Here is a 53,505-nt window from a genome sequence, read left to right on the forward strand (position 1 = left end):
TAAAACTTCGTGAACCTTGTGCGTTCCTTGTGTCCCTGGTGGTTAATATTTTTTACCACAATGCACACAAGGAGTTTTCACAATGGACACAAAGAATATAAAACTTCGTGAACCTTGTGCGTTCCTTGTGTCCCTGGTGGTTAATATTTTTTACCACAATGCACACAAGGAGTTTTCACAATGGACACTAAGAATATAAAACTTCGTGAACCTTGTGCGTTCCTGGTGTTCGTAGTGGTTAATATTTTTTTTACTACAATGCACACCAAGAGTTTTCACAATGGAGACTAATAATATAAAACTTCGTGAACCTTGTGCGTTCCTGGTGATCGTAGTGGTTAATATTTTTTACCACAATGCACACCAGGAGTTTCACAATGGACACTAATAATATAAAACATCGTGAACCTTGTGCGTTCCTGGTGTTCGTAGTGGTTAATATTTTTTACCACAATGCACACCAAGAGTTTTCACAATGGACACTAAGAATAAAAACCTTCGTGAACCTTGTGCGTTCCTTGTGTCCCTGGTGGTTAATATTTTTAACACAATGCACACAAGGAGTTTTCACAATGGACACTAATAATATAAAACATCGTGAACCTTGTGCGTTCCTTGTGTTCGTAGTGGTTAATATTTTTGTGTTTAAGTCATACCAACTGATCCACCACCCACGGCCACAGCCGCTCAAATGGAATAATCTCGATATTCTCGATATTGCCCTGCGGCCCGCGTGGAATTTCCCTGAGCTGTTTCAAAAGGCCAATGGAGGACTTTGCGGTCTTTTCTTTATTAAAAGAATTTTTTTCAGCTAAAATTAAAAGATCAATAAAAACCCGAACACGTGTGGTTTCTGCAATTTTTAGGTTGCGCTTTTTATATTGGCGAAATGCCTCTATCCGGTCTGTGATTTTTGATAACTCTTTGTTCATCAAGTAATATAGGACCTCGAGAACCAGTACGGCCACATGCAAGCCCTCCTTATTATTGCGATAAATAATTATTTCGTTTAATAATTTATGTATACGCAGTTTATTTTGCGAGCTGCCATGGAGAAAAATATTTTGGGCTAAATGTCCATACCCACTGTATATCTGCCATTCTTCTTTATTTGCTTCAATCTGATTTTTTAAATCAGGATGATTGAGTATTTCATTATTAATATTTAATGCCTCCTTATAATCTTCTGCATGCATAAGCACAAGGAAGTAATAGCGGTGAAAGACAAACCACATCATGCCATCCTTGGGTGTAATGGCAATCCCTTTTTTTGCCGCTGATCTGGCCAGGGCATAATCGGCCTGGTACAATGCTACATAAAGTTTACTGCTATATAAATCCGACCAGTGTTCAGGTGAAACAAAAGTTGGCCTTGATTCAAAAAGCCCCTGCATTTCTTTAATTGCCACGGAGGCAGCATCATATTCATCAGCCAGTGTAAAGGCATATTTTTTCAGCAAAAGATAAATGTAATTGGAATGAAATGTTTTCTGATGCTTTAATGACTCTTCTATTATTCCAGCGCTTTTCAATGCTTTTTCTGACTGTGCGGAAGGCACCGCTCCCGGTGTGCGCATATCAAGTTCCAGATCTGTTTTTAATATATCAGCTCTGTAATCTGCCTGCTGGGCATTCATGGCATTTTCTAAAAGCAGCACATAGTTCTTATACTTTTTCCGGTCGTGCTGGCTGGAGGCAATGCTTTTTAAATATCCTAGCAGGGGAATAGCCTCATTCCACAATTCAAATTTCAAGGCAGCAGGCAGTGTTGCTTCGGCTATCTCCAAAGCCCCTTTTATGTTGCCCGTAAATATCAGCATCTTCACTACATGCAGGTTCCGGCTACACTCGTGCATTTTCTTAAGCCGGGGCGGAAAACCGGTTTTTTCCATATCCAGAAAGAAGGCATTGTTCATCATTAATGCCTTCACGCGCTTTTTCAGCATCCGGAATTGGTCATCTGGCTTTTTGCCGAAAAGGGCCATTGCCAGGTCATCATCGGTTTCAATATTAGCCTGGCTCAGCAACCGGTAAAATTTTAAGGCTTGGGAGGAGGATTTGCCCGCTTCATCACTCAGCACTTCGATTTTCCTGAGCCGCTTACGGGAAAGGAGCCGATACAAGGATTTAAGGGTGTTCATAAATAGCTTTTTAAGGGTTGACTACAAAACTAATAAAGATGAAGGTAGTGGAACCAACCCTCCAAGGGTTCAGAACCCTTGGAGGGTTTAGCAGCTGAATAAAAATACCTTTTAAGTTTCTAAAACCTTGAAGGTCTGTAGGGATACTTCTTACAGCGTTATAAATTGATGCTTTTTGTACCTGATAAAATGAAATGGAAGAAGGTTCTTCGGGCCATAAAAAATTTTATCCATGTTTCGATCAGCCCTCTTCACCCTGTTTTTACCCATATCGTTATGGAGCCAATCGGTAATAGATGAATCCCGGTTTCCCCCTATTAATGATAGTTATGGCGGAGTCAATATAAGTAGTGTTTTCTTCGGCTTTATATCTGCCCAGCGCGGTGACACCTGTACAGATAGCAGCCAGACCATCTATGGTGCAGTTTCTTTTGATAATTCAGGAATTCAACAGACAATTTCAGACTATTCATGTCATACTTCGTACATAGAAGCCCTAACGGAAAGTAGCTATTGTTATGCCCTTGCCTCAGCCGGGTCAGGAATGAGCGGCATGGTAAGAGGAACTTTCGAAAACGATGGTAACGCAACAGCCAAAGGAACACTAAAAGCTCATTGGGATTATGGCGCCAACAAAGTAACCCTTGATCTTACGGCTGCTGAACTTATTGCCGACCGGCAAGGAATTGCTGCATCAACACTATCAGTGGTGGTCTGGGAAGCAGATGAGGATGAGGATACAGTATTCGAAGTTTCTGATATCATATGGCAATCCACGGCCACACTAAAGGACGATCAGATATTCCTGACGGGCGCATTTCAACCGGCTCACTTTCTCCTTCAAAGCTATGCAGACTCTATGGTGGGCTTTGCGGGCGGGCTTCATTTCATTGTAGACATTCCGGCCGGTGTTGACATGCGGGATGTAATGGCACAAATTGATGGACGGATTTATCGCATAGAGGCAATAGAGGCTCCTGGTACTTTAGGGTTATCCGATGAACAGAAAGAAACAATACAGATATATCCGAATCCGGCTACAGATCATCTGACCATAGTGTTTGACGAAGCCGCAAAAGGCAAGATTACCTTAATGGATATAAAAGGACAAAGCATCAGGACGATCCATTTCTTACCCAATTCTTCCATGGTAAAACTTAATGTGGACGATCTTCGGCCAGGGATATATCTTTTGCTTTGGCGATCCAATTCCAAAGTCATTATCAGGCGGATGTCAATAATAAGGACTTCGCCATGAAGTGCCAAATCAGTCATCAATACTCACAATCCAATAAATTTATTACATTATGAAAAATTCTAATTACCAATCATTCATTAAGCTGCTAACCTTTGCGGCTGTGATTCAAGCACTAATGCTTATCTTTGGAACTGCTAATTTGCATGCGCAATGTAATTGCACAAAAAAATCACCAACTGAACGGGACGTGGCAGGAACCCTAACATGGCCAGGACCTGACCTGACAAACACCAATTGCCTAGATCAGGATATCTTTATATTAAGCGGATCTACCGTTACAATTAATGATAATATTGAGATTGTCAAGGATGTTCTGATTACTGTCAGGGCGGGGGGCAAGCTAATCATTGAAGGCCCAGGTACAACCCTTTCATTGTCCTCAGCCTGTACCAGTTCTGATTCCTGGAAAGGAATTTTGGTACAAGGCACTAATTATGAACGCCAACGTACCGGGACCGGTACCTATGCCTTAGACAACTATTATTCAGCACAAGGCTTAGTCAAAGCGACTAATGCAGCCTTCAGGGACATGTCCAATGGCATTGAGTCCGTGAATGGGGGAATAATTGTGGCAAAAAAGTGCAATTTTATTAATAATCGACATTCAATTCAGAGCTCCTCTTATACCTATGAGGGCCCTCCAGAGAATATTGCAAATTTGGTGGAAGACTGCTACTTTGCTTGGGATGAACCTTGGTATAACGAAACAAATTATTCAGGACGTTGCTTCATTTTTTTATGGGACGTAGCCGGTTTTGAAATAGCTGGTTGTATCTTTAACAATGCGGATGGTGATCCCTATGATCTGACTGTTGATGAAAAGGCCAGAGGTATAGGAATTAAAATAATAGGTTCAAATTTTTTAGTGCATCAAACAGGATTCAACGCCTATGTCTATGCCGACAACGATAGGGATGAATACAACTGTCCTAAGTATGATGGAACACCAATACGCAGCTCTTTTAACACCCTTTCTTATGGTATATTGATAGAAAACCCATCCCCCACAGAGGATCTTTTTACCGTTGCCTACACTGACTTTCATACCAATCATCTGGACATCTCGGCAAACAATATTAAGATTGATCCTAATACTCCTGAGCATAAACAGAAGCCTTGCGTTATTGGAAAGAACAACACATTCAACTTTAACCATTTCACTTTTGATGCAAGGTTTACTACTCCCGCTTCCCATGTAAAGAGGTTTATTTCATTTGATGCCATTGAGAAATTTGTGATAACTGACAACGAATTCATCGCAGATAGAAATGGGAAACAGGAATTTATTAGGATTAATAATACCGGTACTGGATATAGCCGCATTTATCGTAATTTCTTTGAGGACAATGGCAGCACCCATGAGGAATCTTACGCTAACTACATTGATGGCCCGAATGGTGGCTTGCTCATTGAATGCAACGATTATGAAGATTTCTACTATGACTGGTATCTTACCAATGACGCAACCGTGGGTACGACCCGTGAAATCCACCTAAACACCTTTTCTAAAACAGGCCCACCTCCCCCTGCCCCTGATTATGACATCTTTGTTGAGCCGGGAAACCCCAACAGCAGTATGGAATATAAATTTTGTGCAGAATATGCCACCGCTGTAAATAAACCAGTCGTAAATTCAAATTTTACGGTTTCACCTGTGGCTGACGGATGCTCAGTGAATTGTGATGAACTTCGGTGTCCAGGTGATCCAGAAACGGGTATTAATAGCCCTGCTACCAGAGATGATCGCACTGTCATTACTATCCTTCCCAATCCTTCCCGGCCGGGTACTACTGTCACCCTTTCTTCTTCAGAAAAGATTCTGAATCTTACCATCATCAATGCGCAAGGCAAACTTATCGCAGCGCAGTCGGGTTATGACATTACAAAGATTAATCTGCCGGATAACCTGACACCAGGAATATATTTGTTTATTCTCACCACGAGCGATAATCAACTTTTGACCACCAAGGTATTGGTAAATGATTAAGCATATTCGGACAATAGCTTTAATAACATTCCTTCTACAGATGGGTTTGGGGGCTGCCAAAGCGCAGCCCCAAACCCACTTGTGGCATGATTGGGGAAATAAACTTTCATTTAGCAGCCAGCCTCCGGTAATGACCAACTGCCTGCAGCGCTACAGTATTGCCGGACAGTACTATTCTGATAGCACCGGTAATTTGGTTTTTCAGTTGTTTTCTTTAAATAAAAGATTTCGAGATGAACCCTTAGGACTCTATAATGCTCATGATCAACCTATACCTGGAGGTGATAGTATCATTGCGATCCGCGCCCAATGGACCGGTTCATTTTGGAACGCCAAGATCATCTTGCCAGGGCTAAAAGACGAATGGTATCTGTTCAGTATTTATATGGAGTACTGGAATGACTTGGATGCGGATTATTATCAGAATAGCATCCCTGGCCTCTACTATTCAAAAATTAAAAAACTGGGACCTGACTCTTTTGAAATTGCAGAACGGGACGTCCTGGCATGGAAAGGCGACATTCGGGACATCATCTATACTCCCAAGGGGGATGGAAGCTATTGGATCGTTGGCCGGAGCGGAGACAGCGTGCTGGCTTTCGAGTTTACACGTCAGGGGTTGAAACAACCCGTGGCGACCATTGCACCACAACACGGCATAACGCAGCCACGGTTGGTTCAAATAGCCTCTACGTTTTCATGGCAAGGGGAAAAATATCTCACTACTTGTGTTGATAATGGCGAAGCAACGCTTACGGTTTATGATTTCGATAAGCAAACCGGCCATGTTTCCAACAGCCGTCTTTTAGATCAATGGTATTGGGCACGGCCAAGTGGAGACTCGGTGGACGTTCAAATTAATAGTCTATGCTTTTCACCCAACGATTCGCTTTTTTATATTGCAGGTTACGGAAGTGGCTGGGGCTTCGATACCATTGACGGCCGGATAATACCTTATCAATTAAGTGAACATTATTTATATCAATACAGCTTATATGACCCCATTCCCAGTGCCTCGAAATTGGATCTGGTTCCGGAATTTAAAAAACAGCTCTATAAAGGTGTAAATGTTCAAAGCATAACTTTGGGGCCGGATGGAAAGATATATATGACATCACCCGGGGTTAATGTCATAAACTATCCGAACAGAAGAGGTGTCGCTTGCGGGCTAAGTAACGTGATACCGTTTGATGCCGGTTGCATGGGATGGTTCCTCCAACCCAACTACGAATACTGGCCCATCTCCTTCACCCACTCCCGTACCTGCGAGGGCGTGGAATTCACCAACACCTCCGACAGCATGTTCACACGGTTTACCTGGTATTTCCAGACCGGGGATTCTACTTTTGATACTTTGAGCGGCCCTACTTCTAAATATGCCTGGCCAGCCACAGGCAAGTATTTCGTTAAGATGAAGGCGCAAAAACCTTCAGGCTACGCAGCCTGGACCAGCGACAGCGTAGTTTATATTGCACCGCCTGAAGTTGATTTTTCTATTAATGACAGCCAGTATTGCCGTTATGCAGATGTAGAATTTAATATTCAAATAAAAACAGATACAATAAATAGTAATAATGAATTTCTAAAAGTTAAATTAAGCGATGGGTTCGATTCCACTTTTACCGGCACCATTGCGCCTGTATTTGCCTTTAATCATGCCTTTGCCGATACGGGGGTATTCCACGCTACAATGATCTACAGCAATGGCTTTTGCTCCGATACAATTATTAAAGACAGCATTTTAGAAATAATTGACGCACCAAAGGCAGGTTTCACAGCAGATCCTTTGGAAGGATGTACACCATTGGAGGTGGAAATTGCTGATAATAGCTCCGGACTAATCAGCAGTTACCTGTACACTTTCGGCAACGGCCAGTCCGATACAGTGGCGGAGCCAACGGTCGTATACCAAACTCCCGGAATTTTTAAGATCGTCCAGGCTCTCACCGGCCCTACCGGATGCATATCGAAAGATTCTGCGCTCGTCCACGTAATGCCCGGCCTCACGGCTGATGACACGGTGGAAATGCTTCGCGCCACCGTGCAGCCGGATGAAACCGTGCTGGTAGAATGGCAACCATTGCCCAACGCGGTTTATTACCGCGTAACTAAGGATGGGGAAGAACTGCCGAAGCAGCAAAGCCTGTTTCTTAGTGACCGCTCGGTGCAGCCTGAAAACCGCAGCTACACCTACCAAGTGGCCGCTTTCGATAGCTGCGACAACAGCAGCACCCCCAGTCGCATTGCCCGCACCATCCTCCTCTCCGGCCAGAATATCGAAAACGAATACGCGCTCCTCACGTGGAATGCCTACGAAGAATGGCAGCAGGGCGTGGAAGATTATACGCTGCAAATGCGCCTGCCGGACAGCTCCTGGGCGTATGCCACCTCCACCCTGGCGCTGGAATACCAGGACCACGATTTCCTGAAAATGGAGCAGAACGAAATGTGTTACCGGATTGCCGCCACGGAAAAAGATGGCAACAGTCAGCAGAGTTACAGCAACGTGGCCTGCGTTCCCTACCTGCCGGTGCTGTTTATTCCCAATGCGTTCAGTCCCAATGGAGATGGCCACAACGAGGTCTGGCAGCCCTTTGCCCTCGCATTGAAAGATTATACCCTGCAAGTATACAACCGCTGGGGTGAGGAGCTTTTCAAAACAAATGATCCTTTTCAGGGCTGGGATGGAGGCACTGCTCCGGAAGGAACTTATCTATACCGCATCAGCGCTGCCAGCCACACCGGAAAAGGCTTTGTGCGGGAAGGGATGGTTGTGCTGCTGCGATGAGGGTTGTGGAACCTTTCCGGCTAATAATTTATTAACCATTTAAACTAAGAACTATGAAAACTTTAACAGGACTGCTCACCTTCATCATTTTCCCTTTTATCGCTATGCAAGCCCAGGAATGGGCGCCTATTGGTGCAGAATGGTATTATGAAATTATGGATGTTGATTTTTCGAGGCCGGCCATCTACGGCTATCAACACATGGTTTCTACAAAAGATACTGTGGTTGCCGGTGACACTTGCCGCCTCATTACCCGCACCACTTACATGTCAGACGCGCGGACCTTGCACCTTGACCCCATAATCATTCGCCAGGACCAGCGAATGGTATATCAGTATTTTCAGGGGGACTTTCATTTGATTTTTGACTTTACGGCCATGCCCGGTGATACATTGCGGCTGAGGCAAACTTATTATACATCGCCCTATCCTGATAGTATGGAAATGATCATTTCTTCTGTCGGCACACAGATGATCAATGGTACTTCATTTAATTTTCAATTTGCAGGGGCGATGGGATGGATGGATGGAAGATTAATTGAGAAAATAGGTTTTGACCTTTATTTTATTCCCTTTATAGAACACGCTGATGGTGGCTTTCGCCCCAATGGGCTTCGCTGCTATAATGAGGGGAATTTCTCTTATAAGCCTGCTGATATAAAGTTGTGCGACTCGTTTCGTTACGACCCTTCAGGAATTGAAGAATCGGTGCTTTCTGATGTTACTTTTTTAATAAATAATAATAGCATTTATTTATCAGCCTCAAACGCGGGCCTATACAATTGCTTTATTTATAATACGGATGGTAAATTGATGCAACAGGAGCAGGTCAACCTCCTGCCTGAAGCAACCACTGCAATACCCCTGAAGCTGGAAAGGCCGGGTGTTTATTTTATTGCTTTATCAAACCGGGAGGGGCACACGGTTACGCGGAAGTTTTTGTATTTGAGGGAGTAGGGGGTTTAGACACTAAAGCTAAAAGGCACGCAGTAGCACGAAGTTATTTAATAAGAGAAATTAGACACAAAGGCGCTAAGGCACGAAGTTTAAATTATTAGTGGTACTCTTTTAAATTTATAGGGAGTATTTTAATTAGACACAAAGACTCTGAGGCTCAAAGTAGTCAGGAGGTTTTGTTTTTAAATATATTAGACACAAAGGCTCTAAGGCTCTAAGGCTCAAAGTAACACTAAGTTTAGGTTATTAGTGGAACTTTTTTAAATTTATAGGGAGAATTTTAATTAGACACAAAGACTCTGAGGTACAAAGTAACACTAAGCTTAAATTATATTAATGGAACTTATTATTTAGACAATTTAGACACTAAGGCGCTAAGGCACAAAGCAACACGAAGATTGAATTATCAGGGATACCTTTAAATATGATAAATATATAATTAAATATTTGCAGCGATTAAAAGATCAATTTCTTTGCTGGAAATATTGAATTTTTCTCCGATATAGCGATTCGTAAGATTGCCTTTATATACATATACTCCATGCCTTACGCTTTCTTTGTCCCATAAATAGTTTTTGATGCCACCGGCTTCGCCCACGCTTACCAGGATGGGAGCGAAAATATTGCTGAGCGCATAAGAGGCGGTGCGTGAGACCCGGGAAGGAATATTGGGCACACAATAATGAATCACATCATGTTTCAGGTAGATGGGCTTTGTATGGTTCGTAACTTCTGAAGTCTCGAAACAACCGCCCTGGTCAATTGCTACGTCCACCACCACAGAACCGGCTCTCATTTCCATTACCATTTCTTCGCTTACGATGCATGGCGTGCGGCCCTCCCTGGCACGGATAGCTCCGATGGCAACATCAGCCGTGCGGAGCGCCTTTACCAGCGTATGAGGATGGATGATGGAGGTGTAAACCCGTGTACCGAGGTCGTTCTGCATTCTGCGCATTCTATAGATGGAATCATCAAAAACCTTGACCTGCGCGCCCAGTCCGAGTGCAGTGCGGGTGGCAAACTGGCCTACGGTTCCTGCGCCCAGTATTACCACCTCTGAAGGGGGCACGCCTGACACGCCTCCCAGCATCACGCCTTTGCCATGATATACATTGCTCAGATATTCCGCAGCAATGGTGATGGACGCAATACCGGCAATCTCGCTCATCGCCTGCAAAACCGGGTACAGGCCGGCTTCATCACGAATGTACTCGAAGGAGATGGCCGTCATTTGCTTTTTCATCAGGATCTGGAGTTGCTTTTCGCCAAGCAGCGGTAAGGTTAGCGCAGAGATCAGGGTCTGATGGCCGGGCATCATCTCCAGTTCCTTCTCAGAGGGGAAAGCCACTTTCATTACAATATCTGCCTGGTATATCTCTTTGCGGTCGTAGCTGATCTTTACGCCCACTTCATTGTAATCCTCATCCGAAAATTTGGATTCAAGTCCTGCTCCGGCTTCCATGATCACTTCATGGCCGCGGGCCACTAACATTTGCGCACCATGTGGCGTAAGGCCCACTCTGTTTTCCTGGTAGATGATCTCCCGCGGAATGGCAATGGTGAGGTGGTGCTTTTTGCGCTTTACCTCGGCAAGGGCTTCTTTTGGTTGTAATGCAGCCTGCTTGGCTATTTCATAAAAACCTGATCTGTGTTTGGTCGGCATCTCTCGTCATTCTATAAAACGTAGAAAGGTATAGCTTCTTAAATAGATTAGCAGAAAAAAGTGCAGAATTAATGGCTGATGTAAAAAGCCCCTGAAAGTTAATACCAGAAAGGATAAGGCATTAAGTTGTTCGTTTCGGAGCAAAGAATTTGTAAAAGTGGAAGATTGGCCGGGCACAACAAAAATCCACGAATCAATTTTGAAAGTTGTGTTTAGAATTCTTTCTCCGGACGCCACGGTTTGACCTGTTGCGGAAACATCTGGTAGCGCCAGTGAAAGTCAGAAAGAAAACAAGAGCGAGCCGGAAATGATCTGCTGGTGAGGTGCAGGCATTTAATCCATCTGGCTTGAGGCCTGCGCTTGCATTCTGGCATCATGCACCCAGGCGGTGAGGTAATACTCCAACCATTTATATTCTTCAGAGCTCATGGTTTTTTGCAAGTCCTCCATGGAGGCTAAATATACCGGGCATTCGGGCTGTTCTATGCCATTCTCCACAGGTTTCCACACAGGTCCCAAACCCAGGATCTCAATATCGTGCATGGTATTGGGGCCACGTTGGAAAAATCTAAAGACAACGCAATAGCTCCTAATATCACACTGATCGAAGGGGACAAAAGTGATGGAATCATGGTATTGGCTGGAGTCATCCGGGTTCGTATAGTACCGGGTGGTATCTGTCATTCCGGTTTCGCGCAGGGTTGCTGCCGGAATGAGGTCGCGAAGCTGTACATTGCTGTAAGCCCTGATCTTAGGTTCTTTTGCCAATTCATTTATCGCAGCCTGAAGTCCGATAAACTCCGGCTCCATGCGATCCTTTTGCAGGTTGATATCTTCCCTGAAATATTCTTTACGTTCTAAAACTTCCTTTTCACAGGAAGTAAGTATTATTACAGAGGCAATGAATGCAATTACGGGAGGGTACAAAAATCTTTTCACGGGTATAGGTTTGCTGCATGATGATCAACTGTTTCTGCCGTTCAGGAAAAATGGGCGCTTGTTTTGGGGGAGATAACGGTTGGTTGCAGAATTATAGATAAACGCAGCGAGAGAGATAAAAGTTCTGCAAACGGACGTAAAAATACTTATTGAAATGATAGCTCGTACAACTAAAATCTATGCCATCCTTTGCAGGAGATGTTCAAAATATTAAACAAAAATTCAGGGCAAATGGAATAGTGGGGATCAGAGGTGCAGGACGTGCGCTATCAGGCGGCTGCCATCCTCCTGCTCTGTAATGCGGAAAAGCATAAAATCAGGGGGAATGAGGCCGGGGATCAGTTCCGGCCATTCTATAAATACGTAAGCCTCGCTGTAGAAGTACTCTTCGTAGCCGAGATCATACATTTCTTCTTCCTGTCTTAGCCGGTATACATCGAAATGGTATATGGTGCTTTGGCCCTGATATTCGTTTACCAGCGAAAAAGTGGGGCTGCTTACTTCGGAATCAGGAACTTCCAGGATGTGGCAAAAAGCCTTGATGAGCGTTGTTTTTCCAGCACCCATCGCTCCCTGTATGGCAAATTTTTTCCTGCCACCGGCATAGTCCAGGATTTCCTGTGCAGCATTATGAAGCTGCTTCTCAGTTTTTGCGCGCCATTGTTTTACGGCCATTGCCGGGTTTGGATTAGCTTCCTTTCGATTCCATAGTGATGACGGGAATGATCATTTCTTCCAGGGAAATTCCGCCATGCTGAAAGGTGTCCTTAAAAAAGTTGACGTAATAATTGTAATTATTCGGATATACGAAATAGTTATCCTCTTTCGCAAAAACGTAACTGGAACTGACGAATGGAGCGGGCAGCAGAATGTCATCCGGTTCTTTGACATGGAGAACTGCCTTTGCGTCAAAATTCAGGTTCTTGCCTTGCTTATAGCGAAGATTGGTGGTGGTGTTTCGGTCGCCAATAATTTTAGAGGGCCGTTTTACCCGCACAGAACCATGATCGGTCGTGAGCACCAGGTTCACCTTCTTGCTAGCCACTTTTTTCAGAAAATCGTAGAGCGGTGAATGCTCGAACCATGAAAAGGTGAGAGAGCGGTATGCGGGCTCATCTTCCGCTAATTCCTTCAGCACCTGCATCTCCGTCCTGACGTGAGAAAGCAGATCTACAAAATTGTATATTACTACGGCCAGATCGTTATTCAGGATATTTGAGGCATTGTCCACCAGGCTTTTGCCAGCCTCCAGGTTCGTAATTTTATTGTAGCTGAAGCGGATATCTTTCCTGGCGCGCTTCAGGTATTCTCCAATAAACTCCTGTTCATTCAGATTTTTGCCACCTTCATCTTCATCGTTTACCCATAACTTGGGGTAGCGTTTGGCAATTTCCGAAGGCATCATTCCGGTAAAGATGGAATTCCGCGCATAGTTGGTGGCGGTAGGAAGAATGCTGAAATAGGTGCTGTCATCCTTAATATTAAAAAGCTCAGAAAACTTTGGTTGCATGATTCGCCATTGATCATATCTCAGATTATCAATGAGCAGAAAAACGGTAGGCTTTCCATTATCCAGAAGCGGAATGAGTTTTTTGCTCAGCAGCCGGGGAGACATCAGGGGGGCGTTGTCAGGATCATTGATCCAGTCCACATAATTATTTTCCACAAAACGGGAGAAGTTGGAGTTGGCTTCGCTTTTTTGGGTTACCAACACATCTTTCATCGTTTCGTCATCCGATTTTTCCAGCTCGATATCCCAATGCACAAGTTTGCGATAAACGTCCATCCATTCTTCAGCATTCAGTTGTTCGTTTACGCTCATGCTCAGTTCGCGGAAATCCTGCTGATAGTTCAGGGTGATTTTTTCACTAACCAGTCTCTTGGTATCCACCAGCTTTTTGACCGTCAGCAGAATTTGCTTCGGATTTACAGGCTTAATAAGGTAATCACTGATCTGCGAACCGATGGCATCTTCCATTACCATTTCTTCTTCGCTCTTGGTGATCATTACCACCGGCACTTCCGGCCTGATGCGCTTTATCTTGTATAGCGTTTCCAGCCCCGTCATTCCCGGCATGTTTTCATCCAGGAAGATGAGACTGTAAAATTTATCAGTTGCTTCCTCAACGGCTTCAGCACCGTTGGTCACTGCGGTTACCTCAAAGCCTTTTGTCTCTAAAAAAAGGATGTGGGGTTTGAGCAGATCAATTTCATCATCTGCCCACAGTATCTTAATTTTATCCATTATTGCGCTATTTTTGGCGATTTTTTATTAGAAATTTCAGTTACAAAACAACGGCAAATACCAGTAATCGTTGAGCCAAACAAAAATATTTAACGACCCGGTTTACGGCTTCGTTACCATTCCTACTGCCACTCTTTTCAAGGTCATTGAACATCGTTACTTTCAGCGGCTCCGCTATATAAAGCAATTGGGCCTTACGCATATGGTTTATCCGGGAGCTTTGCATACCCGGTTTCATCATGCAATTGGTGCATTGCACCTGCTGCTGGAAGCGCTGGAAGTGTTACGAATGAAAAAGGTGAAAATATCAGATGAGGAAGCGGAAGCGGTATCGCTTGCTGTGCTGCTACATGATATTGGCCACGGCCCCTTTTCGCACGCCCTGGAGAATACTTTGGTGCAAGGCATAACGCACGAGGAGATTTCGGCTTTGTTCATCAGCAAGCTGAACGGGGAATTGGACGGAACATTATCTCTGGCCATCGAAATGTTTAACGGCCGCTACCACCGTCCGTTTTTTAACCAGCTTATTTCCGGACAACTGGATGTGGACAGGCTTGATTACCTGAGAAGGGACAGTTTCTACACAGGTGTTTCTGAGGGCGTTATTGGCTCTGAACGCATTATTAAAATGATGGATGTGGTGGATGACGAACTGGTGGTGGAAGCAAAGGCAATATATTCCATTGAGAAATTTCTGATTGCCAGGCGGCTGATGTATTGGCAGGTGTATCTTCATAAAACAGTAATAGGGGCGGAAGTGCTGCTGGTAAAAATTCTTCAAAGAGCCAGGAAAATGGCGGAAAAGGGAGAAGCGCTGTTCTGCTCTCCCGCATTGGCATTTTTTCTTTACAAACCCTTGCAGGCCGCTGATTTTAGAGCAAATCCAAAAGTTTTAGATACCTTTGCGCGATTAGATGACCACGACATCATGGTATCTGTTAAAGCCTGGAGCCAACATCCTGACCTTGTACTTTCTCTTCTCTGCCAGCGGTTGGTAAACAGGCAATTATTCAAGATCGAAATTTCCGATAATCCCTTTTCTGAAGACAGGATAGCATTATATCGATACGCCATGGTAACTGATTGGAATATTCCTCTCGAAGACGCAGGATACTTTGTTTTTTCTGATATAGTTGAAAACAATGCCTACAATGCAGAAACCAACAAGATCATGATTTTGCAAAAAGATGGCGACATCACCGGTTTTTCTCAGGCTTCAGATTATCCTTATTCCTCGGTGCAAAGCGGAATAGTGAAAAAGTATTTTCTCTGCTATCCCAAGGAACTCAATAAAGCCTGAATTGATCTATGCAATTAACCGTTGCGGAAATAAGCAGAATGGTGGATGGCGAGTGGGAAGGGGACCATGAGGTTCTGATCAGCAGCTTCGCACCCATAGAAGAAGCTAAGAAAGGCGACATTACTTTTCTTTCCAATCAAAAATATACTCCTTATTTATACACCACCGGGGCCTCGGCTGTGCTTGTGGAAAAGAGTTTCAAGCCTGGAAAAAACAAGCATCCTACACTGATTTACGTAGACGATGTCTATTCCAAACTTTCATTTCTGCTCAGTAAATTTCAAAACAACCTTAACGGTAAATCCGGTATTGAACAGCCTTCGTTTGTCTCAGACGAGGCTGCTTTGGGCAAACAAGTCTATGTCGGAGCGTTTAGCTATGTGAGCAGCGGGGTAAAAATTGCGGACAAGGTGAAGATCTTTCCCCAGGTATACGTTGGAGAAAATGTGGAAATAGGGCAGGGCACCATTCTGTATCCCGGAGCGCGGGTATATGCCAATTGCAGGATTGGCCAAAACTGCATTATCCATTCAGGTTGCGTGATCGGTTCAGATGGTTTTGGTTTTGCGCCACAGGCTGATGGATCCTACAAGAAAATGCCGCAGACCGGAAACGTCATTATAGAGGACGATGTGGAGATTGGCGCCAACACAACCATTGACCGAGCTACCATACGTTCAACTATTATTAAAAAGGGTGTAAAACTGGATAACCTGATCCAGATCGCACATAACGTAGAAATAGGCCAGAATACAGTGATAGCAGCACAATCCGGAGTTTCCGGCAGCACCAAAATTGGCAGCCAGTGCGTAGTTGCAGGCCAGGTGGGCATTATCGGCCACATTACCATCGCAAAGGGAACGAAGATAGGGGCGAAGAGTGGAATCGGTAAGTCCATCACAGGCGAAGATCAGAAGTGGCATGGCATTCCTGCGGGGCCTTATCAGGATACATTGCGGGCCCAGGTATTGATGAGAAAGCTTCCTGAATTAGCTGCCCGCATTGCCGAACTGGAGAAAACTATCAAAGAATTAAAAGAAGGTTCTGATATCCAATGAACGTGAAGCAAACAACCATTAAAGAGTCCGTGACGGTTTCCGGGGTCGGTCTTCATACAGGTGAAGAGGTTAATTTAACTTTTCATCCTGCTGATGATAATCACGGGTTTAAATTTCAGCGAACAGACCTTGAGGACCGGCCGGTCATTGAGGCTGACGTAGACCTCGTATTGGATACTTCCAGGGGAACCACCCTCGGGAAAAATGGTGTGAAGGTGGCCACAGTAGAACATGTGCTGGCAGCGCTTGCCGGCCTGCAGCTCGATAATGTGCTCATCGAACTGGACAGCAGCGAAACGCCTATTATGGATGGAAGCGCGCAACAGTTCATAGAGGCCGTACTGCAGGCAGGCATCTTGGAGCAGAAGACTGACCGCGATTATTTCGAGGTGCCTGTGAATATTCACTTCTCAGAACCGGAACGCAGGGTGGAGATGATCGCTATGCCGCTTGATACCTTCAGGGCAACCGTGATGGTGGATTATAATTCGCCCGTACTCGGAAGCCAGCATGCCTCCATCAGTGATATTAGTGATTTTAAAAGAGAAGTTTCAAGCAGCCGAACCTTCTGCTTTCTGCATGAACTGGAGCAACTGGTGGAGCATAATCTCATTAAAGGAGGAGACCTGAACAACGCCATCGTTATTGTAGATCGCAAAGTTTCCGAGGAGGAATTATCTCATCTTGCCAAGCTCTTTAACAAACACAGCATTCAGGTAAAAAAAGAAGGTATTCTTAATAATGTAGAGCTGCGATATCAGAATGAACCCGCGAGGCATAAGTTGTTGGATCTTGTCGGAGACCTTGCCCTGATCGGAACTCCGCTTAAAGCGCAGATAATGGCGGCCCGTCCTGGCCACGCTGCCAATGTTGCCTTCGCAAGAAAGATCAAGCGGTTTATGCAGAAAACCCGCAGGAAAAATAAATCTCCTCATTACGATCCTAACCAGACGCCCATTTTTGATGCGCGGGAAATTGAGCGCATTCTTCCCCATAAATATCCGTTTTTGCTCGTGGATAAGGTCATTGATCTTTCTAGTACCCATGTGGTTGGGATTAAAAATGTATCAATGAATGAGCACTTTTTTAAAGGCCACTTTCCCGGAAATCCGGTGATGCCGGGAGTTTTGATCATAGAGGCAATGGCACAGACCGGAGGCGTCATGATCCTGAGCCAGCTTGAGGATCCGGAGAACTACATGACCTACTTCCTGAAAATAGAAAGCGTAAAATTCAAAGAGAAGGTAGTGCCGGGAGATACCTTAGTTTTGCGGCTGGACATTACCCAGCCTATCCGCAGAGGTATTTGCTCCATGAAGGCCCAGGCTTTTGTGGGCAACAGGCTCGTTACGGAAGCGGAACTCATGGCGCAAATCGTAAAATACAGGTAGCAGATGCACCAGCCTTTGGCGTATGTACATCCCCAGGCTAAGATTGCAGAAAATGTAGTCATCGAACCTTTTGTTACCATCTATAAAGATGTGGAAATTGGTGCAGGAACCTGGATAGGGCCGAACGTAACTATAATGGATGGCGCCCGCATCGGCAGAAACTGCCGCATCTTTCCCGGAGCCGTGGTTTCAGCCATCCCGCAGGATCTCAAATTCAAAGGCGAGGAAAGCAAAGTGATCATTGGGAATAACGTTACGATCAGAGAATGCGTAACGGTGAACCGGGGAACTGTGGACCGGCATAAAACGCAGATTGGCGACTATTGCCTCCTGATGGCCTATGTACACATTGCGCACGATTGCATTATCGGAAAGCATTGTATCCTCGGAAATGCCGTGAATCTGGCCGGCCATATTATTATTGATGATTATGCAATTATCAGCGGCCTTTCGGCTGTGCATCAATTTGTTAATATTGGCGTCCACGTCATGGTCTCTGGCGGATCACTCGTCCGGAAGGATGTGCCGCCTTACACCAAAGCTGCACGCGAGCCTCTTTCTTATTCGGGAATAAACTCCATCGGCTTGCGCAGGCGTGGATACTCCCCTGACAAGATCAATGAAATCCAGGAAATATTCCGCTACATATATCTTTCAGGATATAATACTACCCAAGCATTGGAGAAGATAGAGGCAGAGATGGCACCTACCAAAGAGCGTGATGAAATAATCAGTTTTATCCGCAAATCAGACCGCGGGATTATGAAAGGATACCATCCCTGAAACCATGCAGATCCTGCTGAAAAACATCGGCAAAAAATATCATCGAAACTGGATATTTAAAAGTATCACCGCAGAACTGGCCAGTGGAAACGGATATGCTGTTCTGGGTTCCAATGGCAGTGGTAAAAGTACTTTGCTCCAGATCATAAGCGGATTCCTTACACCCACAAGTGGAGATATTTTTTATCAGGAGAATAACAAGACCATCCAGCCAGATGATTTTTTCCGGTATCTCACGCTCATCACGCCCTACATGGATATTCCGGATGAACTCAGTTTCGCAGAGATCCTTGATTTCCATTTTCGATTTAAGAAACTGGCCAACGGCATTCATAAAAATAATATTCCCGAAATGGCCAATATGGCGGCACACAAGGATAAAAAGCTGAAATATTACAGTTCCGGAATGAAACAACGCGTACGGCTAAGCCTGGCTCTTTTTTGTGACAGCGCCATTATTTTGCTGGATGAACCCACCACGCATCTTGACCAGCAAGGGATAGCCTGGTACCGGGAACTCATCCAGCCTTTGCTCAATGAGCGACTTCTGGTTATTTCCTCGAACCAAGCCGCAGATTATGATTTTTGCAACCATATTATAAAGGTTGAGGAATTTAAACCCCAACGCAATGAACAAGGCCGCAATGAAAAGCAGCAGTGATACTTTATCGGTGCTGGGATTGAAACTTCCGACCGATCCACGATGGGCAAACCTGGCCGGGCAGCGACTTGTGGACATTCTCACAGACCATGCTTATTGCGAACAGAAAGCTGCTTCAGCCTGCATTTCGCTTATCGTACAATATCCGGAGCAGGAATCACTGGTGGAAAAGCTGAGTCCGGTGGTGACGGAAGAATGGGGGCACTTCAGAATGGTACTGAAAGAGCTCGCTAAAAGGGGCCTGAAACTCGGGCGGCAACGAAAGGATGAATATGTAAATGAACTGATGAAGCTCATCCGAAAGGGGAAGCCAAGACAACAATTGCTGGATAAACTCCTTGTTTGTGCATTAATTGAAGCAAGGAGCTGTGAGCGTTTTAAGCGACTTTCAGAAGGGATAGATGATGCGGATCTTCAGCATTTCTATCACGAGTTGATGATTGCCGAGGCCGGACATTATCGCCTGTTTCTGGACCTGTCCAAAACGGTAGTGCCAAAAGAAGAGGCGATGCAACGTTGGCAGGAGTTCCTCAATATGGAAGCGGAAATTATCCGGAGCATGGAAGTGAGAGGAGACCGGATGCATTAGGAAATTTTGATTTAAACTTTTAATTTAACTACAGTATGAATAGTATTTATATATCAGATATTTAACCAAAGACAAAGAGTTTTTTCAGCAAGGATTTATTTTACAAGATAAATGAAGTTTTTCGCTGGCAGGATGCGCCTGGAAGCGCAAAAAGTGGCATGAGCAGTCAAAAATCAATTACAGGTAAAGCTTTCGATTTCACCTTGTTGCGGAGGGTATTTTCCCTGATCTCTCCGTACAGAGGGCAGTTTGTAGTGGCCGTAATACTCACAGTGGCGCTGGCCGTGATCGGTCCTTCCATTCCCTTTGCCATTCAAAAGACGATTGATAAGCAAATCCTCAATCTCGACTTTCGAGGCTTGTGGCAAATGAGTCTGCTGATTTTAGGATTGCTCTTCCTGCAGGCAATCGTGAATTATTTTCAAACCTACCTCACCAGTTATTTGGGCCAGAATGCAATACTTCATCTGCGTAGCGGAATATTCAAGCACGTGCTGGGCTTTCGGTCGCGGGTATTTGACCGCACTCCGATCGGGACGCTCATTACCCGTACCATCAGCGATGTAGAAACCGTAGCCGATGTTTTTGCCCAGGGCCTCATCAACATTATTGGCGATTTGCTTCAATTGCTGGTTATTATCGTGATCCTGTTTTTTCTGGATTGGGAACTTACGCTGGTATGCCTGAGCCTGTTCCCATTGCTTTTTTTGAGTTCTTATGTATTTAAAGAAAAAGTAAAAGCAGCATTTCAGCAGGTACGTACACAGGTTTCACGGCTCAATGCTTTTCTTCAGGAGCATATTACAGGAGTCCAGATCATCCAGGTTTTTGGCCGTGAAAAGGACGAAATGGAACGGTTTAAACGCATCAATGGAGCACACCGGGATGCTAATATTCGAGGTATCATGGCCTATTCCATATTCTTTCCGGTTATTGAAATTCTTTCGGCCATCACCATTGCGCTTATCGTGTGGTATGGGAGCGGCCAGGTGCTGGAGGGTGAGCTGACCTTCGGAGTAGTGACGGCATTTATTCTTTATATCAATATGATGTTCCGCCCTATCCGGCAAATAGCAGATAAGTTCAACACCCTGCAAATGGGAATGGTAGCCTCCGAGCGGATATTCAGGTTGATGTCAGTGGAAGATTCTATTCCGGATGAAGGCAAACTGCCGGCACGGGAAATCCGCGGCCAGATCGAATTCAGAAATGTATGGTTTGCATACGAACAAGAGGATTGGGTGCTGAAGGATGTTTCATTTAAAGTAGAGCCCGGTCAGACGCTGGCAATTGTTGGAGCTACAGGTGCGGGTAAAACCACCATAATTAATCTTATAAACCGGCTTTACGAAATACAAAAAGGCAGTATTTGCCTGGATGGAGAAGATATCAGGGATTATCCGCTTGCCTTCCTGCGCAGGGTCACCGGTGTGGTTCTCCAGGATGTGTTTCTCTTTTCTGATACTATTGAGAATAATATCCGCATCTATAATGATACGATCTCAGAAGAGGAATTAGAACAAGCAGCCCGGCTGGTAGGCGCGGAGAAATTCATCAACCGGTTGCCCAATGGTTTGCGATACGAAGTGCAGGAGCGGGGAGCAACTTTATCTTCCGGGCAGCGGCAGCTCATCTCATTTATCCGGGCCATTATCCAGGATCCGCGTGTACTTATTCTGGACGAGGCTACTTCTTCTGTGGATAACGAAACGGAGGAGATGCTGCAACATGCCATTCAGGTTTTGCTGAAGGACCGGACCAGTATCGTTATTGCCCACCGGCTCAGTACAATCCAGCATGCCAGTCAGATTATGGTTATGGACAAAGGAAAAATAGTGGAGGCCGGTACGCATCAGGAACTCCTGACGCTCAACGGCCACTACAAGAAGCTATATCAGTTACAGTTCGCGGAATTAGTGGTGTAGTATTATTAGCCGGGTGCTCCTGCTTAATAAAGCGGAATAGCTACAGGGGCTGTGTGGGCGTGCTGAACGGGTGGTTTTATTTCCTGCCGTTGATTGGAATACAGGTCGTAGTTAGCCGGGCTTTTTGGGCCGTTGGTTGCACAGCCACTGAGCATTACGATGAATGCAAAGGCGCCAAAAAGTTTAAGCCATTCAACAGGATTTACTGTTTTAATGTATTCCTGAAAAATTGAAAGGGCGATATGAAATATTGCTGGTTGCATGTTTCGTTACGTTTTTAAGAGTGTATTAATGCTAACAGCCCTGACAGATGAAATGTTCAGTAAAAATACTGAACAAATACGTAAGTGGTGTTTTTTGTTTGGATGATCGATTTCTTACAGGAATTTTATTTCCCCAAAATTGATAATAGAACAGAAAAAAGAAACCGGAAAGGTTTTGGATAATTGAAAATACAAGGGGAGCTTTAACCCCTGTTCCTGGAGGCGCTTTGCGTTTAATAGGTACTTATCTTTAAATCAGATACAAATATGAAATACGCCAAATTGATTTTCCTGCCCCTGTTGATGCTGGCCTTGAGCTGTGATAAACTGGAAAACCTGGATCCGGCACTGGCAGAACCCAATCTCGATGAAATGGTAACGGCCCTGAAAGAAGCGCTGGAAACAGGAACCGGCAGGGCAGTGGAAGGCCTGAATGAGAAAGACGGATATTTTGGAGACGAACTGGTAAAAATACTTTTCCCACCAGAGGCCACTAAAGTCGCAAACACGCTAAGGGATATGGGTGCCGGAGCGTTGGTTGATGATTTTGTCCTCTCCATGAACCGTGCTGCCGAAGATGCAGTAAGCGAGGCCGCTCCCATTTTTGTTGGTGCCATCACAGACATGACTTTTGATGACGCCAAAGGAATTTTACTAGGACCGGATGATGCCGCAACCGAATATTTCAAAGGAAAAACCAACCAGCAGTTGTATGATCTTTTTAAACCTAAGATCCAGAATGCGCTGGATAGAGCCTCAGCTACTAAACATTGGAATGACATTACTTCTACATATAATTCCATTCCTCTTGTAACTCCGGTAAATACAGATTTGCCCGACTATGCTACAACTGAGGCACTTGAGGGCCTCTTTCTGAAACTGGAAGGGGAGGAGGCTGAGATCCGGCAGGATCCGGCTGCCCGGACCACAGATGCCATGAAAAAGGTGTTTGAATGGGCAGAATCTCAGTAATCGTTTAGTCCCTCTTATAATAAGCGATCAATGATGCGCGTGTTATTTCGTGCTGCATCACGATCTGGTAAACAGCCTGAGCTAATGGCGTATCCTGGTCCAATTCAGGTTTTTCAGTTTTCAGAGCGTAAACGGTGATAATGTATTTGTGTACAAAATCATCTTCCGGAGGGCAGGGGCCACCATAGGCATTTTGCCCGGTATCTGCCCGTCCCATAAAAGCACCTTTCGGCAGGAGATCCTTGTCAGGATTCCCGGCTCCGGCCTTCAATTCAGTAACATTTACGGGAATATTGAAAACCGCCCAATGCCAGAATCCGCTATCCGTTGGGGCATCAGGGTCGTGCATAGTGATAGCGAAACTCTTAGTGCCTTCCGGTGCATTTTCCCATTGTAGGTGAGGAGAAATATTTCCACCTGAACATCCAAAATTATTCATTACCTGCTCATGCGTAAAAGTACCTCCCAGATCGTTGCTGCTTAAAGTGAAAGTTTTGTCGCTCATCGTTTAAATTTTTTACCTACAACGATGAGGGCATTGACTTGTTTAAGCATTTTTAGAATCAATGAAACGGTACAAAATCGCCAAGCCCTGTGTTAGCTTCTCCTTATTTTTGCCGGGTCTGATCAAGAAGAAACCTGCATGAAAAATTACCTGAACCTGCTGAGCGAAGTGATGAACACCGGTATTGAGAAAAATGACCGCACCGGGACCGGTACCCGCAGTGTGTTCGGACGTCAGCTTCGTTTTGACCTTTCTGAAGGGTTTCCATTGGTTACAACTAAAAAAGTACATCTGAAATCTATTATCTATGAATTGCTCTGGTTCCTTAAAGGGGATACTAATACGGCTTATTTAAAGACGCACAACGTGAGGATCTGGGACGAATGGGCCAGTGAGTCAGGCGATCTGGGCCCTGTGTATGGCGCTCAGTGGCGGTCGTGGCCGGCTACTGATGGACGTACCATTGACCAGATTTCCGGAGCAGTCGAAATGATCCGAAATAATCCAGATTCAAGAAGAATTATCGTAAGCGCCTGGAATGTAGGCCAATTGGAGGAGATGGCGCTTGCTCCCTGCCACTGCCTGTTTCAGTTCTATGTGGCGGAAGGCAGGCTTAGCTGCCAGCTCTACCAAAGAAGCGCTGATCTTTTTCTGGGTGTTCCTTTTAATATCGCTTCGTATGCTCTGCTGACAATGATGATGGCGCAGGTGTGCGGCCTGGTGCCAGGCGAGTTCGTTCATACCTTTGGGGATGCCCATATTTATAATAACCACTTTCAGCAGGTAAAGGAGCAGTTGCAGCGCGAACCCCGCCCTCTGCCGGAAATGCGAATAAATAGTGATGTGAAAAACATCCTGGAATTCGAATATTCGGATTTTGAACTTATCAATTATAATCCACTTCCACGCATTAAAGCTCCGGTGGCAGTCTGACCAAATCCAAGTATGCAATGAAAATATCACTGATAGCAGCCATGAGTACCAACCGGGTCATAGGAAAGGACAATGATCTGGTCTGGCACATGCCCGCAGATCTGAAGTTTTTCAAAAAAACCACGATTGGCCATCATATCCTTATGGGGCGAAAAACCTTCGAATCTTTTGGAAAGGCCTTGCCGGGCCGCACCAATCTGGTACTTACCGGTCAGCGTGATGTTGAGATTCCCGGGGCTACTGTAGTTCATTCAATGGAAGATGCCATATCCCTGGCCCAGGCAGCCGGAGAGGAGGAGCTTTTTATTGGAGGCGGAGCCAAAGTGTATGAAGAATCGCTATCCATAGCTGATCGAATTTATCTCACGCTGATCCATCATACTTTTGAAGGACATGCTTTTTTCCCGGTGTTTGATGTGTCGGAATGGAAAGAGGTGAGCAGAGAGGATCATGCTCCTGATGAGAAAAACCCGTATGCGTATTCTTTTCTGCTGTTAGAGCGGAAATAGCGGCTTTCTATGACGTTTCATTTTCACTGTCGCCAAAGGTGAAACCCAGCCGTTTGCCGGTAGAAATGGCCGCATTGCCTGATTCCTTGATTTTTTGAAGCAGTGTAATCTCCTTTATCTTATCGAAAGGCGGTACGTACAGATCAAAATCCAGGGTATGAAGAATAGCCGTCTCCACAATTTTGTCAATATTTTCCTTTGTGATGAGCTGATTGGCAAAGTCGCCAAACAGAAAAGATAACTGCCGCTGCCCCTGGACAAAAAAGTGCCCATCCTTATTAATGAAGATTCGACCTATAAGGTAGCCAAGGTCATGGTAACGGTGGTATTTCAGCGAATCCGCCAGGAAGTTGTAGACCATGATCATTCCGCAGTAGGACCTTAGCGGATCCTCCTTCACATAAGCCGAGTTGTGGACAAAATGCTCAGAAGGAAATGTGAAGACATTAGAATGCATCATAAAATAGAGCATATCCCCTGAAAACTTCAACGAGCTTTCAAACATGCCATGGTCCTGATAGCTGATCTCTACTGAAGAATCTTTTTTGCTGAGGATCCCTGAAAGCGTTTCGGCATAATGAGCCGAGCATTTTTTCAGTTGCTCAAAGCTTTCCAGCGTTTTCCTGTAAATAAATTGTTTGGTACCCGCCTTATTCTCCAGTGCGAAAATGATCTTGTTCAGATTATCGTTTGGCTTTTCCATCCATTCATTTTAATAAGCTTTGGCAAATACTACCCGTTGTGCCGAGGGATTTCCGGAGTAGATACAAGTACCTGCTTCTTTGTTTTCATTTAGTGGGATCAGGCGGATCGTGGCTTTGGTTTCCTGTTTTATCTTTTGTTCCGTTTCAGGAGTTCCATCCCAATGGGCATAAATGAATCCGCCACGTTTCTCGAGCACCTCCCGGAACTCTTCATAAGAATCTACTTGATGTGTATTTGCTTCGCGAAAATCCAGCGCTTTCTGGTAAATATTTTTCTGAATCTCTTCAAGTAGCTCAGGGATATGAGAAGATAACGTATCCAGCTTCACCAGATTCTTTTCGCGGGTATCCCTCCTGGCTACTTCTACCGTACCATTTTGCAAATCGCGCGGCCCAATTGCAAGCCTGACCGGCACGCCTTTTACCTCGTATTCGGCAAACTTCCATCCCGGCTTGTGAGTTTCGCGGTTATCAAACTTCACACTGACTCCTTTGCTGCGCAATTCAATGCTAATGCGCTCAGCTACTTCAGTTATTTGGTCCCGCTCCTCATCCTTTCTGTAAATAGGAACAATCACGACCTGAATAGGAGCGAGTTTTGGCGGAAGGATAAGACCCTCATCATCCGAATGAGCCATGATGAGGGCCCCGACCAGGCGGGTAGAAACGCCCCAGGAAGTAGCCCAAACCAGTTCTTCTTTTCCTTCGGAACTGGTAAAGGTGACGTCAAACGCCTTGGCAAAATTTTGTCCCAGGAAATGCGAAGTGCCGGCCTGTAAGGCTTTACCATCCTGCATAAGCGCTTCAATGCAATAGGTATCCACAGCTCCGGCAAATCGTTCGCTCTCGGTTTTGACGCCCTTGAGCACCGGCATCGCCATAAATTCTTCGGCAAACGAAGCGTAGACATCCAGCATTGTTAGTGTTTCTTTCAAGGCCTCATCTTTTGTTGCATGAGCAGTATGGCCTTCCTGCCAGAGGAATTCAGCGGTACGAAGGAAAAGCCGGGTGCGCATCTCCCATCGCACTACGTTCGCCCATTGATTGATCAGGATGGGAAGATCCCGGTAGCTCTGGATCCAGTTTTTATATGTGTTCCATATAATTGTTTCAGAAGTAGGTCGCACGATCAGTTCTTCTTCCAGCTTAGAATCCGGATCAACCACAACCTCTTTCGTATCAGGATCATTCTTTAGTCTGTAATGGGTAACAACAGCACATTCTTTAGCAAAACCTTCAATATGTGCTGCTTCCTTACTCAGGAAAGATTTCGGAATAAAGAGTGGAAAGTAGGCGTTTTCATGCCCGGTTTCCTTAAACCGTTTATCGAGTTCCTGCTGCATTTTTTCCCAGATGGAGTATCCGTAAGGTTTAATGACCATGCATCCTTTTACAGCGGAATGTTCGGCCATTCCGGCTACCTTTACAATGTCATTGTACCACAAGGAGTAATTCTTATTTTTAGCCGTAATTTTTTCTGCCATTGCCTGTGTCTATTACGTTGGAATAACTTTTGCGATTTGGGTCGGGACAAAGGTAAAGATTAAACAATCTGCATTCTTTTACACTTAAATTTTACAGTTATGAAATCACTCAATTTATTATTCGCGATAGCTGGATCATTGATAATATTTTCATCATGCTCATCATACCAAGTGGCAAAGGGAACAGATGATGTTTACTTTACTCCTGAAGATCCCCAATATGTGGCGGCCGTAACAAAAGCGAACCCGGCACCCGGCACTCTTTCAGATAACCGAAACCTTTCTACCAATCCGGATTCTGAAAGGCACTATGAAAATGATCAGTCCTATAGCCGCAGTAGTTCCTCTGAACAAACCACTGATGAAGGAGGCAATACCTATATCTATAATAATTATTATGATGACGATTATTACTATTCCCGCAGGTTGAGGAGGTTTCATGTAGCACCTTCAGTAGGATTTGGCTACTATGATCCATTCTTTTCTTCGCCATATTATTATGATCCTTTTTTCCGGCCTGGATTATCAGTTAATATCAATATTGGCTATGGATATGGCTACGGTTACGGCTATCCATATTACCGTCCCTTCCCTTATTACTACCGTCCGTATTTTCCTTATGGTTACCCTTATTATGGCGGATTTCCTTATTACGGTTATTCCCATTACAATCCTTATTATGAAGGATATGGCTATCACCATCCATATTATTCACAGGTTCCGGGAACTGGTGGCGGATCAGGTTCAACACCATATTATCCGGTTGAGAACACGATGTATGGTCCCAGAGGTAGCAGCATGAGCAATAATGTTGGTTCCGGCAGCAACAGGAATACCGGCAGCCCAGGCCGCGTGGATAAGGTAGTACAGGAAGATGAATCAAACAGCCGGCAGGGAGCAGAAAGCGCCACAAAAAGCAATGAAATCCGCAGGGATGTGGACTACCGGGAGTATGAGAGAAATACCGAGTATGGGACGCAACCTGCCGAAGAAGTTAAACAAGGTGAAAGGCCTGTACGCCAATCAGGCGAATCAAATAGTCCTGTGGAAGAACGGGCGAGCGAACCTGCCAGATCTACCAATCCCGCAGAGCAAAATGCACGACCGGAACGAAATACGAATCAGCAGGAACCAGTAAGGCAATCAGAACCTGAACGGCAACAAGAGCCTGAGCGGATTGAGCAGCGCAATCAGCAGGAACCTGTGAGGCAGTCAGAACCTAGGCGGCAACAAGCGCCTGAAAGGATGGAGCCGCGTAATCAGCCGCAGGAGCCTGTTCGCCAACAGAATCCTACTCCATCGCGAAACGAAAATTATTCGCCTCCGAGCCGGCAAACAACACCTCAGAGAAGTGAGCCTACCAGGTCAGTAGAACCAAGACAAAACCGTACGCCCCAATATAACGCTCCCCGGAGTAGTCCACGAAGCACCCCCAGGCAGAACACCCGGCCATCAAGGGATTATTCTACTCCATCCCGGTCTTCGAGCCCCAGTTATCAACGCTCCACTCCTTCGCCAACAAGGAGCAGTGGGAGCTATAATCGTGGCTCCAATTCCAGAAGCAGCACCCCGGCCCGCGGTGGAAGCAATAACAGCCCGCGAAGAGGGCGGTGATAAATCAGTTTCACCCTATAATGATCTCAATCAGCAGCGCGCATGAAATTTATTATCCTTTTTCTTCTTTCGTTCATGATTTTGGGATCAGGCATAGTAACCGCCCAAAATCATATAGAAGCCCTTAGGTATTCTCAGAATTTTTATCAATCGGATGCGCGCGCTCTGGGTATGGGCAATGCAATGGGCGCGGTAGGCGGGAGTTTCATTGGCAGCATTCTTAATCCGGCAGGACTGGCCATTTCCAAACGCAACGAAATCTTTATTACACCGGCACTGATCCAGACCAATGCCAATAGCTTGTACCGGGGAAATATGGAAAGCGATGGGGCTGGTGGAATGAGAATTGGCAATGCCGGTATATCATTAACAACCCTGAATTATAGTTTGGGCAAATTGGTGACGGAAGGATGGGTGAATTACACTTTTGCATTTGGCTTTAATCGTACCAATGACTTTCACCAAAATACCTTCTATGCCGGGTTCAATCAGGATAACTCAATCATGCAGGCGCTGGCCTTGGATGCTCAGGGTATTGACCCCTTAGACTTTGAAGACTATAATTCCCGCGAATCGCAGGCATACTTTGCCTATCTCATCAATCCCGTTGGAGGCCAGGAACCCTTTGAATATTATACTGCACTGGACGATTCGGCAATAGATATAGTACAGCAAAAATCTATACAGCGCAGGGGAGCTGCCAATGATATTACCTTTTCATTTGCGGCAAACTACTCCAACAAACTTTACCTGGGTTTGACGTTAGGAATTCCTACGATTGGATTTCATGAAAGGTCGACTTACCGGGAAGTGAACCGGAATCCGGAAGAAACAAACTTTGAAAGCCTGGAACTACGGGAAAGTATAGACACGCGCGGCTTTGGGGTTCATGGCATTTTCGGCCTGATTTACCGGCCTTCTGCAGCCGCCCGTTTTGGATTGAGTGTGGAAACCCCTACCAATTTCAGGATTAACGATAACTATAGCTTTTCTACTACCTCTGAACTCCTCATAGATGATGACGGTACTTTTACCTCAGATGAAGGAGAGTTTGATTATAATCTCACCACGCCATTAAAACTCAGGACCAGCGGGGCTTTCTTTTTTGAGGATAATGGGTTTCTTTCGGTTGATTACATGTTCTCCAATATTTCCAAAAGCTCCCTGACCTCCGATCTCTATGACTTTTTCAGTGAGAACCGAAACATTGAAAACTTTTACCGCTCAGTCCATGACGTAAAATTCGGAGGTGAGTTTCGTTATGATACCTACTACCTGCGGGCAGGACTTGGATTTGCTACTACCCCTTTTAATGATGACCTTGTGCCTAAAGCCGCCAATAGCAGCAGCCGGTCGTATTCTTTGGGTGGTGGATTCCGGGAAAACAATGTGTTCCTGGATCTGGGTTGGCAATTAACCAGTCGCAAAGAATTTGAAGTCCCGTATGAATTAGGAGAAACGGCTGTACCCGGTGCTGAAATGAGGATGAACAGAAATTTGTTCCTTTTGACGATCGGAACCCGTTTCTGATCGACTTCCCGACCGGAATTGAGTTCAGAACCCAAACCCACATTCCATTTACTTTATCCCAGGTTTAGCGAGATCTGTTTTTCCAGCTCATCAATTTTGCTGCGGAAAGCTTTGTCCGTCTCAATCAGGTTGGAAACAGTTTGACAGGCATGTATCACCGTTGAATGATCGCGGCCACCGAAGTGCCTGCCAATCTTAGCCAATGAATCTTTGGTGAATTGCTTGGCGAAATACATCGAGATCTGCCGGGCCTGCACGATGTGCCGTTTCCTTGATTTTGATTTCAGCAACTCCACCTCCATGCTGAAGTGTTCACAAATCAGGTCCTGTATATGATCAATGGTGAGCTCACGGGAAGAGTTCTTTATAAAGTTCTTCAGGATTTCGCGGGCCATTGGCAAGTCAATCTCTTTCTTGCTGATGGATGCATTGGCCAAAAGAGATATCAATGCACCTTCCAGTTCCCTCACGCTGGTAGTAATATTATACGCAACATATTCCACCACGTCTTTCTGAAGTTCAATTCCATTCTCATACATTTTGTGCTCCAGGATCGCCATGCGCGTTTCAAAATCAGGCGAAGTCATATCAGCAGACAAACCCCATTTGAAACGGGAGAGCAGCCGTTCTTCCAGACCTTTCAGATCTTTTGGCGGGCGGTCAGAAGTCAGAATGAGTTGTTTATTATTCTGATGCAAATGGTTGAAAATATGAAAGAAGATGTCCTGTGTCCGGTCCTTATTAGCAAAGAACTGAACGTCATCAAGAATTAGTACGTCTATTAACTGATAGAAATTGATAAAATCGTTTAAGCTGTTATTTTTCACCGCTTCAATAAACTGGTTGGTGAATTTTTCAGACGAAACGTAGAGGACAATCTTGTTCTTTAAGGTCTCCTTCACTTTGTTGCCGATAGACTGCGCCAGGTGGGTTTTGCCTAGGCCTACTCCTCCATAGATCACCAGGGGGTTGAACGAGGTACCTCCAGGTCTGGCCGCCACAGCCATTCCTGCTGATCGCGCAAGCCGGTTGCAATCTCCCTCTATAAAAGTATCAAAGGTGAAGTTGTTGTTGAGTTGCGAATCAATATTGAGCTTTTTAAGGCCCGGAATAATGAAGGGATTCTTAATCGAGGAGCTGATATTCATAGGCATGGAAATCTCAATTTCGTCTTCATGCCGGGCTTGCTGAGCCGGCATGTTGATAGTATATGGTTTGTGAGAACCTGAACTTTGCTCTACCACTATATTATATTCAAGTTTCGAGCCTGCACCAAGTTCCTTTTTCAGGGTCTTCTTCAGCAGATTCACATAATGTTCTTCGAGCCACTCATAGAAGAACAAACTCGGAACCTGAATGGTCAGGATCTTTCCTTCCAGCCTCACCGGCTTTATAGGAATAAACCATGTTTTATAACTCTGGGAGTTCACATTATCCTTGATAACAGACAAACAATTATTCCATACCTGCTCAGAGGTTATATTCATGGTCATCAAAATAAAGTTGGTTAGTAGGTTAAAATTTCAGGCCGGTCGCCAGCCCGAAATGGGGAGCTAATTTGAGGCTAATTTTTCAGAAAAAAATAAAGAATTACTGTTGATTTTTAAAGAATTTTTACAGGTACCGAAAGATTTTTTTTCGAGCTTTTTTGTCATTTTAAAGGAAAAATTATTTAGCGATGACGTTTACACAGGGAAATGAAACAGGGCTATTATTAACCTTATTATCAAATACTTACACCCGTCAACCGGGAGCTGGAAAAAATTAAAAGATTGTTCCAGACAGCTTCAAAATTGGCTGGTAGCACCGTGCCAGATTTTACTGATGGATTATTGATTTTTGTACTCATAATTGAGAAAAACTTTGTTTATAATAATTTCAGATTTTTTCTTGTTTTTATGGGAATTTTCTAACTCCTTGAACGCACTCTGAAGAAGGGGAAATAGAAGGAAAAAACAGGCTCCTGAAAACTTTTCCGGATTTTTTTTCTGAGGCCGGAAATTTTTTAAAATCTTCCTGAGTTATGTTCCGGAATATTCGCCTGCCACTTTCCTGAAAGCATCGGCAATTTCGCCCAGGGTGCAATATGCTTCCACGGCTTCTACAATATGCGGCATTAGGTTTTCCGAAGTGGCGGCCTTTTCCTCCAATCTCTTCAGCAAGGCGGCCACTTTCTCCGGGTTGCGAATGGCTTTCAGTTTCCGCAGTTCTTCGATCTGGTAATCTCGAATATTGTCATCCACGCTGAATACGTTCATCTGGGTCTGATCATCCGTTTCGTATTTATTTACCCCTACAATGATTCTTTCCTGCTCCTCCACCCTGGTTTGATACTCATAAGCTGCGCGCGCAATCTCATCCTGTATATATCCAGCTTCGATGGCACTTACAGAGCCACCCATTGCATCTATTCTTTCAATATACTCCCACGCTTTTGCTTCCAGTTCATCCGTAAGGGTTTCAACGAAATGGGAGCCGCCCATCGGATCGGCAGTGGCAGTGACCCCGCTTTCATGCGCAATGATCTGTTGTGTGCGCAAGGCAGTTTGGGCAGCTTGCTCGGTAGGGAGCGAAAGAGCCTCATCATAGCCATTGGTATGCAATGATTGCGTACCGCCCATTACAGCCGCCAGCGCCTGAAGCGCCACGCGCACCACATTATTCTCTGGCTGACGAGCGGTCAACGTAGATCCTCCCGTCTGGCTATGAAACCGCAGCATCATGGCTTTTTCATCCGTTGCGCCCATTTCCTTCATTATTCCCGCCCACATTCTCCGTGCAGCTCTGAACTTGGCAATCTCCTCAAAGAAATTGTTATGGGCATTAAAAAAAAACGAAAGCCGTCTGCCAAAGACGTTAATGTCTAACCCTTTTGCCAGGGCAGCATTTACATAAGCCTTTCCATTGGCCAGCGTAAACGCAAGTTCCTGCGCTGCCGTTGATCCGGCTTCTCTGATGTGATAGCCTGAAATTGAGATTGTATTCCAACGCGGCACCTCTTTACTGCAATATGCAAAAATATCAGTGATGAGGCGCATTGAAAATTTTGGAGGATATATATATGTACCGCGCGCGGCATATTCTTTAAGAATGTCGTTCTGTACCGTTCCGCTGATCTTTTTCAAGTCGGCTCCCTGTTTTTTTGCCAGGGCAATGTAAAGCGCCAGCAGGGTAGAAGCTGTGGCATTGATGGTCATCGAAGAGGTGATCTTCTCCAGGTTTATCCCATCGAAAAGAATCTCCATGTCCTGGAGCGAATCAATGGCTACACCTACCTTACCTACTTCTCCCTCAGAAAATTCATGATCCGAATCATACCCGATTTGCGTTGGCAGGTCAAAAGCCACCGAAAGTCCGGTGGTGCCGTGGCTCAGAAGATAATGATAGCGCTTGTTGGATTCCTCTGCCGTAGAGAAGCCTGCATACTGCCGCATCGTCCAAAGCCGGCTGCGATACATTTCTTCATGAATTCCGCGCGTGTAGGGGAACTTGCCGGGATACTCATTTCTTTCTTTATGGCTGGTGTAAACCCGCTTTATGGCTATACCTGAATCAGTTGTGTATTTAGCTTCTCTTTCCGAATCTGTCATGGTTCCCTTCCGTTCCGTTCTGTTCCCTGTTTGTATTTTAGGGATGTCTCGTCTTTAGTTCAAAGGTCTGGTTTTGGAGATTAAGATTCAACTATCAAACAGGTCAATTTATTAGTTATAATATATCTATCTTAAGTCTATTTTGGCCGGGAAAATAAATATTAATTAAAATTTGTGACGGATTTTTTAATGGTGATTTAGAAAAATCAAAACATTAAAACAAAATATGTTGATTAAAAAAAGAACGATTTCGGCAGGTTCAACCGTGAATTGAAAAAAGTTTCAGAAAAATTTGCGTAGTCAAATAACTACACTAATATTTGCAGCCAAATAGCTACATAATGAAGCTGAGACGAGACGTGTTCCAGGCAATAGCCGACCCAACCAGGAGGGCCATCCTGCTATTGGTAGCCTCACAAGCTATGACGGCAGGAGCGATCGCTTCAAACTTTGATACGGCAAGACCCACCGTTTCGAAGCACTTGCAGATCCTGACCGAATGCGAGCTGCTAAAGCCAGAGCAAAGCGGAAGAGAAATTTATTATCACATAAACCCCGGCAAAATCAAAGCTATTGCAGACTTTATTGAACCTTTTCGACAGATGTGGGATGACAGGTTTGATAAACTCGAAGCAATAATGAAAAAACATAAATAGAAATTTAATGACTCAAAAAACCCGGATAAATGCTCAGGAAGGCAAACAGGAATTGTTTATTTTCAGGGAATTCGATTTACCGCTTGAGTTGCTCTTCAGGGCGTATACAGAACCCGAAATTGTGGAGCAATGGATGGGAAATAAGGTGTTGAAGCTGGAATGCAGAAATCACGGCAGCTACCAATTTGAAACATCAGATGCCGATGGAAACGTGCTGCTTCGGTCAAACGGGGTTATCCACGAGTTTGGCATGAATAAGAAAATTACACGGACTTTTGAAATGGAAAATACGCCTTTTCCTGTCCAGCTTGAATTCCTGGAATTTGAAAAAACCTCGGATGACACCAGCAATCTGACTATACACATTATTTATAAATCAGTTGCAGACCGGGATAAAATGCTGCAATTGCCGTTTGCCAAAGGAATTAATATGGCGCATAATAAATTGCAAGAAGTTGTAGGCAAATTAAAATAATACGTTACGCCATGTGGAGATAAAAGGTACTTGAACTAAGAATTTTCAATAAGAAAGATGAACCGAACAAAAACACATCATGAAAAAGAGAGATAAAATTATCTATTGGATTGCCACGGTATGGCTGGCATTGGGAATGACTTCCGCTGGAATAGTGCAGATCATCAAAATAGAGGAAGAAGTTGAAATGATGAATCATTTAGGATATCCGACATATTTACTAACAATACTCGGAATCGGAAAAATTCTGGGAGTGATAGCCATCCTCATTCCTAAATTCCCCCTGCTTAAAGAATGGGCTTATGCCGGGTTTTTCTTTACAATGGTTGGGGCAATAACTTCTCACCTTATATTAAATGATTCATTTGGCGAAATATTCCCGCCTGTATTACTTTTGGTACTTATAGCTGTGTCCTGGTATTTCAGGCCTGCGGAGAGAAAAACAGTTTCAGTTAACCAAACCAGCGAATAACATGAAAAAGGAATTATCAGAGAATGAACATGAAACATTACTCAAAACTTCAAAAATGCGTTTTGAGAAAAATTTAGATCGCCATAAAGGAATTAAATGGTCTGAAGTACAAACCAAGCTTGAAGCGAATCCGGAAAAGTTATGGTCGCTCCATGCCATGGAAGAAACAGGCGGTGAACCTGACGTAGCAGGATTTGTCAAAAAGACTGGTGAGTATATTTTTTACGATTGCAGCGCGGAATCTCCTAAAGGCCGAAGGAGTATATGTTACGACCATGAGGCATTAGAATCGAGGAAAAAACACAAACCTAAGCACAGTGCAGTTGGCATGGCAGAGGAAATGGGCATTGAGCTACTAACGGAAGAACAATACCGGGAGCTGCAAAAGCTCGGAAAGTTTGACACCAAAACTTCCAGTTGGCTAAAAACTCCTGCTGACATCAGAAAACTGGGAGGAGCAATTTTCGGGGATTGGCGATTTGGTCAAGTATTTATTTATCACAATGGCGCTGAATCTTATTACGGTGCAAGAGGTTTCAGAGGCTTGTTAAAAGTTTAATTCCTAAGCAATTAATAATACCAGGTCTGATAAATTATCATTTCTGGCCGGCCAGCGGGTTTGGAAAATTATCTGATTCGTCCTCGTCTTCCCGTTCGCTGAGGCATTGGAAGTCTTTTTCAATAAGAAGGCGCAGCGGCTCGGTTTCTCCTTCCAGCGGTATAAGCTCCTCCATGCCGACCTCGGTTGGCAGCAGCCACTTTTCCCCGGCTTCCCGTGGGACAGTAACCAGGATCCGGGTTCCGTCAAATTCAGCCTGAAAGTCAGCTCCGGATTTGCCCGACCGCAGGATGTAATGAAGCTTCGTGCCGTTTGGAAATGCGATGGCAGCCAATACTTCTCCTACCTGCTGAAACCGGTCAACCTCCTGTTGCGTAAGCCGGAGCCGCAATGAGTTATTTCGTATTCTGATTTTCATTTATCCGATATGCGTTTGAATAAACATTAAAACCATTGTTCCGCGAAAAACCCAGCAGCGTAACACCCAGTTTTTCTGCCGTTTTCACTGCAAGGCTCGAAGGCGCACCTACAGCCGAAACCACAGGCACACCGGCCATCACAGCCTTCTGTACCAGCTCAAAACAACTGCGGCCACTCAGCACCACAATATGGCTGTGCAGCGGAACAAGGTTCGAAGATAATGCTGCGCCAATTATTTTGTCCAGTGCATTGTGGCGGCCAATATCTTCACGCATTAACAGCAATTCACCCGTGGCGGTAAACAGCGCAGCCGCGTGGAGTCCACCGGTATATTCAAATACATTCTGAGCTTGCCGCATTTTATCCGGCAAATTATGGAGCACATCTGCAAAAACGGTAACGGTTGCAGATACCGGAACCGGGCAAAGTTTTTCCAGCGTTTCAATGGAGGCTTTGCCGCAAATGCCGCAACTGGAATTTGTGTAAAAATGCCGTTGAAGGTCTTGCCAGTTTAGTGATTTTTCCGGCTTCAGTTCTACGCGCACTACGTTTTCACTTTCTTCGCCCCGGTGGTCTTTGCAATGGTTTATGTACGTTATTTCGTCCTGGCGTTGAATAATTCCTTCGGTGGAAAGAAATCCTATCACCAGTTCCAGGTCATGGCCTGGAGTGCGCATGGTGATGGCCAGGCTTTTCTGCTGCCGTTCTTCTTCCGGTCCAAATCCCAGGCGAATTTCCAGCGGCTCTTCTACCGCTACGAGATCTTGTTTTTCCTCGTGCAGGTTATTCTTATATTTCCGGATTTGAATGGGATGGACGAGAGAAGGCATGTCGTAATTTATTCAGGTGAAAATTAATTTCGTTTCAGTATTGTATTAAATATTTCAATCCATCCAACCCGCTTCGTAAAATAATTTATTTACAGCAAAAATTGCAAATAACCAATTGCCCAAATATGCATCCGGGAAGTTCTATTTCGTTGGCGTGGGTCTGAAAACCTCTATTTTCCCTTTAGTAATATCGGCCAGCTTGAAATCAGTCAATCCCACTTTTCGGCCGGTGGCGGCTATGTTCTGATGGGCAAGCACGAATTCTTTCTGCGAAGGTGTTTTATAAATAATAGCGGTGTGGTGCGACATGATTTCCTCGAACTGCATTCCATCCTCCATGTAGGTCAGGTGTACTCCCTTAAACTGCACAATATCTCCCGAATAAATACATTCTTTCTGCGGGTCAACCTCACGGCCAAAGCGATATTGGCCATCCCACTTCGCGTTAACGCTGTATAGCGCCTCTGCTGCCAGATCCCAGCATTCTCCGCGATCCACCTTCTTGCCAATCGTGCCGGAAACGTAAGAGACTATCTGCCTGTTGATTTCCGGCATCTTATCGCAATCCGAAGAACTGGCAGAGGCGGATGAATCTTCATTCTTTAAAGTAAAGGCATAGTTGCCTGAGATCAGAGGGATAATTGTCAGTATAATTATTAACTTGAATATTCTGGACATCATTTGTTCTTTTGATTTGTTGTTCCCCGTAAACCAACTTGTACGCCAATTTCCCTTCCACGTTTCTGCAAAGACACATTTCAGGTTGCCGATTATTTTTCAGGACAATGTCCGGTGGAACACCTATTCATTGCTGTGTCTCATTCGAGATAACCTTTCAGCGCCTCCACATAACTTTCGAATGCATTTATGCCCTTAGCCGTGATCTTGCAGGTTGTGAGCGGATAATTATCCCTGAACTTTTTCTGAACGGAAATATACCCTGCCGCCTGTAGCTTTTTAATTTGAATGCTAAGGTTACCAGCCGTGGCCCCGGTTTTATCCTTTAAAAAAGTAAAATCACCCTGCTCCGCACTCACGAGCAGCGACATGATGGCCAGGCGCAATTGAGAGTGCAGCAAAGGGTCCAGGTCTTTAAACAGGCTCATCCTTCCTCTGCTTTTTTCAGCATTAATCCCGGAATAATATATCCGGCAATGATAGCAAAGCTGAACATCAGTGATTTGAATTCTTCAAAAAAGAAAAATGAAATGATCCCGATAATCCAGAACAAAATACCGCCAACAATCAGCGGTTTGAATTTGAGTATACCTCCGGTTACAAATGTGGGCAACCCGGTAAGGATGATGATAAATGAGCCGGGATTCAAGCCGGTTCCTACGGTTGAAATTATCAGCAGCACTAAAGTAATTCCAAAAGAGCCCCACAGGTATCCAAAAATTCTGTCATAATAGGAGGGAACCCTTTCGCGATCATCTTTGCGCCCCTTCCACATGGCGGCAACAAAACCGGCCAGGCCCATTGCGGGCCACCCTATATAATGATGTTCGTAGTGGACGAGGTGTTCCAGCACGTACTCCATTACTCCGGCAATAGCGAGCAGCACTCCCCATAGCAGGAAATAGAAGCTGATGCCGGCAAAGCTGCGCTTGGCCCTGGAAATCATTTCATTGATCAGTTGCAGACTTTCCTGCGGGTTCATCTTTTCTGTGTGGTGCATAATGGTAGTCGTTTAAATATATTGCAAACATAAAGTAGTTTATGATATAAATCAAATTCATTCAAAAGGATTCGGAAGAATATAGGTCCTTCAAAGAAGCTATTTGCAATTGCTGCGTACCGCTAATTCCCGGCACATAACGGAAATGGGAAAGAAAATTCTGCTTTCCTTTTTATTTTAATAATAACTAAGAGAAATATACTTCTCGAAAATCCGCTAAATCCGTTCCATCCGCGTTCCTATCACCCGTGCAAATATTTCTGCGCCAACTGCACATAGACCTCAGCATTTTGCCTTACCGCTTCCTTTTGCTCCTCGTTTAATTGCTTCACCACTTTGCCGGGGGATCCTAGTACAACAGAGAAGTCAGGTATTTCGGATCCTTCAGTGATAAGGGCATTGGCACCTATGACGCAGAATTGGCCGATGCGGCAGTTGTTCAAAATGGTTGCGCCCATTCCGATCAAAGTATTGTCGCCAATTACAGAGCCGTGAACGATAGCGCTGTGGCCAATGATCACTTCGTGGCCAATGGTTACCGGCACGCCCGGGTCCACATGGATTACCGCATTGTCCTGGATATTGGTGCGGTCTCCCACAGTGATCTTGTCTTTATCAGAGCGCAATACGGCCCCGAACCACACAGAGCAATGGTCACCCAGGGTAACTTCTCCCATAACGGTGGCTGTGGGTGCCATAAATACTTCTTTTCCCAGTTTTACGCGCTTCTTCAGCGCCTCAATGTAAGCAGTCATGTTTCCTTTATTTTTGTGCAGATGGACATTCTTGCAAAACTAATGTCCCTTTTTTTGTTGATTGATCTGAAAAAAACTGATTTATGGATCTGCTGCTGACCAATATCAAAGGCCTTATACAAACAGAGGACGAACCGCGAAAATGCGTAAAAGGAACGTATATGCATGAACTGGCCGTTCTTGAAAATGCTTTTCTTTTTATTGAAAATGGGAAGATCCGGGATTTTGGCCTAATGGAAAATGCGGAGCAGCACATTGCACAAAAGGTAGATTGCAGCGGCCGCTTTGTTTTGCCCACATTTGTTGATTCGCACACGCACCTGGTTTTTGCTGCTACACGGGAGAAGGAATTCGAGATGCGGATAAAAGGTGCCACGTATGAAGAAATTGCGGCAGCCGGGGGTGGCATCCTGAATTCTGCGATGAGGCTACAACAGACCCCTGAAAATGAACTTTATGAAAGCGCACGAAAGCGGCTCCATGAAGTGATTAGCCTCGGCACGGGTGCCATCGAAATAAAATCCGGCTACGGCCTTTCATTGGAGGCAGAGCTGAAAATGTTGCGGGTCATAAGGCGGCTGAAGGAAAAAAGCCCCATTCCCATTAAAGCTACTTTTCTTGGCGCCCATGCTTTTCCTGCCGTATTTAAACAGCACCACGACCGGTACATTGGCATAATCATTAAAGATATGCTACCGCAAATTGCAGAAGAAGGCCTGGCCGATTACATGGACGTGTTCTGTGAGCGCAACTATTTTTCACCCGAAGAAACGGCCCGGTTGCTCGTGGCGGGTCTTGAGCATGGGCTTAAACCGAAAATCCATGTGAACCAGTTCAGCACTTCCGGAGGGATAAAGGTGGCGGTGGAACATAAAGCAGTTTCGGTGGATCATCTGGAGGTGCTGGCTGACGAAGATCTGGAGGCGCTGAGAGGTTCCGGTACCATTGCCACGCTGCTGCCGTCCTGCTCATTTTTCCTGGGTTTGGATTATGCGCCCGCGCGCAGACTCATGGAAGCCGATGTTCCGGTGGCCCTCGCCACCGATTACAATCCCGGTTCCACGCCTTCGGGGAATATGCCTTTCGTGGTGTCGTTGGCATGTTTGCGAATGAAAATGACACCTGCGGAAGCCATTAATGCCGCCACACTCAATGGGGCCGCAGCACTGGAAATTCAACATAAGGTGGGCAGCATCAGCCGGGGAAAACTGGCGAATGTGATAATTACTAGAAAAATGGATTCCCTGGCGTATTTGCCCTATGCGTTTGGGAGTGGCCACAACACGGTGGAGACGGTGATATTGAATGGAAAAGTGTGGGAAGAATAAATAAAGTTAAAAGTGTTTGTTTGAAATTTTGAGCAACGGGCTTGACACCCCCCTGCCCCCTCAAGGGGGGAGTATTAGCGCTGAAGCGCAATCGGACAAAAGCTGAGGGCTGGCATTAAGTAAGGAGAAATGGATAACTATTTAGGATCATGAATAATTCAAACACTAATCGTTCTTCAAGATTTGATTTTCACAATGCGACCTCCCAGGACGCAAATCCCCCCTTGAGGGGGGCGAAGGGGGGTGTTGATGCAAACGCTAAGACCTATCGCCCCACCCGAAAGCCTTTGCAACTCATTCAAATAATTTAATATTTGCCAAACCAACCATGAAAACCAAACTCCTCGAATGTGTGCCTAATTTCAGCGAAGGCCGCGATACCGCGAGAATACAGCAGATTGCCGAAGCTATTGAAATGGTGGCCGGAGTGAAGCTTTTGAATATTGACAGCGGAAAGGCGGCCAACCGTACGGTAATGACTTTTGCCGGAGAGCCGCAAGCCGTGGCGGAAGCCGCATTCCAGGCCATTCAAACTGCTGCTGAAGTGATTGATATGCGACAGCAAAAGGGCGCCCACCCGCGAATGGGCGCCACGGATGTATGTCCCTTCATTCCGCTGAATGGCTGCACGATGGCGGAAGCCGTTGGAGTGGCACGGGCTGTGGCAAAACGGGTGGGAGAAGAGCTGATGATTCCGGTTTTCCTTTATGAAGAAGCAGCTCTGCAAAAAGGGCGGACAAACCTCTCGCGCATCCGCAGGGGCGAGTATGAGGGCATGGCCGCCAAAATGCAACAGCCTGGATGGGAGCCGGATTTCGGGCCGGGCGAGCTGAACCCAAAAACGGGTGCAAGCGTAATCGGAGCGCGGGATTTCCTTATTGCATACAATATCAACCTTAACACAACTTCGGCTGAGAAGGCACATGAGGTGGCGGAGCAGATAAGGGAATCGGGCAGGCGGATAACGAGCGTGCATCCTGAAACCGGAGAGCAGCAGCACGAAATGGTACCAGGCACGCTGAAAAAAGTGAAGGCTTTGGGGTGGTTTATAGAAGAATATGGCCTGGCGCAAATTTCCATGAACCTGACGCATTTTCATACTACCTCCATCCACCAGGCTTTTGACGAGGCAACAAGGGTGGCGGAAGAAATGGGCCTGCGGGTCACCGGTTCTGAAATCGTGGGCATGGTGCCGCTGGAGGTAATGAAGCTGGCCGGGGAGCACTACTACAGGAAACAGGGAATGTCATCAGGCGTTTCAGATGAGGCGTTGGTGGAGATGGCCATCCGTTCATTGGGACTAAATGATTCAGTGGAATTTGATCCCAATCAAAAAATAATTGAATGGCGGCTAAGAAATTTGGAGGAATCTTAAAAAATTTAAAAGATCAACCATCTAAGAAGAAATAAATGGAAAAAGCAGATAAGATTAAATCGCTGGCAACAGAACTTGAGTTATTAATACCGGAAAACATTTAGCCTTTAATTATATTATCTTAATTGAAATAAGAAATAAGAGGGTCTTTCTGGTATTTTAATGAAGGCAGAAATATTAATTCCATAAGAAAAATGACGAAAGAAAAATTCAAGGGATTTAAAAGATTCGGAAAAGTTCTTTTGAAATCATCCAAGGAATATAAGCGCCATGATCCTGTGCGGCTGGCCGGAACGCTGGCATTCTGGACCATATTTGCCCTGCCGCCTATCCTGATCATTATCATTTCAATAGGTGGTTTTTTTATTGGGCCTGAAGATTTCGGAGATAAAGTGTATGATGAACTGAATTCGCTGATCGGTTCTCAAGGAACTCAAACTGTTCGGGATATTGTAAAAAGCTACAGTTCTATGGAAAGGAATGTGGCAGGTACCATTTTCGGGATCATTATTTTCCTGATGGCCTCAAGTACTTTTTTCGTTACCATACAAAATGCACTCAATACTATATGGCAGGTAAAGCCTAAACCTGTGCATAATTTCCTGAAGTTTTTGCAGGACAGGCTGCTCTCTTTCGGAATGATCATCAGTATCGGTTTTCTCTTTTTGGTTTCATTGATGATTGATGTGGCGGTGGCACTGGTCAGCAACCACCTGAGTGAAGTCCAGCCGGTGGTGATAAATATCCTGGTGCGGGCACTGCATTTCATTGTTACGTTTGGCCTGGAATGGCTGGTTTTTGCCAGCATCTTTAAGCTGCTGCCGGATGCAAAAGTGAAATGGCGCGTGGTATGGGTGGGGGCAGCCGTTACGGCATTGCTCTTTACTGTGGGGAAATATCTTATCGGGTTTGGCCTGGGGCAGAGCAATCTTGGCAGTATGTATGGCGCTGCCGGTTCGGTCGTTATCCTTCTGCTATGGGTATTTTATTCTGCTCTTATTCTGTTCTTCGGGGGAGAGATCACAAAGCAATATGCAGCGATGATTGATAAGCGGATTGAGCCGAAAGACCATGCTGTATTGATAGAAACACGGGAAGTGGAACAATCTGATAGCGGTTCCTCAGGCTGACGATCGTTGCTGTAAATTTCCGGAAAATGTGAAAACCATCATTCATCTGTACTAAACTTCTTTTTTTACGTTCTCTTTGCAGCAATTGATTTCTTGATATGAAAAGAATTTTCCTTTCGGTGCTGCTGTTTATGCCGCTATTGGCGTTGTCCCAGCCGGGCGGGCGAGCCGTTTATAAGTTTCTTGAATTGCCGGCATCTGCGCGGGCGGCTGCTCTGGGTGGCGTTCCCATCACTATTCTGGATGATGATCTGGCATTGGGGTTTCACAACCCATCGGTACTGAATCCGGAGATGGCTGACTGGTCTTCGCTCTCAATAACTGATTATTACAGCGATATATACTTTGGCAGTGCACTCTATGCACGCGAGCTGGAAAATATTGGCACCGCCTCAGCAGGGCTGCAATTCATCCGTTATGGCGATTTTGAGCTTGCCGATGAGTTTGGCAATCGTCTCGGCAATTTTACTGCAGGTGATTACAACCTGCAGGTTGGCCTCGGGCGCAAATACCAGAATCTGCACTATGGCGCCAACCTGAAGTTTATTTATTCATCTTATGAAAGTTACACCTCTGTGGGAGCTGCGCTGGATTTGGGAGCCACTTATTATAATCCGAAAAACGAATTGCTCGGTTCCATTGTGCTGAAGAATGTGGGACTGCAATTCAGTTCGTATTCCGGCAATGGAAGCGAGCCGCTGCCATTTCAGATCCAGGCCGGGTTTTCAAAGCGGCTGCTGCATACGCCATTTCGCTTCCACGTCATTTTGCACGACCTTCAGCAATTTGATCTCACCTTTGTGAATCCTGAACGCGATACCCGTTTTAATCTGGAGACAGGGGAGGAGGAGGTTGATGAACCACCTTACAGCGAAAAAATATTCCGCCATTTCATTATTGGTACGGAGCTTTTGCTCAACGAGAATTTTCATATTGAATTTGCTTACAACCACCAGCGCAGAAAGGAAATGCTGCTTGACAGCCGGAAAGGGCTTGTCGGGTTCTCCTATGGACTGGGATTCCGCGTCAATCGCTTCCATATTGATTTTGGCAGGTCTACTTACCATATTGCCGGTGCTACCAATCATTTTACCATCGCCACCAACTTTAAGCAATGGACAAAAAAAGAGAATTAGTATAGATCGTTTCTGGTTCTCAAATAGTCGGTCCAACTGTTTCGCTTTCCCGGTCTGAAACATTATTCCTTGAAAAAAATACTGGCATCCATTTTTTTAAAGTTCACAGGCTGGAAGGTGACTTTTCAGGCCACACCGGAGATGGCGCATTCCGTGATGGTGGCCGCTCCGCATACGTCAAACTGGGATTTTCCGCTGGCGCTTGCAGTATTTTGGTACAAAGGCCTCAATATTAAATATTTCATAAAATCAAATTATACGAACGGCCCTTTTGGCTGGTTTTTCAATTGGACAGGCGCAATAGGTGTAAACAGAAACAAGAAGCAGAACCGGCTCACCGACTTCGCCATTGAATTAATGAAAGAACGGAAGAAGCTGGTGCTGTTGGTTCCTGCTGAAGGCAGCCGCAAGTGGGTGAAGAAATGGCGCTCAGGATTTTATCACATTGCCAGAGCTTCCGGCAGGCCCATCAGCCTGGGATACCTGGACTATGGAAAGAAGGAAGCCGGAGTAATGGATGTATTTTATCCCACAGGAAATTTTGAAAAAGATATGCTTTACATCCAGGAATCATATCAAGGTATAAAAGCCAGGCATCCGGAAAACTACAATCCCCGGATATTTTAATGCTGAAACTGGATAAGGCTGGGCAGCTTTTCCAGGCCTCCTTGCTGGCTATAAGTAGCGTACCATTTCCATCGCCATTTCCGGTTTTTGCAATGCTCTGAATCCAAATCTCTCATACAGCAAGTGTGCATCTTTGGTCATCAGCAACCATTTTCTCACATCTTCAAAATCAGGATAATTAAGTACGTATTGCATCAGCTTCCGGCCATATCCTTTCCCCCGGAACTCACTGAGCACAAAAACATCGGCCAGGTAAGCAATCGTAACATAGTCCGTTACTACCCGCGCAAAACCAGCTTGCCTGCCATTTTCAAATATTCCGAAGCAAAGCGAGCTGTCCATTATCTTCTGTAATTGCTCCGGGGTTCTGCCCTTAGCCCAGTATGCTTCTCCGGATAAGTAGTTAAGGATCATATCAAAATCCATTTGCTCTTTGCCGGTGCTTATTCCATCGAAATATGAAGGGAGAGGTTTTTCCATTTGTGTCGGCCGTCCGTAAAAACGTCTTTTTTTTTGAAAAAATGTAGCTGCCTGGCTTCAAAGTTAAATTCCTGTGATTTAACTTGCGCAAGGTTTGAAGAAAGAACCTGATTTTAATCTGTAAAATTTATCATTCAAAAATTAACAACTATGAAAAAATTGATGCTTTACTGTTTGCCCCTCCTTATTGTTTTTGCCTCATGCAAAAAAGATAAAGATGGTGATGATTTACCGCAAATTCCTGAAACGGCCTGTTACATTACCAGTCAAAAAATAGTAGGTTCCTCTTATGATACCTATGAGTACGATGATGACGACAATCTTGTAACGATCAATCATGAAGGGCCAAGCGGATCTATAGGCCGCACTGAATACATCTGGGAAAATGGCCAGAACGTGAAGATCTCCAGATACACTGCCGCAAATGATCTTGTTTATTTCTATGATATAAAATACACTGACGGGGAGGTTTCCAGCGCTGAGCGCAACGATTATATTCCACGGGACAGTCGTTTTGGCGTAACTGAAAAGGATACTATCGTAAGCGAAAACGGAAAGATCAAAGAATACTACACATACATCAACTTTGGTACTGAATGGAGACTCCGGGATTATACCATTATCGATTATGACGCGAATGGAAACGGCATCAAGCGAACAAGATACGACAGCGGAGATATCATGACTGGAATTACTGAGTTGGATGTGGATAATGCCAAAAAGAGCCCACAACGCTTTTTCGAAACAGCGCTTGTTGTGCCATCAAAAAATTTGGCTACTGAGGTCAGAACCTACGGCCCAATGGGAGGGCTTGAGACCACAACTATTGTTACGGTAGAAGAGGAAAATGAGCATAATTATCCTCTCGATATGACATCAAAACAAAAAGGAAGTTCCAGCGGTGCTCAGGTGCTTTATACTTACAACTGCAAGTAACCTTGCCTTTTCCAAACTTAAAAGGGGTGAACGAGAAATTAATTTCGTTCACCTTTTTTTTTGTTTAAATGGCTTTAACTTTTTCAATAGCTCACGAATTAATTGGTGGGTATTGAAGCGGAAACAACCAAGCAAAATGGTTTACGTTTATATTCGACTTTCCTCACGGTTAGAACCGTGCATTATAGGTTGTTATCAAAATGCGGATTGTTTTATTGATCACCGGTGGCGCTTCTAAAGCCATTAAAATATGATCCCGAAATTAAGTCGGAAAGGAGACTCATAAATTGAGGTAGAAGGTTTATAGAGCAGGTCCATCAGAAGCAATACTTCAATATGGCCGCGTCTCCCCAGACTTTGCCGGATGCCTCCCCCTAAAGGCAATGCAGGAGTCCATTTCCTTTCATACGATAATTTATTCTCATTATAGAATTCAGCATTTAATAATTCATACTCACCGTGGGCAATAAATTTCTCCAAAAAATAATACCGGGAAAATAAGCGTCCGCCATATACGGATGTTGAAATATTAAAATAATTACTTTTATAATAAATATAAGTTCCACCCACACCGGCTGCAAAATTTGGCGTTAATCGAAGTCCCGTTAGCGGTGAAACATTGATATAGGTAACATTCCCAAAACTTGCACCCCCGGTTCCCCCGAAAAATATTTTCTCCTTCACAAATTCCCAGGCTGTAGTCGTATCATCAGACTCAGCGGAAACCTCCCTATCCTGGTTGTCTTCAGCAGCAGGCCGTTCTTCCTGTGCAAACGTCAACATTGGACAGAGCACTAGGAAAGCTATTATTTGAATGTATTTCATTTTGCCGGAATATTTATTCATTGCTTGTTCAAATTGGCAAACCGTCTGCCAATCTATTGCACACACTGCCGGGAAACAGACGATAGGCAGAACCTTGAAAATCAGCTTAAAAAGAAAGGCTCTTACTTTACTCATCGGCCCGATCCTGCATTATATGTCATTCTTACCGCTTATTCTTCAACATGCGGCCACAATTGCTCGTAGGCTATAAGCGTTGCCACAATTTCCTGACGTATTCAGATGATTAGTGACAGATTTACAACCGATATGCAATGCTTTTGGTTGGTGAATAAATTGATAGCAAAGGTTATAAATTACAGTGTTTTAGAATTGAACAATTAAAAGACAATCATGAACTTCAATAATTTCACAATAAAGGCCCAGGAAGCCGTGCAGAAAGCACAGGAAATCGTACTTGGAAATCAACAACAAGCCATCGAACCAGCACATATCTTAAAGGGGATGCTCATGGAAGACGAGAACGTGGTCGGCCATCTGCTAAAGAAACTCAACGTGAACGTGCAGCGCGTGACACAGGTGCTGGATCAAATGATCAACAAATTCCCCAAAGTATCAGGTGGGCAGGCCTATCTTTCTTCGTCTTCTAATAATGCGTTGCAAAAGGCGCTTTCATACTTAAAGGAGTTTGGGGACGAATACGTCTCCGTAGAACATATACTGCTGGGGCTGCTCAATGCAGGCGACCAGGTAGCCCAACTGCTGAAGGACAGCGGGGTAACAGAGAAAGAACTAAAGCTGGCCATAGAGCAGTTGCGCGGAGGCAGTAAGGTAACTGACCCCAATGCGGAGGCCAAGTACAATGCCTTGGACAAATACGCAAAGAACCTGAACGAGCTTGCCCGCTCCGGTAAGCTTGACCCCGTAATTGGCCGCGATGAGGAAATCAGGCGCGTCATCCACATCCTGAGCCGCAGGACCAAGAACAATCCAATCCTGATTGGTGAGCCGGGTGTGGGCAAAACGGCCATTGCCGAGGGAATTGCCTACCGCATGGTAAATGGCGATGTACCCGAAACCCTGAAGACCAAAACGATTTTCAGCCTGGACATGGGCGCACTGATAGCCGGGGCCAAATACAAAGGCGAATTTGAGGAAAGGCTAAAAGCCGTGGTAAAAGAGGTGATAGGCAGCAACGGCCAGATTGTTCTTTTTATAGATGAAATCCATACGCTGGTGGGGGCAGGAGCCTCAGAAGGTGCGATGGATGCTGCCAATATTCTGAAACCCGCCCTGGCGCGTGGCGAATTGCGGGCAGTAGGAGCCACTACATTAAATGAGTACCAAAAGTATTTTGAAAAGGACAAGGCGTTGGAAAGGCGCTTTCAGAAGGTAATTATTGATGAGCCGGATGTAGAAGATGCCATATCTATTCTTCGCGGACTGAAAGAGCGCTACGAAACCTACCATAAGGTGCGCATCAAGGACGAAGCAATTATTGCTGCGGTAGAGCTTTCGCAGCGATACATCAACGACCGCTTTTTGCCAGACAAGGCCATTGACCTGATTGACGAATCTGCCGCCAAAATCCGCATTGAGATTGACAGCCTCCCTGAAGAGCTGGACGAAATGGAGCGTAAAATCCGCCAGCTCGAAATAGAGCGTGAAGCCATAAAACGTGAGAAGGACGAAGCCAAACTGGAAAAGCTGAACCGTGAACTGGCCGAATTGAACGACAAGCGCTCTGAGATAAAATCGCGCTGGCAGGAGGAGAAAGAGGTGGTGGACAACATTCAGCAGGCCAAGCAGGATATAGAAAATTACAGGCTGCAGGCTGAACAGGCTGAACGCAGCGGGGAATATGAGAAAGTTGCAGAATTGCGCTACGGAAAAATTAAGGAATCGGAAGCGAGATTGCAGGAATTACAAAAACAGCTTTCAGAAGAACAGAAGGAAAATCCGCTGATAAAGGAAGAAGTTGATGCAGAAGATATTGCCGCCATCGTATCGCGGTGGACGGGCATTCCCGTGACACGGATGCTGGAGAGCGAGCGCGAAAAACTGCTGAAGATGGAGGAAGTGCTGCACAACCGGGTCATCGGCCAGGAAGAGGCGATCACCGCCATTGCTGATTCAGTGAGGCGCAACCGTGCCGGCCTCAGCGATCCCAACAAGCCCATCGGCTCGTTTATTTTTCTCGGCCCCACAGGTGTTGGAAAAACGGAACTGGCAAAATCGCTCGCCTGGTTCCTCTTTAATGACGATAGCATGATGACCCGCATTGACATGAGCGAATACCAGGAGCGCCACGCTGTATCGCGCCTCATCGGTGCGCCTCCAGGATACATTGGCTATGAGGAAGGCGGCCAGCTCACCGAGGCCGTGCGCAGAAAACCCTACTCCGTGGTGCTGCTTGACGAGATCGAAAAGGCGCATCCTGACGTGTTCAACATCCTGTTACAAGTGCTGGACGATGGCCGGCTTACCGACAACAAAGGCCGGATGGTAAACTTCAAGAATACCATCATCATCATGACCAGCAATCTTGGTAGCCATATCATTCAGGAGAACTTCTCCAAAGCGCAAAGCGATGGGAATGAATTCGGCACCTACGAAACCACCAAAGTGGAAGTCTTTGGCCTGCTGAAAAAGACCATACGCCCGGAATTCCTGAACCGGATTGACGACATCATCATGTTTACCCCGCTAAGGAAAGAAGATGTGAAGCAGATCGTAAGCCTGCAATTCCACAACGTGCAGGAGATGATGAAGAAAAACGGAATAGACATGGAAATAACGCCCGAAGCCGTAGATGCCCTGGCCAACCTCGGCTACGAACCCGAATTCGGTGCGCGCCCCCTCAAACGCCTCATGCAGCGCGAAATCCTCAACGACCTCTCCAAGCGCATCCTCTCCGGCAACATCAGCCGCGAAGGCAAAATCATCGTGGACTACATGGGTGGGAATATTGTGTTTCGGCAGCCGGAGGAGGTTGCTTCTTCTTAATGTTGAATTTTAAGTTTTAAGTTTTGAGTAGAAAACGGTGCTGCGGGGGTGGTGCCGCTTTTTTTTTAGTTAACTCAACCTTAGTTTGCAGCCCTATAAGCGAAATGCTGAAAGAAACTATATTTGCTTCCGACACCACATATTCAAAATTACCCTTGAACTGCACATTTGATAACTGCTCACTGGAGGTTTATAACACTGAAGAAAAGAAGTGTCTCTTTCATGCCCAGGATAAGATGGGTTTATCTTTGGAAGATTTTAATAAGAATTTTAATCATTTTCTTCATTTTTCCAATAATTGCCAGGGATTCATATTTCATTATCCGCTAAAGATTGATTACAATGAAAATACCTTTGGCTACGTAAACTTTACTGATTGTGTTTTTAATGAGGATGTTTTACTTAAAAATTTCAGTATTGAAGGCGAATGGGATTTTTCTTATTCTCATTTTAAAGGACATTTTTCACTTATAAAAGTAACTCTTACTGCTGCCTATGCCAATTTGAGGCTAACAGGAATAATTGTGGATAAAAACCTAAGCCTTAGCCAGATTGTAATACCTGAGAATGCGGCTTCTTGTATCTATTGCTTCTACATGTCGGTTAGGGGAGAATTAGCGTTAGTTGGCATGAAACAAACAAGAACAGGTGTGATAGTCGTAGATGGCTGCACGATCAATAAATTTAGAATTGAAGGGAATGCCTTAAGGGGGTTAAATATTCGGAATTCGAAGATTGAGACTGAATTCAAAATAAACGGCTCTCAGCTATCCGGTTCTAAAATCACCAATATATCACTAGAGAAGAGTGCAGAGTTTATTATTAAAGATGTAAAACCACTTGAAAGCACCAATTTTGAAAATCATACTATATTGATTGAAAACATAGTGTTTAATCCCTATAAAACATTATTTAAGAATTTTATGTACTCGTATGATAACAAAGATCCAGTGTTGCAATTTAAATATTGTGATCTAAGCAGTTCTTATTTTGAGAGGTGTGATTTTACTAATATTTTACTTTTTTCTAGTAAATTTGAACATGCGATTTTTTTGGATAGCACATGGGGTAAAATTAGAAGGAGTGTGTTACAAAGCATCAAAATGGTTCAGCAAGACCATTATATGTGTGAACACATTAAGAAATTAGAAGAAGACCAGAAAGTAAAGGTTAGTGGCGAGGAGATCGCAAACATGTACAGCCAGCTCAAGGCTTCTTATGATAGCAGTAAAAAATTTGATCAAGCGGGAGCTTTTTATCTCCATGAAATGGAACTAAAAAGAGCGATAAATAAACGCAGGAAGAAAATTGGATCTTATATTATCCAGTCGATAATTTGGTACTTTTCCGGGTATAGTCAAAAGCCGTTTAGGAGTTTAGGATGGGCACTCTTCATTTTTGTTGCTTTTACAATCTATAATTTTCTGGGTGGGTTAAAGATATTTACCCAATCTAATTATTTGATTAAGTCAGTTAACTATGATCTTGCATGGTCGTTAGATTTTTTCAGTTCAACCCAGTTTTATGAGGATTTTGCACAATCGCTATCTTTTAGTTTTATAAAAATCCTTCCTTTCAATTACTATCGTCAATATGAATTACTGGTCGTGCCAGATGGAGCTCCTAACATTAACCTAGTCATTGGGGTTGTTTATTCATTTATTGTTTTGGCTCTTATTGCCTCTACCATTATAGGAATTAGAAGAATGGTAAAACGATTTTAAAAGACTTTTAAATTATTTTTATTAGATTTGCTCGTATGGAATGAAAATCCAAGTTTTATACTCTATAACTAATAATCTTCCTTATGCTAACAGATGTTTTGACCTATGATTTAGATGTCGTCTTTTGCGGCACTGCAAAAGGAGAGGCTTCTGCCCGTTTGGGGTATTACTATGCTGGCCCAGGAAATAAATTCTATGGCATACTTCACCAAGTCGGCTTCACCCCTGATCGACTCCTGCCAAAGGATTGCTATGGAATCAATCAATATAGAATTGGATTAACTGATTTGGTCCACACGGAATTCGGCAATGACAATCAAATAAAAAATGAGAGTTATGATGTAGACGGATTTCTTGAAAAAATGAAAAAATATCAACCTAGTTTTATAGCTTTTAATAGTAAGAAAGGTGCCTCATTTGTACTTGGATATAAAGGAGTTACGGGTTTGGTAGAATATGGGTTGCAGGACAAAATGATTGGAGGGTCCAAATTATATGTGCTTCCTTCAACATCTGGTTCAGCCCGTAGATATTGGGATGATAAGTATTGGTATGAACTAAAATCTTTATTAGCTTCTAATAAATAAGTAAAACCTCCCGCTGGCGCGCGTTTAGCGATAGCGTAACGCGTGTCCTTCCCGTTCCTCAACCTCCATCTGGCGCGAACATCAGCTCGTGCCTAACGCCCGCTTAGGCAATTAGCTTAACACCTGCCAGCAGCCCCTTCCCTCCGCTATAGTCCAATGCACTGCTGTATAACCAATGATGCGGCTCAGCCACCAACCCTGCCTTCACAGGGTTTACATGAATGTAATCAAGCTTTTGCTGTATCATTTCATTGGTGCTCAATTCAATTGGGTTATTGTGTTGCTGCCAAAATTGAAAGCCTTTGTTGTGCTTGTTCTTTTTTTCAGCCCTTTCCATCATCCAAAGCATCCATTCCCTGCGGCTTTCCTGCGGGTGCATTTGGATCAGTTCCCTCAGCTTGGTGGCAGTGTGCCTTTTCATATCCCGCAGGATATTTTGGGTATGAGACCTCCAAGGTTTTCAAAACCTTGGAGGTCTGGGTAAAGTAGCACCAGCTATCCATTAGCAGTTCTTTGTACTCGTCCTTTATGAATACACCTAGCCAGTTCAACACGGTAAAACTGATGAAGTGCAATCCTTCCTGGTTATGGAACTTATATTTTCTGCTCATGGATGAAAGGTATTGATTTAGCGGTTACTTTGAATGGGTGCTGTACCAATCAGGCGTGGAAGGCACGAGCGAATGCTCGCGCCAGGATGGGGTGTCTTGTCCTGAAATAGGTTTACACTAAACGTAAACCCAAACATGGAAAG

The 53,505-nt window shown here is 44.7% G+C and carries 50 protein-coding genes; 29 read left to right on the forward strand and 21 right to left on the reverse strand.

The annotated features are described in order from the left end of the window. Window positions 1-650: 650 nt before the first annotated feature. A complete protein-coding gene (locus WD077_11200) occupies window positions 651-2,141 on the reverse strand; it encodes a hypothetical protein (protein MEX0967796.1) in 1,491 nt (496 codons plus the stop codon). Window positions 2,142-2,373: 232 nt separating this feature from the next. Here WD077_11200 and WD077_11205 point away from each other — a divergent pair, with 232 nt between their 5' ends. From WD077_11205 to WD077_11220, 4 genes are all read left to right on the forward strand, one after another. Continuing rightward, entirely contained in the window at window positions 2,374-3,399 is a 1,026-nt protein-coding gene (locus WD077_11205) for a T9SS type A sorting domain-containing protein (protein MEX0967797.1), read from the forward strand. A gap of 187 nt (window positions 3,400-3,586) precedes the next feature. After that, window positions 3,587-5,386, forward strand: a complete 1,800-nt coding sequence (locus WD077_11210) for a T9SS type A sorting domain-containing protein (GenBank protein MEX0967798.1) — start codon at window positions 3,587-3,589, stop codon at window positions 5,384-5,386. Then, complete coding sequence (locus WD077_11215) at window positions 5,379-8,174, forward strand: gliding motility-associated C-terminal domain-containing protein (GenBank protein ID MEX0967799.1); 2,796 nt, start codon at window positions 5,379-5,381, stop codon at window positions 8,172-8,174. The genes WD077_11210 and WD077_11215 overlap by 8 nt, the downstream gene beginning before the upstream one ends. Before the next feature lie 53 nt (window positions 8,175-8,227). Further along, window positions 8,228-9,130: a T9SS type A sorting domain-containing protein gene (locus WD077_11220; protein ID MEX0967800.1), complete on the forward strand. Its 903-nt coding sequence runs from the start codon at window positions 8,228-8,230 to the stop codon at window positions 9,128-9,130. Between the two features lie 439 nt (window positions 9,131-9,569). Here the strand turns inward: WD077_11220 and WD077_11225 are convergent, their stop codons facing one another. The 4 genes from WD077_11225 to WD077_11240 form a co-directional block, all read right to left on the reverse strand. Then, the gene (locus tag WD077_11225) at window positions 9,570-10,796 is read right to left on the reverse strand and encodes an alanine dehydrogenase (GenBank protein MEX0967801.1); all 1,227 of its coding nucleotides are present in this window, start codon (window positions 10,794-10,796) and stop codon (window positions 9,570-9,572) included. 333 nt (window positions 10,797-11,129) lie between these two features. Continuing rightward, window positions 11,130-11,735, reverse strand: a complete 606-nt coding sequence (locus tag WD077_11230) for a hypothetical protein (protein MEX0967802.1) — start codon at window positions 11,733-11,735, stop codon at window positions 11,130-11,132. A gap of 246 nt (window positions 11,736-11,981) precedes the next feature. Next, window positions 11,982-12,410: a tRNA (adenosine(37)-N6)-threonylcarbamoyltransferase complex ATPase subunit type 1 TsaE gene (tsaE, locus tag WD077_11235; protein MEX0967803.1), complete on the reverse strand. Its 429-nt coding sequence runs from the start codon at window positions 12,408-12,410 to the stop codon at window positions 11,982-11,984. A 13-nt stretch (window positions 12,411-12,423) separates the two neighbouring features. Then, entirely contained in the window at window positions 12,424-13,980 is a 1,557-nt protein-coding gene (locus WD077_11240) for a bifunctional response regulator/alkaline phosphatase family protein (GenBank protein ID MEX0967804.1), read from the reverse strand. Between the two features lie 70 nt (window positions 13,981-14,050). On the opposite strand from WD077_11240, the gene WD077_11245 reads away from it, so the two are divergent. The 7 genes from WD077_11245 (at window position 14,051) to WD077_11275 (ending at window position 21,690) form a co-directional block, all read left to right on the forward strand. After that, entirely contained in the window at window positions 14,051-15,283 is a 1,233-nt protein-coding gene (locus WD077_11245) for an HD domain-containing protein (GenBank protein MEX0967805.1), read from the forward strand. Between the two features lie 8 nt (window positions 15,284-15,291). Beyond that, a complete protein-coding gene (gene lpxD, locus WD077_11250) occupies window positions 15,292-16,341 on the forward strand; it encodes a UDP-3-O-(3-hydroxymyristoyl)glucosamine N-acyltransferase (protein MEX0967806.1) in 1,050 nt (349 codons plus the stop codon). Continuing rightward, the gene (locus WD077_11255; GenBank protein ID MEX0967807.1) at window positions 16,338-17,732 is read left to right on the forward strand and encodes a bifunctional UDP-3-O-[3-hydroxymyristoyl] N-acetylglucosamine deacetylase/3-hydroxyacyl-ACP dehydratase; all 1,395 of its coding nucleotides are present in this window, start codon (window positions 16,338-16,340) and stop codon (window positions 17,730-17,732) included. The genes lpxD and WD077_11255 overlap by 4 nt, the downstream gene beginning before the upstream one ends. Before the next feature lie 3 nt (window positions 17,733-17,735). After that, window positions 17,736-18,515, forward strand: a complete 780-nt coding sequence (gene lpxA, locus WD077_11260; GenBank protein ID MEX0967808.1) for an acyl-ACP--UDP-N-acetylglucosamine O-acyltransferase — start codon at window positions 17,736-17,738, stop codon at window positions 18,513-18,515. Window positions 18,516-18,519: 4 nt separating this feature from the next. Beyond that, window positions 18,520-19,176 carry an ABC transporter ATP-binding protein gene (locus WD077_11265; protein MEX0967809.1) on the forward strand — a complete coding sequence of 219 codons (657 nt, stop codon included), beginning with the start codon at window positions 18,520-18,522 and terminating at the stop codon, window positions 19,174-19,176. Continuing rightward, entirely contained in the window at window positions 19,145-19,765 is a 621-nt protein-coding gene (locus WD077_11270; protein ID MEX0967810.1) for a tRNA-(ms[2]io[6]A)-hydroxylase, read from the forward strand. Before WD077_11265 ends, WD077_11270 begins: the two co-directional genes overlap by 32 nt. Window positions 19,766-19,923: 158 nt before the next feature. Continuing rightward, the gene (locus WD077_11275; GenBank protein ID MEX0967811.1) at window positions 19,924-21,690 is read left to right on the forward strand and encodes an ABC transporter ATP-binding protein; all 1,767 of its coding nucleotides are present in this window, start codon (window positions 19,924-19,926) and stop codon (window positions 21,688-21,690) included. A gap of 23 nt (window positions 21,691-21,713) precedes the next feature. Here the strand turns inward: WD077_11275 and WD077_11280 are convergent, their stop codons facing one another. Then, window positions 21,714-21,953: a hypothetical protein gene (locus WD077_11280; GenBank protein MEX0967812.1), complete on the reverse strand. Its 240-nt coding sequence runs from the start codon at window positions 21,951-21,953 to the stop codon at window positions 21,714-21,716. Between the two features lie 267 nt (window positions 21,954-22,220). Between WD077_11280 and WD077_11285 the strand changes: the two genes are divergently transcribed. After that, a complete protein-coding gene (locus WD077_11285; GenBank protein MEX0967813.1) occupies window positions 22,221-22,925 on the forward strand; it encodes a DUF4197 domain-containing protein in 705 nt (234 codons plus the stop codon). 4 nt (window positions 22,926-22,929) lie between these two features. Here the strand turns inward: WD077_11285 and WD077_11290 are convergent, their stop codons facing one another. Further along, entirely contained in the window at window positions 22,930-23,430 is a 501-nt protein-coding gene (locus WD077_11290; protein MEX0967814.1) for a YbhB/YbcL family Raf kinase inhibitor-like protein, read from the reverse strand. A gap of 138 nt (window positions 23,431-23,568) precedes the next feature. Between WD077_11290 and WD077_11295 the strand changes: the two genes are divergently transcribed. Together WD077_11295 and WD077_11300 are read left to right on the forward strand one after the other, a co-directional pair. Beyond that, a complete protein-coding gene (locus WD077_11295; GenBank protein MEX0967815.1) occupies window positions 23,569-24,363 on the forward strand; it encodes a thymidylate synthase in 795 nt (264 codons plus the stop codon). Window positions 24,364-24,380: 17 nt separating this feature from the next. Continuing rightward, window positions 24,381-24,872, forward strand: coding sequence for a dihydrofolate reductase (locus WD077_11300; protein MEX0967816.1), 492 nt, complete (start codon window positions 24,381-24,383; stop codon window positions 24,870-24,872). A gap of 7 nt (window positions 24,873-24,879) precedes the next feature. On the opposite strand, the gene WD077_11305 is transcribed toward WD077_11300, so the two are convergent. Then, window positions 24,880-25,575, reverse strand: coding sequence for a hypothetical protein (locus WD077_11305; GenBank protein ID MEX0967817.1), 696 nt, complete (start codon window positions 25,573-25,575; stop codon window positions 24,880-24,882). A 9-nt stretch (window positions 25,576-25,584) separates the two neighbouring features. Further along, a complete protein-coding gene (gene proS, locus WD077_11310) occupies window positions 25,585-27,060 on the reverse strand; it encodes a proline--tRNA ligase (protein ID MEX0967818.1) in 1,476 nt (491 codons plus the stop codon). 99 nt (window positions 27,061-27,159) lie between these two features. Here proS and WD077_11315 point away from each other — a divergent pair, with 99 nt between their 5' ends. Further along, the gene (locus WD077_11315; GenBank protein ID MEX0967819.1) at window positions 27,160-28,674 is read left to right on the forward strand and encodes a hypothetical protein; all 1,515 of its coding nucleotides are present in this window, start codon (window positions 27,160-27,162) and stop codon (window positions 28,672-28,674) included. A gap of 42 nt (window positions 28,675-28,716) precedes the next feature. Further along, on the forward strand, window positions 28,717-30,204 hold the full coding sequence (locus tag WD077_11320) for a hypothetical protein (GenBank protein ID MEX0967820.1): 1,488 nt from the start codon (window positions 28,717-28,719) through the stop codon (window positions 30,202-30,204). Between the two features lie 53 nt (window positions 30,205-30,257). Here the strand turns inward: WD077_11320 and dnaA are convergent, their stop codons facing one another. Then, window positions 30,258-31,691 carry a chromosomal replication initiator protein DnaA gene (gene dnaA, locus WD077_11325; GenBank protein ID MEX0967821.1) on the reverse strand — a complete coding sequence of 478 codons (1,434 nt, stop codon included), beginning with the start codon at window positions 31,689-31,691 and terminating at the stop codon, window positions 30,258-30,260. 534 nt (window positions 31,692-32,225) lie between these two features. After that, a complete protein-coding gene (locus WD077_11330; protein ID MEX0967822.1) occupies window positions 32,226-33,794 on the reverse strand; it encodes a methylmalonyl-CoA mutase family protein in 1,569 nt (522 codons plus the stop codon). A 341-nt stretch (window positions 33,795-34,135) separates the two neighbouring features. Between WD077_11330 and WD077_11335 the strand changes: the two genes are divergently transcribed. From WD077_11335 to WD077_11350, 4 genes are all read left to right on the forward strand, one after another. Beyond that, a complete protein-coding gene (locus tag WD077_11335; GenBank protein MEX0967823.1) occupies window positions 34,136-34,450 on the forward strand; it encodes a metalloregulator ArsR/SmtB family transcription factor in 315 nt (104 codons plus the stop codon). 7 nt (window positions 34,451-34,457) lie between these two features. Continuing rightward, window positions 34,458-34,925: an SRPBCC domain-containing protein gene (locus WD077_11340; GenBank protein MEX0967824.1), complete on the forward strand. Its 468-nt coding sequence runs from the start codon at window positions 34,458-34,460 to the stop codon at window positions 34,923-34,925. 79 nt (window positions 34,926-35,004) lie between these two features. After that, entirely contained in the window at window positions 35,005-35,397 is a 393-nt protein-coding gene (locus WD077_11345) for a DoxX family protein (GenBank protein ID MEX0967825.1), read from the forward strand. A 1-nt stretch (window position 35,398) separates the two neighbouring features. Continuing rightward, a complete protein-coding gene (locus tag WD077_11350) occupies window positions 35,399-35,956 on the forward strand; it encodes a DUF4256 domain-containing protein (protein ID MEX0967826.1) in 558 nt (185 codons plus the stop codon). A 37-nt stretch (window positions 35,957-35,993) separates the two neighbouring features. Here the strand turns inward: WD077_11350 and WD077_11355 are convergent, their stop codons facing one another. From WD077_11355 to WD077_11380, 6 genes are all read right to left on the reverse strand, one after another. After that, window positions 35,994-36,374, reverse strand: coding sequence for a hypothetical protein (locus WD077_11355; GenBank protein ID MEX0967827.1), 381 nt, complete (start codon window positions 36,372-36,374; stop codon window positions 35,994-35,996). Next, a complete protein-coding gene (gene fdhD / locus WD077_11360) occupies window positions 36,352-37,206 on the reverse strand; it encodes a formate dehydrogenase accessory sulfurtransferase FdhD (GenBank protein MEX0967828.1) in 855 nt (284 codons plus the stop codon). The genes WD077_11355 and fdhD overlap by 23 nt, the downstream gene beginning before the upstream one ends. A 141-nt stretch (window positions 37,207-37,347) precedes the next feature. Next, on the reverse strand, window positions 37,348-37,887 hold the full coding sequence (locus WD077_11365) for a hypothetical protein (GenBank protein ID MEX0967829.1): 540 nt from the start codon (window positions 37,885-37,887) through the stop codon (window positions 37,348-37,350). A gap of 137 nt (window positions 37,888-38,024) precedes the next feature. Beyond that, window positions 38,025-38,312, reverse strand: a complete 288-nt coding sequence (locus WD077_11370; protein ID MEX0967830.1) for a transcriptional regulator — start codon at window positions 38,310-38,312, stop codon at window positions 38,025-38,027. Then, window positions 38,309-38,884: a hypothetical protein gene (locus tag WD077_11375; GenBank protein ID MEX0967831.1), complete on the reverse strand. Its 576-nt coding sequence runs from the start codon at window positions 38,882-38,884 to the stop codon at window positions 38,309-38,311. The genes WD077_11370 and WD077_11375 overlap by 4 nt, the downstream gene beginning before the upstream one ends. Before the next feature lie 242 nt (window positions 38,885-39,126). Next, window positions 39,127-39,639, reverse strand: coding sequence for a gamma carbonic anhydrase family protein (locus tag WD077_11380; GenBank protein ID MEX0967832.1), 513 nt, complete (start codon window positions 39,637-39,639; stop codon window positions 39,127-39,129). An 83-nt stretch (window positions 39,640-39,722) separates the two neighbouring features. Here WD077_11380 and hutI point away from each other — a divergent pair, with 83 nt between their 5' ends. From hutI to WD077_11405, 5 genes are all read left to right on the forward strand, one after another. After that, on the forward strand, window positions 39,723-40,967 hold the full coding sequence (gene hutI, locus WD077_11385) for an imidazolonepropionase (GenBank protein MEX0967833.1): 1,245 nt from the start codon (window positions 39,723-39,725) through the stop codon (window positions 40,965-40,967). A gap of 328 nt (window positions 40,968-41,295) precedes the next feature. Further along, window positions 41,296-42,342 (forward strand): glutamate formimidoyltransferase, encoded by a 1,047-nt coding sequence (gene ftcD, locus WD077_11390; protein ID MEX0967834.1) that lies wholly within the window; start codon window positions 41,296-41,298, stop codon window positions 42,340-42,342. 194 nt (window positions 42,343-42,536) lie between these two features. Then, window positions 42,537-43,472 (forward strand): YihY/virulence factor BrkB family protein, encoded by a 936-nt coding sequence (locus WD077_11395; GenBank protein ID MEX0967835.1) that lies wholly within the window; start codon window positions 42,537-42,539, stop codon window positions 43,470-43,472. A gap of 98 nt (window positions 43,473-43,570) precedes the next feature. Continuing rightward, window positions 43,571-44,608 (forward strand): type IX secretion system protein PorQ, encoded by a 1,038-nt coding sequence (gene porQ, locus WD077_11400; protein ID MEX0967836.1) that lies wholly within the window; start codon window positions 43,571-43,573, stop codon window positions 44,606-44,608. 69 nt (window positions 44,609-44,677) lie between these two features. Beyond that, a complete protein-coding gene (locus WD077_11405; protein ID MEX0967837.1) occupies window positions 44,678-45,235 on the forward strand; it encodes a 1-acyl-sn-glycerol-3-phosphate acyltransferase in 558 nt (185 codons plus the stop codon). A gap of 48 nt (window positions 45,236-45,283) precedes the next feature. Here the strand turns inward: WD077_11405 and WD077_11410 are convergent, their stop codons facing one another. Next, the gene (locus tag WD077_11410; GenBank protein MEX0967838.1) at window positions 45,284-45,715 is read right to left on the reverse strand and encodes a GNAT family N-acetyltransferase; all 432 of its coding nucleotides are present in this window, start codon (window positions 45,713-45,715) and stop codon (window positions 45,284-45,286) included. Between the two features lie 150 nt (window positions 45,716-45,865). Between WD077_11410 and WD077_11415 the strand changes: the two genes are divergently transcribed. Next, window positions 45,866-46,651, forward strand: coding sequence for a hypothetical protein (locus WD077_11415; protein ID MEX0967839.1), 786 nt, complete (start codon window positions 45,866-45,868; stop codon window positions 46,649-46,651). A gap of 243 nt (window positions 46,652-46,894) precedes the next feature. Here WD077_11415 and WD077_11420 read toward each other — a convergent pair whose 3' ends face one another. Further along, window positions 46,895-47,476: a hypothetical protein gene (locus WD077_11420; GenBank protein ID MEX0967840.1), complete on the reverse strand. Its 582-nt coding sequence runs from the start codon at window positions 47,474-47,476 to the stop codon at window positions 46,895-46,897. Between the two features lie 351 nt (window positions 47,477-47,827). Between WD077_11420 and clpB the strand changes: the two genes are divergently transcribed. The 3 genes from clpB (at window position 47,828) to WD077_11435 (ending at window position 52,751) form a co-directional block, all read left to right on the forward strand. After that, on the forward strand, window positions 47,828-50,440 hold the full coding sequence (gene clpB, locus WD077_11425) for an ATP-dependent chaperone ClpB (protein MEX0967841.1): 2,613 nt from the start codon (window positions 47,828-47,830) through the stop codon (window positions 50,438-50,440). Window positions 50,441-50,463: 23 nt separating this feature from the next. Beyond that, window positions 50,464-52,164 (forward strand): hypothetical protein, encoded by a 1,701-nt coding sequence (locus WD077_11430; protein ID MEX0967842.1) that lies wholly within the window; start codon window positions 50,464-50,466, stop codon window positions 52,162-52,164. 83 nt (window positions 52,165-52,247) lie between these two features. Beyond that, window positions 52,248-52,751, forward strand: coding sequence for a mismatch-specific DNA-glycosylase (locus tag WD077_11435; GenBank protein MEX0967843.1), 504 nt, complete (start codon window positions 52,248-52,250; stop codon window positions 52,749-52,751). Window positions 52,752-52,854: 103 nt separating this feature from the next. Here the strand turns inward: WD077_11435 and WD077_11440 are convergent, their stop codons facing one another. Together WD077_11440 and WD077_11445 are read right to left on the reverse strand one after the other, a co-directional pair. Further along, entirely contained in the window at window positions 52,855-53,172 is a 318-nt protein-coding gene (locus WD077_11440) for a transposase (protein ID MEX0967844.1), read from the reverse strand. Beyond that, window positions 53,075-53,362, reverse strand: a complete 288-nt coding sequence (locus tag WD077_11445; protein ID MEX0967845.1) for a hypothetical protein — start codon at window positions 53,360-53,362, stop codon at window positions 53,075-53,077. The genes WD077_11440 and WD077_11445 overlap by 98 nt, the downstream gene beginning before the upstream one ends. Between the last annotated feature and the right edge of the window lie 143 nt (window positions 53,363-53,505).

The organism is Bacteroidia bacterium, assembly GCA_040880525.1.
Lineage (GTDB): Bacteria > Bacteroidota > Bacteroidia > CAILMK01 > JBBDIG01 > JBBDIG01.

Coding starts and splice junctions, on each gene's coding strand:
- WD077_11200 (MEX0967796.1), bottom strand. CDS start 2,141: ATGAACACCCTTAAATCCTTGTATCGGCTCCTTTCCCGTAAGCGGCTC.
- WD077_11205 (MEX0967797.1), top strand. CDS start 2,374: ATGTTTCGATCAGCCCTCTTCACCCTGTTTTTACCCATATCGTTATGG.
- WD077_11215 (MEX0967799.1), top strand. CDS start 5,379: ATGATTAAGCATATTCGGACAATAGCTTTAATAACATTCCTTCTACAG.
- WD077_11220 (MEX0967800.1), top strand. CDS start 8,228: ATGAAAACTTTAACAGGACTGCTCACCTTCATCATTTTCCCTTTTATC.
- WD077_11225 (MEX0967801.1), bottom strand. CDS start 10,796: ATGCCGACCAAACACAGATCAGGTTTTTATGAAATAGCCAAGCAGGCT.
- tsaE (MEX0967803.1), bottom strand. CDS start 12,410: ATGGCCGTAAAACAATGGCGCGCAAAAACTGAGAAGCAGCTTCATAAT.
- WD077_11240 (MEX0967804.1), bottom strand. CDS start 13,980: ATGGATAAAATTAAGATACTGTGGGCAGATGATGAAATTGATCTGCTC.
- lpxD (MEX0967806.1), top strand. CDS start 15,292: ATGCAATTAACCGTTGCGGAAATAAGCAGAATGGTGGATGGCGAGTGG.
- WD077_11255 (MEX0967807.1), top strand. CDS start 16,338: ATGAACGTGAAGCAAACAACCATTAAAGAGTCCGTGACGGTTTCCGGG.
- lpxA (MEX0967808.1), top strand. CDS start 17,736: ATGCACCAGCCTTTGGCGTATGTACATCCCCAGGCTAAGATTGCAGAA.
- WD077_11265 (MEX0967809.1), top strand. CDS start 18,520: ATGCAGATCCTGCTGAAAAACATCGGCAAAAAATATCATCGAAACTGG.
- WD077_11270 (MEX0967810.1), top strand. CDS start 19,145: ATGAACAAGGCCGCAATGAAAAGCAGCAGTGATACTTTATCGGTGCTG.
- WD077_11275 (MEX0967811.1), top strand. CDS start 19,924: ATGAGCAGTCAAAAATCAATTACAGGTAAAGCTTTCGATTTCACCTTG.
- WD077_11280 (MEX0967812.1), bottom strand. CDS start 21,953: ATGCAACCAGCAATATTTCATATCGCCCTTTCAATTTTTCAGGAATAC.
- WD077_11285 (MEX0967813.1), top strand. CDS start 22,221: ATGAAATACGCCAAATTGATTTTCCTGCCCCTGTTGATGCTGGCCTTG.
- WD077_11290 (MEX0967814.1), bottom strand. CDS start 23,430: ATGAGCGACAAAACTTTCACTTTAAGCAGCAACGATCTGGGAGGTACT.
- WD077_11295 (MEX0967815.1), top strand. CDS start 23,569: ATGAAAAATTACCTGAACCTGCTGAGCGAAGTGATGAACACCGGTATT.
- WD077_11300 (MEX0967816.1), top strand. CDS start 24,381: ATGAAAATATCACTGATAGCAGCCATGAGTACCAACCGGGTCATAGGA.
- WD077_11305 (MEX0967817.1), bottom strand. CDS start 25,575: ATGGAAAAGCCAAACGATAATCTGAACAAGATCATTTTCGCACTGGAG.
- proS (MEX0967818.1), bottom strand. CDS start 27,060: ATGGCAGAAAAAATTACGGCTAAAAATAAGAATTACTCCTTGTGGTAC.
- WD077_11315 (MEX0967819.1), top strand. CDS start 27,160: ATGAAATCACTCAATTTATTATTCGCGATAGCTGGATCATTGATAATA.
- WD077_11320 (MEX0967820.1), top strand. CDS start 28,717: ATGAAATTTATTATCCTTTTTCTTCTTTCGTTCATGATTTTGGGATCA.
- dnaA (MEX0967821.1), bottom strand. CDS start 31,691: ATGAATATAACCTCTGAGCAGGTATGGAATAATTGTTTGTCTGTTATC.
- WD077_11330 (MEX0967822.1), bottom strand. CDS start 33,794: ATGACAGATTCGGAAAGAGAAGCTAAATACACAACTGATTCAGGTATA.
- WD077_11335 (MEX0967823.1), top strand. CDS start 34,136: ATGAAGCTGAGACGAGACGTGTTCCAGGCAATAGCCGACCCAACCAGG.
- WD077_11340 (MEX0967824.1), top strand. CDS start 34,458: ATGACTCAAAAAACCCGGATAAATGCTCAGGAAGGCAAACAGGAATTG.
- WD077_11345 (MEX0967825.1), top strand. CDS start 35,005: ATGAAAAAGAGAGATAAAATTATCTATTGGATTGCCACGGTATGGCTG.
- WD077_11350 (MEX0967826.1), top strand. CDS start 35,399: ATGAAAAAGGAATTATCAGAGAATGAACATGAAACATTACTCAAAACT.
- WD077_11355 (MEX0967827.1), bottom strand. CDS start 36,374: ATGAAAATCAGAATACGAAATAACTCATTGCGGCTCCGGCTTACGCAA.
- fdhD (MEX0967828.1), bottom strand. CDS start 37,206: ATGCCTTCTCTCGTCCATCCCATTCAAATCCGGAAATATAAGAATAAC.
- WD077_11365 (MEX0967829.1), bottom strand. CDS start 37,887: ATGATGTCCAGAATATTCAAGTTAATAATTATACTGACAATTATCCCT.
- WD077_11370 (MEX0967830.1), bottom strand. CDS start 38,312: ATGAGCCTGTTTAAAGACCTGGACCCTTTGCTGCACTCTCAATTGCGC.
- WD077_11375 (MEX0967831.1), bottom strand. CDS start 38,884: ATGCACCACACAGAAAAGATGAACCCGCAGGAAAGTCTGCAACTGATC.
- WD077_11380 (MEX0967832.1), bottom strand. CDS start 39,639: ATGACTGCTTACATTGAGGCGCTGAAGAAGCGCGTAAAACTGGGAAAA.
- hutI (MEX0967833.1), top strand. CDS start 39,723: ATGGATCTGCTGCTGACCAATATCAAAGGCCTTATACAAACAGAGGAC.
- ftcD (MEX0967834.1), top strand. CDS start 41,296: ATGAAAACCAAACTCCTCGAATGTGTGCCTAATTTCAGCGAAGGCCGC.
- WD077_11395 (MEX0967835.1), top strand. CDS start 42,537: ATGACGAAAGAAAAATTCAAGGGATTTAAAAGATTCGGAAAAGTTCTT.
- porQ (MEX0967836.1), top strand. CDS start 43,571: ATGAAAAGAATTTTCCTTTCGGTGCTGCTGTTTATGCCGCTATTGGCG.
- WD077_11410 (MEX0967838.1), bottom strand. CDS start 45,715: ATGGAAAAACCTCTCCCTTCATATTTCGATGGAATAAGCACCGGCAAA.
- WD077_11415 (MEX0967839.1), top strand. CDS start 45,866: ATGAAAAAATTGATGCTTTACTGTTTGCCCCTCCTTATTGTTTTTGCC.
- WD077_11420 (MEX0967840.1), bottom strand. CDS start 47,476: ATGAAATACATTCAAATAATAGCTTTCCTAGTGCTCTGTCCAATGTTG.
- clpB (MEX0967841.1), top strand. CDS start 47,828: ATGAACTTCAATAATTTCACAATAAAGGCCCAGGAAGCCGTGCAGAAA.
- WD077_11435 (MEX0967843.1), top strand. CDS start 52,248: ATGCTAACAGATGTTTTGACCTATGATTTAGATGTCGTCTTTTGCGGC.
- WD077_11440 (MEX0967844.1), bottom strand. CDS start 53,172: ATGAAAAGGCACACTGCCACCAAGCTGAGGGAACTGATCCAAATGCAC.
- WD077_11445 (MEX0967845.1), bottom strand. CDS start 53,362: ATGAGCAGAAAATATAAGTTCCATAACCAGGAAGGATTGCACTTCATC.